Source organism: Exiguobacterium sp. s6 (assembly GCF_018618155.1).
Taxonomy (GTDB): domain Bacteria; phylum Bacillota; class Bacilli; order Exiguobacteriales; family Exiguobacteriaceae; genus Exiguobacterium; species Exiguobacterium mexicanum_A.
The window spans coordinates 166461-223093 of record NZ_JACSLN010000001.1 but is presented as its reverse complement, the minus strand read 5'-3'; the positions used below and the strand labels follow the sequence as shown (position 1 = coordinate 223093).

General features: G+C 54.1%; 60 protein-coding genes (2 of these 60 cut by a window edge). 21 read left to right on the top strand and 39 right to left on the bottom strand.

Annotation, left to right across the window (positions count from 1 at the left end):
* Window positions 1–1205 carry the 5' portion of a hypothetical protein gene (locus tag KNP75_RS01275; RefSeq protein WP_353049012.1) on the bottom strand. The gene continues 112 nt to the left of window position 1, outside the view, so 1205 of the gene's 1317 nt are visible here — the first part of the coding sequence; it begins with the start codon at window positions 1203–1205; its stop codon lies off the left edge, out of view.
* A 164-nt stretch (window positions 1206–1369) separates the two neighbouring features.
* Between KNP75_RS01275 and KNP75_RS01270 the strand changes: the two genes are divergently transcribed.
* On the top strand, window positions 1370–2668 hold the full coding sequence (locus tag KNP75_RS01270; RefSeq protein WP_215189430.1) for a methyl-accepting chemotaxis protein: 1299 nt from the start codon (window positions 1370–1372) through the stop codon (window positions 2666–2668).
* A gap of 41 nt (window positions 2669–2709) precedes the next feature.
* Here the strand turns inward: KNP75_RS01270 and KNP75_RS01265 are convergent, their stop codons facing one another.
* The 7 genes from KNP75_RS01265 to KNP75_RS01235 form a co-directional block, all read right to left on the bottom strand.
* Window positions 2710–4839, bottom strand: a complete 2130-nt coding sequence (locus KNP75_RS01265) for a (Fe-S)-binding protein (RefSeq protein ID WP_034779291.1) — start codon at window positions 4837–4839, stop codon at window positions 2710–2712.
* 89 nt (window positions 4840–4928) lie between these two features.
* Window positions 4929–5645: a hypothetical protein gene (locus KNP75_RS01260; RefSeq protein ID WP_034779293.1), complete on the bottom strand. Its 717-nt coding sequence runs from the start codon at window positions 5643–5645 to the stop codon at window positions 4929–4931.
* Between the two features lie 6 nt (window positions 5646–5651).
* Window positions 5652–6167, bottom strand: a complete 516-nt coding sequence (locus KNP75_RS01255) for a GNAT family N-acetyltransferase (protein WP_215189428.1) — start codon at window positions 6165–6167, stop codon at window positions 5652–5654.
* A gap of 46 nt (window positions 6168–6213) precedes the next feature.
* Entirely contained in the window at window positions 6214–6642 is a 429-nt protein-coding gene (locus KNP75_RS01250) for a hypothetical protein (RefSeq protein ID WP_138858750.1), read from the bottom strand.
* Window positions 6639–7058 carry a YwiB family protein gene (locus KNP75_RS01245; RefSeq protein WP_215189426.1) on the bottom strand — a complete coding sequence of 140 codons (420 nt, stop codon included), beginning with the start codon at window positions 7056–7058 and terminating at the stop codon, window positions 6639–6641. Before KNP75_RS01245 ends, KNP75_RS01250 begins: the two co-directional genes overlap by 4 nt.
* Window positions 7059–7175: 117 nt before the next feature.
* Complete coding sequence (locus tag KNP75_RS01240) at window positions 7176–7835, bottom strand: Type 1 glutamine amidotransferase-like domain-containing protein (protein ID WP_215189424.1); 660 nt, start codon at window positions 7833–7835, stop codon at window positions 7176–7178.
* 93 nt (window positions 7836–7928) lie between these two features.
* Window positions 7929–9638: a glycoside hydrolase family 13 protein gene (locus KNP75_RS01235; protein ID WP_285800830.1), complete on the bottom strand. Its 1710-nt coding sequence runs from the start codon at window positions 9636–9638 to the stop codon at window positions 7929–7931.
* Window positions 9639–9852: 214 nt separating this feature from the next.
* Here KNP75_RS01235 and KNP75_RS01230 point away from each other — a divergent pair, with 214 nt between their 5' ends.
* Entirely contained in the window at window positions 9853–10317 is a 465-nt protein-coding gene (locus tag KNP75_RS01230) for a GNAT family N-acetyltransferase (RefSeq protein ID WP_034779301.1), read from the top strand.
* A gap of 47 nt (window positions 10318–10364) precedes the next feature.
* A complete protein-coding gene (locus KNP75_RS01225; protein WP_215189422.1) occupies window positions 10365–11129 on the top strand; it encodes a MerR family transcriptional regulator in 765 nt (254 codons plus the stop codon).
* A 26-nt stretch (window positions 11130–11155) separates the two neighbouring features.
* On the opposite strand, the gene KNP75_RS01220 is transcribed toward KNP75_RS01225, so the two are convergent.
* The 6 genes from KNP75_RS01220 to KNP75_RS01195 are packed head-to-tail and all read right to left on the bottom strand — an operon-like array spanning window position 11156 to window position 17403.
* The gene (locus KNP75_RS01220) at window positions 11156–11809 is read right to left on the bottom strand and encodes a hypothetical protein (RefSeq protein ID WP_215189420.1); all 654 of its coding nucleotides are present in this window, start codon (window positions 11807–11809) and stop codon (window positions 11156–11158) included.
* 35 nt (window positions 11810–11844) lie between these two features.
* A complete protein-coding gene (locus KNP75_RS01215; protein ID WP_215189418.1) occupies window positions 11845–12846 on the bottom strand; it encodes a polysaccharide deacetylase family protein in 1002 nt (333 codons plus the stop codon).
* 19 nt (window positions 12847–12865) lie between these two features.
* Window positions 12866–13450 (bottom strand): hypothetical protein, encoded by a 585-nt coding sequence (locus KNP75_RS01210; protein ID WP_215189416.1) that lies wholly within the window; start codon window positions 13448–13450, stop codon window positions 12866–12868.
* 12 nt (window positions 13451–13462) lie between these two features.
* Entirely contained in the window at window positions 13463–14605 is a 1143-nt protein-coding gene (locus tag KNP75_RS01205; protein ID WP_215189415.1) for a DegT/DnrJ/EryC1/StrS family aminotransferase, read from the bottom strand.
* Window positions 14602–15453, bottom strand: coding sequence for an NAD-dependent epimerase/dehydratase family protein (locus KNP75_RS01200; RefSeq protein ID WP_167491737.1), 852 nt, complete (start codon window positions 15451–15453; stop codon window positions 14602–14604). Before KNP75_RS01200 ends, KNP75_RS01205 begins: the two co-directional genes overlap by 4 nt.
* Before the next feature lie 30 nt (window positions 15454–15483).
* The gene (locus KNP75_RS01195) at window positions 15484–17403 is read right to left on the bottom strand and encodes a polysaccharide biosynthesis protein (protein ID WP_215189413.1); all 1920 of its coding nucleotides are present in this window, start codon (window positions 17401–17403) and stop codon (window positions 15484–15486) included.
* 418 nt (window positions 17404–17821) lie between these two features.
* Here KNP75_RS01195 and KNP75_RS01190 point away from each other — a divergent pair, with 418 nt between their 5' ends.
* A complete protein-coding gene (locus tag KNP75_RS01190; protein WP_034779320.1) occupies window positions 17822–18574 on the top strand; it encodes a homing endonuclease associated repeat-containing protein in 753 nt (250 codons plus the stop codon).
* A 36-nt stretch (window positions 18575–18610) separates the two neighbouring features.
* Here KNP75_RS01190 and KNP75_RS01185 read toward each other — a convergent pair whose 3' ends face one another.
* From KNP75_RS01185 to speE, 4 genes are all read right to left on the bottom strand, one after another.
* Entirely contained in the window at window positions 18611–19561 is a 951-nt protein-coding gene (locus tag KNP75_RS01185; protein ID WP_215189411.1) for a sodium-dependent bicarbonate transport family permease, read from the bottom strand.
* A gap of 193 nt (window positions 19562–19754) precedes the next feature.
* Window positions 19755–20123: a Na-translocating system protein MpsC family protein gene (locus KNP75_RS01180; RefSeq protein ID WP_034779329.1), complete on the bottom strand. Its 369-nt coding sequence runs from the start codon at window positions 20121–20123 to the stop codon at window positions 19755–19757.
* A gap of 2 nt (window positions 20124–20125) precedes the next feature.
* Window positions 20126–21007 (bottom strand): agmatinase, encoded by an 882-nt coding sequence (gene speB / locus KNP75_RS01175; RefSeq protein ID WP_034779331.1) that lies wholly within the window; start codon window positions 21005–21007, stop codon window positions 20126–20128.
* Window positions 21004–21843, bottom strand: coding sequence for a polyamine aminopropyltransferase (gene speE, locus KNP75_RS01170; RefSeq protein ID WP_215189409.1), 840 nt, complete (start codon window positions 21841–21843; stop codon window positions 21004–21006). Before speE ends, speB begins: the two co-directional genes overlap by 4 nt.
* Window positions 21844–22048: 205 nt before the next feature.
* On the opposite strand from speE, the gene KNP75_RS01165 reads away from it, so the two are divergent.
* Entirely contained in the window at window positions 22049–22969 is a 921-nt protein-coding gene (locus KNP75_RS01165; RefSeq protein WP_215189407.1) for an EAL domain-containing protein, read from the top strand.
* Between the two features lie 39 nt (window positions 22970–23008).
* On the opposite strand, the gene KNP75_RS01160 is transcribed toward KNP75_RS01165, so the two are convergent.
* Window positions 23009–23152, bottom strand: coding sequence for a hypothetical protein (locus tag KNP75_RS01160; protein ID WP_161787553.1), 144 nt, complete (start codon window positions 23150–23152; stop codon window positions 23009–23011).
* Window positions 23153–23286: 134 nt separating this feature from the next.
* On the opposite strand from KNP75_RS01160, the gene cls reads away from it, so the two are divergent.
* On the top strand, window positions 23287–24816 hold the full coding sequence (cls, locus tag KNP75_RS01155; protein ID WP_215189405.1) for a cardiolipin synthase: 1530 nt from the start codon (window positions 23287–23289) through the stop codon (window positions 24814–24816).
* On the opposite strand, the gene KNP75_RS01150 is transcribed toward cls, so the two are convergent.
* The 9 genes from KNP75_RS01150 to ypfJ form a co-directional block, all read right to left on the bottom strand.
* The gene (locus KNP75_RS01150; RefSeq protein ID WP_215189403.1) at window positions 24792–25325 is read right to left on the bottom strand and encodes a TVP38/TMEM64 family protein; all 534 of its coding nucleotides are present in this window, start codon (window positions 25323–25325) and stop codon (window positions 24792–24794) included. The two genes, cls and KNP75_RS01150, sit on opposite strands and share 25 nt — an antisense overlap.
* Before the next feature lie 58 nt (window positions 25326–25383).
* A complete protein-coding gene (locus KNP75_RS01145) occupies window positions 25384–26646 on the bottom strand; it encodes a dicarboxylate/amino acid:cation symporter (RefSeq protein ID WP_034779341.1) in 1263 nt (420 codons plus the stop codon).
* A 157-nt stretch (window positions 26647–26803) separates the two neighbouring features.
* Window positions 26804–27307 carry a YwhD family protein gene (locus tag KNP75_RS01140; RefSeq protein WP_034779343.1) on the bottom strand — a complete coding sequence of 168 codons (504 nt, stop codon included), beginning with the start codon at window positions 27305–27307 and terminating at the stop codon, window positions 26804–26806.
* A gap of 57 nt (window positions 27308–27364) precedes the next feature.
* Window positions 27365–28417 (bottom strand): DUF871 domain-containing protein, encoded by a 1053-nt coding sequence (locus KNP75_RS01135; protein WP_215189401.1) that lies wholly within the window; start codon window positions 28415–28417, stop codon window positions 27365–27367.
* A gap of 52 nt (window positions 28418–28469) precedes the next feature.
* Window positions 28470–29843, bottom strand: coding sequence for a PTS transporter subunit EIIC (locus KNP75_RS01130; RefSeq protein ID WP_034779348.1), 1374 nt, complete (start codon window positions 29841–29843; stop codon window positions 28470–28472).
* Between the two features lie 12 nt (window positions 29844–29855).
* Entirely contained in the window at window positions 29856–30749 is an 894-nt protein-coding gene (gene murQ, locus KNP75_RS01125) for an N-acetylmuramic acid 6-phosphate etherase (protein WP_034779351.1), read from the bottom strand.
* A gap of 144 nt (window positions 30750–30893) precedes the next feature.
* A complete protein-coding gene (locus KNP75_RS01120) occupies window positions 30894–31349 on the bottom strand; it encodes a GNAT family N-acetyltransferase (protein WP_215189399.1) in 456 nt (151 codons plus the stop codon).
* Window positions 31346–32194, bottom strand: a complete 849-nt coding sequence (locus KNP75_RS01115) for a MurR/RpiR family transcriptional regulator (protein WP_034779356.1) — start codon at window positions 32192–32194, stop codon at window positions 31346–31348. Before KNP75_RS01115 ends, KNP75_RS01120 begins: the two co-directional genes overlap by 4 nt.
* Window positions 32195–32301: 107 nt before the next feature.
* Window positions 32302–33156 carry a KPN_02809 family neutral zinc metallopeptidase gene (ypfJ, locus tag KNP75_RS01110; RefSeq protein WP_034779359.1) on the bottom strand — a complete coding sequence of 285 codons (855 nt, stop codon included), beginning with the start codon at window positions 33154–33156 and terminating at the stop codon, window positions 32302–32304.
* 164 nt (window positions 33157–33320) lie between these two features.
* On the opposite strand from ypfJ, the gene KNP75_RS01105 reads away from it, so the two are divergent.
* Window positions 33321–33509: a 2-hydroxymuconate tautomerase gene (locus KNP75_RS01105; RefSeq protein ID WP_012727443.1), complete on the top strand. Its 189-nt coding sequence runs from the start codon at window positions 33321–33323 to the stop codon at window positions 33507–33509.
* Window positions 33510–33560: 51 nt separating this feature from the next.
* Here the strand turns inward: KNP75_RS01105 and KNP75_RS01100 are convergent, their stop codons facing one another.
* The 3 genes from KNP75_RS01100 to KNP75_RS01090 form a co-directional block, all read right to left on the bottom strand.
* The gene (locus tag KNP75_RS01100) at window positions 33561–33872 is read right to left on the bottom strand and encodes a hypothetical protein (RefSeq protein ID WP_214792166.1); all 312 of its coding nucleotides are present in this window, start codon (window positions 33870–33872) and stop codon (window positions 33561–33563) included.
* 132 nt (window positions 33873–34004) lie between these two features.
* Window positions 34005–35591 carry a Na/Pi cotransporter family protein gene (locus KNP75_RS01095; protein WP_215189397.1) on the bottom strand — a complete coding sequence of 529 codons (1587 nt, stop codon included), beginning with the start codon at window positions 35589–35591 and terminating at the stop codon, window positions 34005–34007.
* Window positions 35592–35614: 23 nt separating this feature from the next.
* Window positions 35615–36910: an HD domain-containing protein gene (locus KNP75_RS01090; RefSeq protein ID WP_138858727.1), complete on the bottom strand. Its 1296-nt coding sequence runs from the start codon at window positions 36908–36910 to the stop codon at window positions 35615–35617.
* 100 nt (window positions 36911–37010) lie between these two features.
* Between KNP75_RS01090 and KNP75_RS01085 the strand changes: the two genes are divergently transcribed.
* Both KNP75_RS01085 and KNP75_RS01080 read left to right on the top strand, forming a co-directional pair.
* Window positions 37011–37859 (top strand): lipoate--protein ligase family protein, encoded by an 849-nt coding sequence (locus KNP75_RS01085; protein ID WP_215189395.1) that lies wholly within the window; start codon window positions 37011–37013, stop codon window positions 37857–37859.
* A 4-nt stretch (window positions 37860–37863) separates the two neighbouring features.
* Window positions 37864–38709 (top strand): DegV family protein, encoded by an 846-nt coding sequence (locus tag KNP75_RS01080; protein ID WP_215189394.1) that lies wholly within the window; start codon window positions 37864–37866, stop codon window positions 38707–38709.
* A 51-nt stretch (window positions 38710–38760) separates the two neighbouring features.
* Here KNP75_RS01080 and KNP75_RS01075 read toward each other — a convergent pair whose 3' ends face one another.
* Window positions 38761–40710 carry a glycoside hydrolase family 3 protein gene (locus KNP75_RS01075; protein WP_215189392.1) on the bottom strand — a complete coding sequence of 650 codons (1950 nt, stop codon included), beginning with the start codon at window positions 40708–40710 and terminating at the stop codon, window positions 38761–38763.
* Between the two features lie 327 nt (window positions 40711–41037).
* Here KNP75_RS01075 and lipA point away from each other — a divergent pair, with 327 nt between their 5' ends.
* Both lipA and KNP75_RS01065 read left to right on the top strand, forming a co-directional pair.
* Window positions 41038–41937 carry a lipoyl synthase gene (gene lipA, locus KNP75_RS01070; protein WP_353049028.1) on the top strand — a complete coding sequence of 300 codons (900 nt, stop codon included), beginning with the start codon at window positions 41038–41040 and terminating at the stop codon, window positions 41935–41937.
* Between the two features lie 18 nt (window positions 41938–41955).
* Complete coding sequence (locus KNP75_RS01065) at window positions 41956–42786, top strand: lipoate--protein ligase family protein (protein WP_215189388.1); 831 nt, start codon at window positions 41956–41958, stop codon at window positions 42784–42786.
* Between the two features lie 56 nt (window positions 42787–42842).
* On the opposite strand, the gene amyS is transcribed toward KNP75_RS01065, so the two are convergent.
* The 5 genes from amyS to KNP75_RS01040 all read right to left on the bottom strand — a co-directional run bounded on the left by amyS (window position 42843) and on the right by KNP75_RS01040 (window position 47689).
* Window positions 42843–44360 carry an alpha-amylase gene (gene amyS, locus KNP75_RS01060; RefSeq protein WP_251128252.1) on the bottom strand — a complete coding sequence of 506 codons (1518 nt, stop codon included), beginning with the start codon at window positions 44358–44360 and terminating at the stop codon, window positions 42843–42845.
* A gap of 199 nt (window positions 44361–44559) precedes the next feature.
* Window positions 44560–45087 (bottom strand): DUF2812 domain-containing protein, encoded by a 528-nt coding sequence (locus tag KNP75_RS01055; RefSeq protein WP_214753625.1) that lies wholly within the window; start codon window positions 45085–45087, stop codon window positions 44560–44562.
* Window positions 45084–45416, bottom strand: coding sequence for a PadR family transcriptional regulator (locus KNP75_RS01050; protein ID WP_215189384.1), 333 nt, complete (start codon window positions 45414–45416; stop codon window positions 45084–45086). The genes KNP75_RS01055 and KNP75_RS01050 overlap by 4 nt, the downstream gene beginning before the upstream one ends.
* A 114-nt stretch (window positions 45417–45530) precedes the next feature.
* Window positions 45531–46658 carry a YfbR-like 5'-deoxynucleotidase gene (locus KNP75_RS01045; RefSeq protein ID WP_034779389.1) on the bottom strand — a complete coding sequence of 376 codons (1128 nt, stop codon included), beginning with the start codon at window positions 46656–46658 and terminating at the stop codon, window positions 45531–45533.
* Window positions 46658–47689, bottom strand: a complete 1032-nt coding sequence (locus KNP75_RS01040; protein ID WP_215189383.1) for an ion channel — start codon at window positions 47687–47689, stop codon at window positions 46658–46660. Before KNP75_RS01040 ends, KNP75_RS01045 begins: the two co-directional genes overlap by 1 nt.
* Before the next feature lie 103 nt (window positions 47690–47792).
* Between KNP75_RS01040 and KNP75_RS01035 the strand changes: the two genes are divergently transcribed.
* From KNP75_RS01035 to KNP75_RS01015, 5 genes are all read left to right on the top strand, one after another.
* Complete coding sequence (locus KNP75_RS01035) at window positions 47793–48251, top strand: hypothetical protein (RefSeq protein WP_021066042.1); 459 nt, start codon at window positions 47793–47795, stop codon at window positions 48249–48251.
* Window positions 48248–48613 carry a hypothetical protein gene (locus KNP75_RS01030; RefSeq protein WP_021066041.1) on the top strand — a complete coding sequence of 122 codons (366 nt, stop codon included), beginning with the start codon at window positions 48248–48250 and terminating at the stop codon, window positions 48611–48613. The genes KNP75_RS01035 and KNP75_RS01030 overlap by 4 nt, the downstream gene beginning before the upstream one ends.
* Window positions 48610–49833, top strand: coding sequence for a glutathionylspermidine synthase family protein (locus KNP75_RS01025; RefSeq protein WP_215189381.1), 1224 nt, complete (start codon window positions 48610–48612; stop codon window positions 49831–49833). Before KNP75_RS01030 ends, KNP75_RS01025 begins: the two co-directional genes overlap by 4 nt.
* Window positions 49834–49836: 3 nt before the next feature.
* Window positions 49837–50250 (top strand): DUF350 domain-containing protein, encoded by a 414-nt coding sequence (locus tag KNP75_RS01020; protein ID WP_021066039.1) that lies wholly within the window; start codon window positions 49837–49839, stop codon window positions 50248–50250.
* A gap of 61 nt (window positions 50251–50311) precedes the next feature.
* Window positions 50312–50821, top strand: coding sequence for a hypothetical protein (locus KNP75_RS01015; RefSeq protein WP_215189379.1), 510 nt, complete (start codon window positions 50312–50314; stop codon window positions 50819–50821).
* 56 nt (window positions 50822–50877) lie between these two features.
* On the opposite strand, the gene KNP75_RS01010 is transcribed toward KNP75_RS01015, so the two are convergent.
* Window positions 50878–51978 (bottom strand): globin domain-containing protein, encoded by a 1101-nt coding sequence (locus tag KNP75_RS01010; RefSeq protein ID WP_214830969.1) that lies wholly within the window; start codon window positions 51976–51978, stop codon window positions 50878–50880.
* Between the two features lie 190 nt (window positions 51979–52168).
* Here KNP75_RS01010 and KNP75_RS01005 point away from each other — a divergent pair, with 190 nt between their 5' ends.
* The gene (locus KNP75_RS01005; RefSeq protein WP_021066036.1) at window positions 52169–52609 is read left to right on the top strand and encodes an RrF2 family transcriptional regulator; all 441 of its coding nucleotides are present in this window, start codon (window positions 52169–52171) and stop codon (window positions 52607–52609) included.
* Between the two features lie 22 nt (window positions 52610–52631).
* Here the strand turns inward: KNP75_RS01005 and KNP75_RS01000 are convergent, their stop codons facing one another.
* Window positions 52632–53564: a ring-cleaving dioxygenase gene (locus KNP75_RS01000; protein ID WP_215189377.1), complete on the bottom strand. Its 933-nt coding sequence runs from the start codon at window positions 53562–53564 to the stop codon at window positions 52632–52634.
* A gap of 119 nt (window positions 53565–53683) precedes the next feature.
* On the opposite strand from KNP75_RS01000, the gene KNP75_RS00995 reads away from it, so the two are divergent.
* From KNP75_RS00995 to gshAB, 4 genes are all read left to right on the top strand, one after another.
* The gene (locus tag KNP75_RS00995) at window positions 53684–53893 is read left to right on the top strand and encodes a helix-turn-helix transcriptional regulator (RefSeq protein ID WP_021066034.1); all 210 of its coding nucleotides are present in this window, start codon (window positions 53684–53686) and stop codon (window positions 53891–53893) included.
* Window positions 53890–54354, top strand: coding sequence for a hypothetical protein (locus KNP75_RS00990; RefSeq protein WP_214796611.1), 465 nt, complete (start codon window positions 53890–53892; stop codon window positions 54352–54354). Before KNP75_RS00995 ends, KNP75_RS00990 begins: the two co-directional genes overlap by 4 nt.
* A 112-nt stretch (window positions 54355–54466) precedes the next feature.
* Window positions 54467–55816, top strand: coding sequence for an MATE family efflux transporter (locus KNP75_RS00985; RefSeq protein ID WP_353049011.1), 1350 nt, complete (start codon window positions 54467–54469; stop codon window positions 55814–55816).
* Window positions 55800–56633: the beginning of a bifunctional glutamate--cysteine ligase GshA/glutathione synthetase GshB gene (gene gshAB, locus KNP75_RS00980; protein ID WP_215189375.1), read on the top strand. The gene runs 1458 nt beyond the window's last position; the window shows 834 of its 2292 coding nt (coding positions 1–834); the start codon lies at window positions 55800–55802; its stop codon lies off the right edge, out of view. Before KNP75_RS00985 ends, gshAB begins: the two co-directional genes overlap by 17 nt.

Genomic DNA, 56633 nt, shown 5'->3' with positions numbered 1-56633 from the left:
TCCGCATTGACGGACTGGCCAGTATATAGGCCGTAGGCGAGCAATCCAACCATGAGCGCGGAATACGCGACGACCATCCCGAACCGTTTCCATAGCTGCAGCAGCAACGAGGCAAACTCTTTATTATCCCCATACGATGCATATAGATAGACGTGACCCGCACTCGCATACATCGTCTGGACGTATCCGCTCACAAACAAGACCGGGATGAACACGAGCGGCTCCAAGAAACCGAGGAAGAATAGCAACGACGTGACAAGCAGGACGTAGTAAGGATGACGCGCCACGTCGAACACACGGTTCAATAATATCCAGCCGATGACGCCCGCCAAGAACGGCATGAACACATAGAAGAAGAGCACTTGAAACGAATATAGGGCCAGACTGACGAATACGGCGCCAATCAACGTCCAACCGCCGAACAATCCAACGATGAATGAGAGCAACTGGACTTTCCGTGTTTTGGTCGCACTGACATACGTTCTCGTCCGCTCCTGGAACAATACCCATCCGACGTACCCGAGCAGAATAATCATCAATAAAAAGATTTCCACGTACCCGCTCGCCCCTTCCAACAGGCTGAGGAGACGGCTCACCAACGTGAACACGGTGACGGTGATGAAGGCAAGCACGAACTTCCCGGTCGCCCACGTCCACGTCGCCGTTTTCTCGAGCGGCAACTTTCTGACAAACGACCATGGAAGAACGAGACTGACGAGGAATAGAAGGACTGCCCCGTTATACGATTGCGTCAGGATATAGGAGAAGGCGACAACCCAAGCAATGAGCGTGAGCACAAGCGGTAACGAACTCCCTTTCTCATCTGACAGTTGTTTTGGTGCCGACAATTCGCTTAGCTGTGACAAAATCGTCGTCATAATCGACCCGACACCGATCGATCCGACACCGACAAGAAAGGCGCTCAATTCGATGGCCCAGCCAAACGGCAACAAAAAGCAGATGAGTCCGGTCACCAAGACGGATAATGCCAACAAAAATGTCCGTTTCGAGCCTAGCCGCCCGATGACATACACCCATAACAATAGCCCCGACATACTCGCCACGTAAAAAATCATGAACGGGATCAATCGTCCTGAGCCTTCTTCCACTGCCATAAACGACAAAAATAAGATTTGAGGCAAAATTTGACTGCTGAGGGCGCTGACAATCGTCAATAACACGACCGTGTTCTTCAAACGGAACACCTCATTTCTCAAAAATGGCCGAACCCATCTCTCTTTCTCCTCTTTCCCGCTTCTAGTGCGAAAACAACCAGCTTCATCGCACATCGATTTCTCAGTTTTTTCACATGTTTGCCGATATAGAATAGAACGCTATTTTAGCTGTATGAGAAAAAGGAGAATGAATCATGGCACTGTTCCGTAAAGCAAAACCTGCCGCCTACGCCGCGTCGATCGGCTTTCCCGATGTGGCGACAATCGCGCAACCAACCGACCCGAATTTGAACGGACGCACCCATTATATGGGCTATACGGCGTCGCAAGTGAAACAACTTCAAAACATGGCCCCGCTCGTCGAAGCGGTGTTAGATGACGTCCTTGAAAACGTGCTCGACCACTTGATGCTCCAACCCGAGATGGCTCAACTCGCCAACGCCTCATCGACGCGTGAACGTCTGAAAAAAGTGTTCGCCGACTACTTCCGTAGCCTGTTGACCGGAAAGATCGATGACAAGTTCCTCGCCATGCGCAAGCGGATGGGACAAACGCATCATCACTTCTCGGTACCGGTCGTCTGGTTCCTCGCGACGTATTCCGCCTTCAACACGTTGCTCATCCCAAAAATCGTCGAGGCGTATCAACACGACCCGGCCACGATGACTGAGTCGCTCCTCGCTTTGTCTCACGCGATGAACTTGGACGCTCAAATCGTCACCGAACAATATGTCGACGCCCGCCTCGATGAAATCGAATCGGCGAACGTCGCTCGGGCGGCGCTACTTCATGACGTGAGCCGCGTCAGCACAGAAGTCGCGACGACGATGGAACAAACCGGTCACGCCATGTCCGAGACGAGCAAGCGGGCCCATCAAGTCTTGTCCGAGACCGAACAGACGGAGAAGATGAGCCGCCACTTGATGAACTTGACGCATACGAACGGCGAACAAATCGAACAGATGGAGACCGAGTTCAAGCAATCGGCGACGTATGTCGATGCCTCGCTCGAACGGATCACCGCCCTCAAGGACGGTTCACAAGACATCGTCAGCATGACCCGGAGCATCGAACAGATCGCCAATCAGACGAACTTGCTCGCCTTGAACGCATCGATTGAAGCGGCCCGGGCCGGTGAGCACGGTAAAGGCTTCGCCGTCGTCGCCACCGAGGTGCGCACGCTCGCCGAGAACGCCAAGCAGCTGAGCAGTCAAATCAACGTCCTCATCCATGAGAACGAGACGAACATCGCCGCCCTGCTCGATCAGATGGGACAGATGCATCGGACGAACGACGAGGCGATGCGTCAACTCGGTGCCGTCAAAGCAGGCTTCTCGACCGTCAAAGACGAGATGGGCAATTACGTCCTGTCGTTCGAACGGAACAAGCAAGACCTCGGCCAAATGGTCGAGACGATCTCAGCCATCAACGAGACGACGCAAGGCTTATCGCACTTGACGTCTTCTTTACTAGCTACGTCCGAAATGCACTGACGACAAAACAAGGCACGGTCCGCGGACCGTGCCTTGTTTTTTTATTGAACGAGTGGTTCTGCTACTTCGATCGGAGCGAGGGAGCGATCAAGCAATTCGACGACGTCGAACGTGCCGACCGTCTCATCGACTTCTTTCGCTTTCGTCCCGTCCGAGAGCATCGTCAAGCAGTACGGACAAGCCGAGCCGATGACGGTCGGCTTCGTCTCGAGCAGCTGCTCGGTCCGAGCCACGTTGACGCGCGTCCCGACTTTCTCTTCTTGCCACATGAGACCGCCGCCAGCGCCGCAGCACATGCCGTTCTCACGGTTCCGGTCCGCCTCGACGAGTTCGACACCCGGGATGCGTTCCAAGACGAAGCGTGGGGCGTCGTAAATGCCGTTATAGCGCCCGAGGTAGCACGAGTCGTGATAGACGACCCGCTCGTTCACGGAGAAGTCCGGCTTGACCCGGCCCGTATCGAGCAGCTCGGCGAGGAGCTCGGTATGGTGATACACTTTCACACCGCTCAGTCCGAAGTCCGGATACTCGTTTTTAAACGTGTTGTACGCGTGCGGGTCGACCGTGACGATTTTTGTGACCCCATACTTCTCGAACAGTTTGATGTTCGCTTCGGCGAGCTCTTGGAACAACAGCTCATTCCCAATGCGGCGTGGTGTGTCCCCTGAGTTCTTCTCTTCGTTCCCGAGGATGGCGAACGAGACGCCGGCCTTGTTCAAGACGCTCGCAAAGCTTTGCGCGACTTTTTGGCTGCGGCTATCGTATGAGCCCATCGCCCCGACCCAGAAGAGGAATTCGAACTCTTCACCGGCCTTCTTCTTCTCTTTCGCCGTCGGGATGACAAGTTCTTCCCGGTCTTTGCGCCAATTCTCGCGCTCTTTCCGGTTCATCCCCCACGGGTTGCCTTGACGCTCGATGTTGGCGACCGTACGCTGCGCCTCAGGATCCATCTTGCCTTCCATCATGACGAGGTAACGGCGAAGGTCGATGATCTTGTCGACGTGCTCGTTCATGACCGGGCATTGGTCCTCACAGTTGCGACATGTCGTACATGCCCAAATCTCTTCTTCGGTGATGACGTTGCCAATCAACTCGTCGGCGACGAGCATATGCCCGTCTTGAGCCGCGGCCGCGATCTCGGCCCCTTGCGTGTTTTGGAACATGAGCGCCGGTGCCCACGGCGATTTACGCGTGATGGCGGCCCCTTTCATGTTCATGTGGTCGCGCAGTTTGACGATGAGATCCATCGGCGACAACATTTTACCAGTCCCGGTCGCCGGGCAGACGTTCGTACAGCGTCCGCATTCGACACAGGCATACAAGTCAACGAGTTGTTTTTGATTGAAGTCTTCGATCTTATTGACGCCGAAGACGATTTCTTCATCCGACTCCTCGGCCTCTTCCATCGCTGAGAAGTCGACCGGTGCGAGACGACCGACTTGGTGCGTCCGTCCGAGCCAGACATTGAGCGTCCCGGCAATCAAATGGGCGTGCTTGCCTTGCGGGATATAGATCATGAAGCTGAGCAAGAACAAGAGGTGAAGCCACCAGAAGACGACGAACAAGGCGAAGGCGACGCCTCCCGGTACCCAAGCGAACGCCGAACCGATGAGTGTCGCGACCGGTTCGCCCCACATCGGGAGCTCTTCCTTATAGACGAGATAGAACCCGTTCCCGAACAAGACCGATACCATCAACCCACCGATGAAGATGAGGGCGAGACCGGCCAGAAAGTTTCGTTTTAAACGCACGAGTTTCTCGACGTAACGGCGGTAGAATCCCCAAACGACCGCGACGAGAATCATGAGCATGACGATTTCTTGCATGAACGTGAAAATCGGATAGAGCGGACCGAGCGGGATGTGCGGGAAACGCGTCCCGACGGCCAGCCCTTTCCAGATGAAGTCGATGGCCCCGAACTGGACGAGGATGAACCCATAGAACATCATGACGTGAATGATGCCGCTCTTCTTGTCTTTCAACAGTTTCTTTTGGCCGAACACGTTGATCATGACCTGTTCAAGCCGTTCCTTATTCGTTTGGCTCCACTCTGCCTTTTTCCCGAGCTTGATGAACGTATAGCGCTGGTACACCAACGATGCGAACAAATATAGTCCATAGCCGAGGACGAGCAAGAATAGAATCCAGTTGACGATTAAAAATGTAGACATCCCCAAAACCCCCCCTTATGAAAACGGATTCAATCTTGAGTTCAGTATATCAAACAATGAATGAACAGTCATTCATTTTATTGGAGAGGTCAAAAATTGAGCACATGTTTTAAAAATAAGAGGATACCGCCATACCCGACGACGGCGAGGACGAACGTCCGGAAGTGAAGGTTGCGGTCGGCCGGGAGCTCGAACTTGACGATGTTCAGAATCATCGCCCCGGCGACGAACGCGAACAAGATGGCCTCGACGTGCGAGGCGAGGTCGATCAAGCGGGAGAAGAAACCGCCGGCAAGAATCCCGCCGCTCAACAAATAACGCCCTTGCCGGATGTACCGTTCCCCGTAATGGCGATACAAGTCGTGGCCGACGGCGAGGAAGTGGACGCCGAGCGCCGTCGCGTAGAAGCTGCGTGCGACGAACGTGACGGATGATGCCGTGACGACGTAAGCCGAGAACGACATATATGCCGTCAACAGCGTCACTTGGAGCCAGTACGACACGTTCTGGTCAATCGTCTCGTCTTTGAAATGGGGCGTCCGGACGACACGCATCGTCCCGTAAAAGACGGTGAAACCGAGCAGGCTGATGACATAAATCTCCGACGGCAAGGCCAGGTCGAGCCAATCGACTTGAAGCGTGTCTTGCCGCTTGTTCAAGGACGGCAAGAGATACATGAAAAAGTATGTGATGGCGATCCCGCTCGAAAACGAGAACCATTTTTGAGACGGCACCCGGTCTCGCGGAAACAGATAAATTCCAAAAAAATTGATCAGTGCTAAATAGACCACGATCCAGTTCGCCATCTCATGTCACCCCTTCAGTTCAATCCAAAACCGCTCGACAATTTTCCCGCCTTCCGCTGTGAACGGCGTGTCCGGCACGCCGCCATTGTTCAAAATGACTCGGCGTGACGCTTCGTTCGTCCGGTCGCACGTAATCAACGCCCGCTCGATCCCGAGTTCTTTCGCTTTCTCGAGTGCGAGTTCGAGCTGTTTCGTAGCGAGACCCCGTCCGCGGGCACTCGGCTTGATGCCGTACCCGATGTGTCCCCCAAAGTTGAGGAGGTTGTCATTCAATTCGTGACGGATATTCGCCGCCCCGAGCAACTCGTGCCCATCCGTCAGCCAATACGTCGTGCTCGGTACCCAACTGACGTTGTTCACCCGTACTTCTTTATCACGAATCTGTTTAACGTACGACGCAAAGTCAGACGCGTCACGGTCGACGGCGTTCGGGACGATCGTCTCGGAGCGTTCCCGCCATTCCTTTAAAAAATCGAGCACGTTCGCTTCCTGCTCCATGGATATCTTCACTAGTCGCAACATAACGCTTCCCCCTATTTTTATGTATAGAAAAGACCGCAAAGCGGCCTTAATCTTCGAGTCCTAATCGTTTTGGCATCTGCGGGGCGAGCTCACGTGCCTCGTCAAGACGGCCCGCTTCGACGAGCGTATGGAACCGTAAAAACTCCTCGTGCGTCGCGTCACCGATCGCCGCCAAGTAGTCGATGTAGCGGTCGTATACCGATCTATCTTCCGGTCGCGCTTCAATCAAGGCGACGTAAAGCCGGACCGTGTCTTCCCCGTAAAGAAGCGGGAACTCATCGTTCAATTGGAGCAATTTATCGACCGAGTCCATATCGACGCCAGTCTCGTTATCGTAGTGCCCGACGACCTGTTCGGCGTGGTCCTCGAGGCGGCCGCGCCACTCTTCATATTCGTCCTCATTCGTCTCGAGCATCTCGAACCAATCCTCGTTCAACATCTCTTCAATCTTTCTCACGCGTTCTGCAAAGTTCATGCTTCGTCTCCTCCTTCAAACGTCCACGTGACGTCGACTACATAGTTACCTGCCAAGTCATCGTTCATCGACAACTCGTAGGCGAAGCGGCAACGTCCGTCCGCGACATCGAGCCGCTCCGTCATCGTCGCCATCGTCATCGACATGTATGGGTTTTTATATAGGCTTTGGGTCAAGCGCCCTTCAATAAAGGAATGATTCATCTCAATCGGTCCTTTACAGATGAGCGCGAGCCGGCCCGTCGTATATTTGATCGTTGTCGGCACGACGCCGTCTTCTCGTTCTTGATCGAACGTCAAGACGAAGCCGGTCTTCAACTCATAATAGAGCCCGTCGGCTTGCAGCTCAATCGGCTCCTCGATTTCACTGATCATTGTCTTTTGGCGCACACGTACGCGTTTCGGTTCAATTGCCATGGTGAGTCCCCTTTCCGCTGTCCCATCGTACCATATCTCGCGAATGGTCCGGAATCGGTAACTTTTTCTTTCCCGGTTCGCACGTGCTTCACACGTTGGACGCGGTCGTTCGTTTCGTTAAAACTTCAGCCAAGTCCCTTCCGAAATCACGTCGACCCGTCCGTCGACGACTCGAATCGCCGTCTCGTCATCGATGGCGTAGCTCGGACCAGTCAACATGCCTGCCCATTCGGTCGCATGCTCAGACGTGTTCTCCGGTAACATCTCATGATCGAGGTGAGGGAAAATCGAGAAATCGACATACCCCAGTGTCTCATCGCCCTGCTCGCCCGGTGCCTGCCAACCGACAAACGCCTCCCCAATTCGCGGGGTCATGACCATGCTGCCGGCGCTCAGACCGACGTAGACACCCTTCCATTCCGGCAACAGCTGGGCGATACCAGACTGCTTCATCCAATAATGCAAGAACAGCGGGTCGCCTCCGTTGACCAACAGTACATCTGCCTCGTCAAACGCCGGTCTCCAAACTGCAGCGTCGAGATTCGGAAGGGCGCTCAATTCGAGGACCCCGACCGATTTCCACCCTAACTCACACATCGGCGTCGAAAAATCACCGTTGAAAAAGTTCCAGGCATGATTCGTCCCACCCGGCAACGCGTAAATCGCGGTCGGGATACAAAGGGCGGTGCACTCCTCAATCGGTTTCCCTAGCAACTCGAGCAACGCCTGTTTAATCCGCTCATTTTTGATACCGGCCGATGTCAGTAATAATCTCAATCCAATCCCTCCTCATCATTTCTATAAATAAATTCGTGCTCATTCGTTATTTCCCTGTGCTCAAAAAAAGACCGCACAGAGGCGGCCTTCGGATTAACTCAATTTATAGACGCGACCTTCGAACGGCTTCAAATGAAGCAGTGTCGTCTCGTCATGCGGCTCGAGCGGCATGTTTTTCAAGACGACGTCTTCTGAGCGAAGCGTGATCTCCGTCGCAAAGATGGCTTCTTTTCCTGTCAAATTCGTCATGACGAGGTATTGCGAGTCACCGAGCGTGCGTGTGTACGCGTAAATCTCTGGGTGCTCCGGCAAGACGATGTCATACGTCCCATAGACGAATGTCTCATCTTGCTTGCGAAGACGAATCATCTCTTTATAGAAGTTGAGAATCGAGTCGTCGTCTTCGAGCTGGGCGTCGACGTTGATGTCCGTGTAGTTCGGGTTGATGCCGAACCACGGCGTCTCCGCGAACGTGAAGCCCGCGTTCGGTCCCGAGTTCCACTGCATCGGTGTGCGCGTGTTATCCCGTGACGAGTTCCACGTGATGTCCATCATCTCGTCATGGCTCTTGCCATGCTCGAGACCGATGTAATAGCGGTTACGTGTCGCGATATCGTCATACTGGTCGATCGAGTCGAACTTCACGTTCGTCATACCGATCTCTTGGCCTTGATAGATGAACGGCGTCCCTTGCATGAGGAAATACATCATCGCGATCGACTTGGCGCTCTCTTTCCAATAGCGCTCGTCATCGCCCCATGACGACACGGTCCGTGTCTGGTCGTGGTTCTCGACATAGAGGGCGTTCCAGCCGTCTGCTTCGAGACCTTTTTGCCATTTCGTGAGGACGTTCTTCAAGTGGACGACGTCGAGCTTCGACTCGGCGTCTTCACGCCAAAGACCCATGTGTTCGAATTGGAACACCATGTTCATCTTGCCTTCCTTCTCGCCGACCCAAAGGTGGGCATCGTCAGGCGAGACGCCGTTCGCTTCACCGACCGTCATGATGTCGTGCTTGTTGAACGTCTCGTCGCGAAGCTCTTCCAAATAGTCGTGAATCCCGTCGACGTTCATGTGCATCTCGAACGATGGCACGAAGTCGAGGCCTTCCGGGTTCGGCAAATCGCCGAACGACGGGTGTTTGCGGATGTGGCTGATTGCATCGACACGGAAACCGTCAATCCCCTTGTCGAGCCACCAGTTGATCATGTTGTACACCGTCTGGCGCATCTCGGCGTTCTCCCAGTTCAGGTCCGGCTGTTTCTTCGAGAAGACGTGCAAGAAGTATTGTTCCGTCGTCTCGTCAAACTCCCAAGCCGACCCGCCAAAAATTGACTCCCAGTTGTTCGGTTTCGAGCCGTCGGGTTTGCCGTCACGCCAAATGTACCAGTCACGCTTCGGATTGTCTTTCGAGCTCTTCGATTCGATGAACCATGGGTGCTCATCCGACGTATGGTTGACGACGAGGTCTAACAGCAATTTCATGCCGCGCGCATGGACTTCCGTCAACAGACGGTCGAAATCTTCCATCGTCCCGAACTCGTCCATGATGGCTTGATAGTCGCTAATGTCATAGCCGTTGTCATCATTCGGCGATTTGTACATCGGACAAATCCAGATGACGTCGACGCCGAGGTCTTTCAAGTAATCGAGTTTGTCGATGATGCCTTGAATATCGCCAATCCCGTCCCCGTTCGCATCATAAAAACTGCGCGGGTAGATTTGATAAGCGACAGCTTCTTTCCACCAGTTTCGTTTCAGTGTTTTCGTTTGTGTGTGTTGGTCACGTTGTAAAAGTTGCATGTGTCAATGATACTCCCTTGTCCCTAAACTCACTGCGCATCCTATATACTAATATCAGTGCTGTTGTCTCTTTATCTCGTTAGCGCAATCGTTTGCACGATTGCAGTAAGTTTATCTTACCAAAAATCATTCCACGACACAAAGATGTTTTCAACAGCTTACTCATCGTGTACCCTACACGAATTTGAAATGAAATGAAAGTGAGGCGACTTACATGATCCGTTTGGCCACACAGGCCGATCTCTCGGCAATCGATCAACTGATTTTAACGAAAGCGCAATCGTTTCGGGCCGCTGGAAAAACGCAATGGCAAAAATATTTAGAGCCGAGTCGGACCGATTTTGTGACCCATGACGTCACGAACGGAACCGTCTATGTATACGAAGCGAACGGAGACATCGCCGGGTCGGTCAGCTTGATCCCACCGACGTCTTGGGACGAAAACTTGTGGGACGATCCTGACGCGGCCGTCTATTTACATCGCCTCGTCGTCGATGACCGGATGAAAGGCCGACAAGTCGGTGAACAGTTGATGCGTTATGCGCTTGCAGCGACGTCGGATCGAGTTCGCCTCGACTGCGTCGCCACGAATCACTTCTTGAACGCCTATTATCCCCGCTTCGGCTTCAATTATGTCGGCGAACGAGATGGATTCTCTTTGTTCGAAAAAGAGGCTTGACCTTGACGCGACGTCAACGTGTACGCTGACTTCAAGGAGGTGAGGACATGTACACGATTCAACAACTCGCGACACTCTCTGGCACGACCACAAGGACGTTGCGTCATTATGACGCCGTCGGTCTGCTCGTCCCGGAACGTGACGTCAACGGCTATCGGCGCTACTCGTCGCATGATGCCGAGCGGTTGCAGACGATTCTGCTGTATCGTTCGCTCGACTTCCCGCTCGAGACGATTCAAGGCTTACTCGAAGCCGAACCGTTCGATCGGACCCGTGCCCTCGAGGAGCAAGTGACCGCCCTGCGCGCGAAAGCCGCCTATTTTGCGACACTCGCCGAGACGGCGGAATCGACGCTCACCTCACTGAGAGGAGGAATTCCAATGGAAGACAAATCGTTGTTCAAGGGATTATCGTTTGACGAACTGAAAGCCCATGAAGCGAAGCACGAGGCGGAGACAGAAGAACGTTGGGGCGAGAGCGAGGCGTACAAGACGTCACGTGCGCGCGCCGACAAGCGATCGAAAGAAGACTGGGAAGCGCTCAGTCAACAACAAGTCGATCTCGTCAAGCCGCTCGTCGACTTGTTCACTGCCGGCGTCCCGGTCGAAGACCCGCGTGTCCAAGCGGCCGTCCGGGCGAACCACCTGTTCATCAATGACCAGTTTTATGACTGCTCGCTCGACATGTTCAGCGGACTCGCTCAGATGTACGTCATGGACGAGCGTTTCACCGCGTTCTATGACAAGTACGCGCCAGGACTGGCCGTCTATTATAATGACGCCATCCAACACTACTGCATCACCCAAAGCTAAACGGCCAAAGCATCGCGCTTTGCCCGTTATTTTGCCGTTCGACGGTCATACACATCTTCCTTTAGCAATAACTCGATTTGACGTCTCAAGAGCGGGAGCGCCGTCGTGAGCTGCAAGTACGGATACGTGGCAAAATTATCCGTCCCGCCGATGTAGAGCACGGCCCGGTCGACCACGGACCAGCCCCGCTCGGTCCACTGTTCGATTCGTGCCTCACAGACGTCCGGTTTGGCCCGGAACGCCCAGTACGCTTGGAGTTGTCCTTCTGCCATCGTCGGTGCGACCGTCAATACCGGACAGTCGAATCGGGCGAGGACGCTCGGGTCAATCGGCCCCGTCTCATGGGTGACGATGAGCTGCGGGTCGAGACGATCGAGCCACATCGTCGTCTTCGTATCGTTCAATGAGGTGACACGTAGAATGTGGTGGAACGGAATTGGCTCATCGTTCAATGGATAGCGACCTTTCAGTTCTCGGATCCGCGCCCGGCTCGAAAGGCGCATGACAGGCGACGTCAGCCGGACGTATATATGCGTCAGCCAATGCTTGATGGATTCCGGACGATGCTCGCTCGGTCCATCTTCCTGAATGACATGGGTCACCCCTAAGTTGCGGATCGCATGATAGACGTAGGCAGATGTCCGGTGTTCTCCAATGAGTAGTACGATCGGTCGGCCCATTTTGTCCCTCCCCTTTCTCTTCCTCCGAACGCCTCTCATCCGTGTCGCTCCTGCGTCGAGACGACGGCCGGGCGGCAACGGTCCGCCACTTCTTCCATCGATAAACTTTCAAATTGATACGTTTGATGCAACGTTTCATAATGGGCGATGATTTCACCCAACAAGGCCATGTTTTCGGATACATGTTTGCCAAAGTTGTGCGGGTGCCACCAAAGATGGAACACTTCCCCCCGTTTGGCCGCATGCGTCATGCTCCGTTTGATGCGCCGCACTTTGAGTCGGTCGAGGAAGCGAAGCGCCGGCACGTAAGGTCGAAGGAATCGGCTCGATGGGACGTTATAAGGAGATGATTGCCGAATGGCTGCCCACGAGACCGTATGGTGCCCCGTCAAATTGATGTAGGCATCAAGCAGACGAAGGGCCCGTCGACCTAACCCCTCATCCCCTCTCGCATCGGCCCGATAAATGTAATGGGTCTCATTGCCGCGATAGACATCGATTCCGACTTCTTGCGCCGCTTGGAAATGCGCCGGGCTCGATTGATTGCGCGGATAGACGATGCTCTGAATGGGTAAGTCGCGACGTGCGGCCACCCGCTTCGCCGCCTCGAGATCGGCCTTGAACGCCTCGATGGTCACTCCTTCTTCTAAACAAGATAGATGACAATACGTATGCGTCCCGATGGTTTGCCCAGGCGTCGCCGCGATTTGATCGACGAGTGATTTCCCGAAGTGATACGGGTCGACCGCCTCGTCCGCCCCGACGTGCTGCATCCAATTGTATGAAGAATATTCGGGATGCCGATACGCCGGTTGAATCGTCGGCAAGTCTTTCAATAGCTCTGCTTTCGTCTCATAGAACAGGAATCCGACCGTCGCCCAAGTCGCATGAATCTGGTGCGCGGCAAACAAGTCGAGCAAGCTCGGCACGACTTGCCGGACCCCGAGTAGATTCTCGCCATACGCCTCAATCGTCGTACCGTCAAACGTGCCCCAGTTCAATTCAAAATCTAGTGAGATGACAAACGCTCCGTTCATCGAGACCCCTCCTCTGTCTTCACTTCTTTCCTTCACACGACTCACGAAGCTCTAGTTCGGCGAGCGCCCGTTTCCAGGAGCCGTACCGCCGGGATACTTTGGCGACACTTGGTCGTCTATGTTGTTTCGCCCATTTTTGATAGGTGATCGCGTTGAATGGCACGACGACCCGACTTGCTTCTAGCAAAGATTGGACGATTTCTGCTTTTTCACGTTCTGGCTGGACGGTAAAATGGAGCTCCTCTAGACGCTCTACCGTTTTCACGGCCAGACTCCAAGACCCGAAATGGGAAATAATATCACCTAGGGAAGGACCGGTATGATCTTTGACCCATTGTTGGTAATGGGTGCTCGTCAACTTCCCTTCCTGTTCAAGTGCGAGCCGAAGCGCTGCAACGAGTTCTTGTTGGGTATAGTGCTTTCGGGCTTCTAAGAGGCCGGCTGCCTTCAAGGCACCGGTCCATGACCCGTAAAAATTGAGAACGTCGAGAAATGTCGGGACGTCCCGGTCTCGGCTCCAGAGCTGATATTGTTTAACCGTGAGGGTCGGAGTCAGAGATGCAGCGGCTCGAAGCGCTTGAATGATCTCTGCTTCCCGGTTCATCGTTCGTCCTCCTCAGACACTTTGTTCCGTGACGATCGAGCGCGTATCGAGCACGGTCTGGATGACTTGCTGTTGTTCCCCGAGGGTCAAGTCGGATCCCGATGGAAGGCAGATCCCATTCTCGAACAGACGCCGACTGACATCTTCTCCATCGACCGTCACATATTCGGCATCGCGATACACCGGTTGCAGATGCATCGGTTTCCAGACAGGACGGGATTCGATGCCGGCACTAGCGAGTCGCTCCATCACCGTGTCACGGTGCAAGTCTGTCTGATCCAACTGCATGGCGGTCAGCCAACGATTGGCCCGTGAGTGCGGGACTTCTTGCTGATACGTCGTCCCGAGCTGACGGAACATATGCTCATAGCGGGCGAACACGCGACGTCGTGCTTGAACGCGCTGTTCAATCACTTCGAGCTGTCCCCGACCGATCCCGGCCGAGACGTTGCTCAATCGATAGTTATAGCCGACTTGTTCGTGCTCATAATGCGGCGCGTCTTCCCGAGCTTGCGTGGCCAACTTGAGCGCCAACTGTCTCGTTTCCTCATTCGGCACCATGAGCATGCCGCCGCCTGATGTCGTGATGATTTTATTGCCGTTGAACGAATAAAACCCGATGTCCCCGATGGTTCCCGTCATTTGCCCGTGCCACGTCGAGCCGAGTGATTCGGCCGCGTCCTCGATCAACGGGACACTGAACTCACGACAGATGTGGCGAATCTCACCGATTTTCGCGACGACGCCGTACAGGTGGACGACGATGACCGCTTTCGGAAGCTTTCCTTTCGTCGCGGCTTGGACGAGCGCTTTCCGAAGCGCGTCTGGCGACATATTCCACGTCGTCGTTTCCGAGTCGATAAAGACCGGAATGGCGCCGACGTAACGGATTGGATTGACCGATGCGACGAACGTGAGTGACTGACAGAAGACCGTGTCCCCTGTCCCGACGCCGAGCGTAAGTAGCGCCAAATGGAGGGCAGCCGTCCCTGAGCTTGTCGCCAAGGCATACGGATGGTCTGCGTAAGCGGCCACTTCCGCCTCAAACGCGTTGACGTTTGGCCCAAGCGGGGCGATCCAATTGCTCGCGAACGCCTCTTCGATGTAGGCCATCTCACGGCCCGACATATGGGGCTTCGATAATAGGATGTTCATTTGATGCCCTCCTTCATCATGGTTTTATACGAGATATACCAATCGACGACTTGCTCGAGTCCTTCAAACAGCGATGTGCTCGGGCTGAAGCCGATCAGCGTGTCGAGCGTCGGGACGGCCGACTGCCGAAGTACCGACTCGCGCATCGGCAACGACGTCTTCGCCGATTTGTTGAGGATATGTCCGATGTCGGACAGTAACGTTTGGACGTTCACGTAGTCGGAGGCCGGAATTTGGAAATATCCGACTGGCGACATCCCGGTTTGAATCAAGCGAAGCAAGCGGACGACCGATTCGACGACATCATCGATATAGGAGACGTTGATGATATCCGTCGCGTAATACCCTGAGAGTCGGACACCGCGGTCGACGGCGACAATGGCCTTTGACACTAGCGTCGAGGCATCGTCCCAAGGTCCGAAGACGTCTTCTGTGAACAGATGGATCACCGGACGTTCCCCGTCTTCCTGTTTTACAGGCAAGTCGAACGTGATGAACGATTCAACCGGGACCCGTTTCGTTTGGATGGCGATGTAGCGTTTCATCAACTCGTAACGTTCCAGCGGCTCTTCACTTCCGTTATGGCGACGGGTCGAACATAAGATGATGTGTCTCGGTTCGTGTCGATTCAAGACGCTGCGCATGACTGTCTTGTTCGCGAGCGTTGAACGAATCAAATGGAACTGCGGGTGGGTGAGAACGTAGAGCCGCTGTTTGGCGATTCGCGTCTTGTGCCGCCCTTCATCGTCAATCCCGACGACATCAAACCCTTCCTGCAATAGCCGACGTGCGATATGAAACCCTTGGAAACTGGCTACCCCGACAATAAGAACCGTTTGATCGACCATCATTCTCCCCCTCTTCACTCGTTATGACCTTCAATTTCCGTCAGCGAGGCGTGTCCCGGCAATGTGAGGACGCATTCGCTTCACGCCATGTGTAAAGAGACGATCGATGTCTCGGTCGAGGTCGTCACTATTGGCGATAAAGAGCAACAGGTAGGTCAGGGCCTCTTGGTCGTCTCGTAACGTCTCAATCAGATGCAGCACGGAAGCGACGGTCGTGAAGGGACGGGTCCGGCCGACAAAGATTTTGGGGAAGACGTTCGCTTCTGGACCGAGTTCGCTCGCGGCGAGCAATTCTTCATATAACTTCTCACCCGGACGAATGCCGGTGACTTCAATGTCGATCTGTTCGGTCGTAAAACCACTCAACTCGATCATTTTTTTCGCCAAGTCGATGATTTTGACCGGCTCGCCCATGTCGAGCACGAAAATCTCTCCCCCTCTGGACAAGACGCTCGCTTGGATGACGAGCCGGCTCGCTTCCGGGATGGTCATGAAGTAGCGGGTCATCTCAGGGTCGGTGACAGTGACCGGTCCGCCCCGGAGAATCTGTTCTTTAAAGAGCGGTACGACCGAGCCACGACTGCCTAAGACATTTCCGAAGCGTACGACTGCGAAGATCGTCTCGCTCGTTCGGGCTTTCTCTTGGACGACCATCTCGGCGATTCGTTTTGTCGAGCCCATCACGTTCGTCGGGTTGACCGCCTTGTCGGTCGAGACCATGATGAAGCGGCTCACGTTATGCCGGGCCGCGACATCGACCATATGTTTTGTCCCGTAAATATTGTTTTTGACGGCTTCGAGCGGATTGTCTTCCATGAGCGGCACATGTTTATGAGCGGCGGCATGATAGACGATGTCTGGCTGGTACGTACGGAACACATCTTCGAGCCGAGCTTCGTCTTGCACATCCCCGATGACCGGGTGCAGAATCGTCTCCGTGCCGAGCCCACGCAACTCTCGCTCGATCAAGTAAATGCTGTTCTCCCCATGACCGAGGAGAATCATTTCTGCCGGGGCGAATTTGATCAATTGGCGACACAACTCCGAACCGATGGAGCCGCCGGCGCCAGTGACGAGCACGGTCGCGCCTTCGACATGGCGAGATATTCCAGATATGTCCAATTGAACCGGCTCACGTCCGAGCAAATCCTCGATTTTCACTTCGCGAATCTCGTTGATGGAGACTTTTCCGGTCGCCAGTTCCGAAATCATCGGCAAGGCGTGGGATTCGGCTCCTGTCTTCTCGATTCGTTTCAGCAAGGCGAGACGCCGTGTATAAGACAAGCTTGGAATGGCCAAAATAACCACTTCGATACCATGCTCTTGAATGATGCGTTCCAAATCGTCCGTCATCCCGAGGACCGGGACGCCGTGGACGTAGAGTGCCTGCAGTTGCGGGTTGTCGTCGAGCAGACCGACGACGCAGAGGACGGTCGTCCGATGCTCTTTCAACTCGCGGACAATCAACTGGCCGGAATCCCCGGCTCCGATGATGAGTGCTTTTCGTCCCGGATGGTTCGAATGGGGTTTGAACACGTCAAACACATGGTTGCGGGCTAAGAAGCGGGTGAACAAAATCAGGTTGAATGCGAGCAAACCTTGTACGGCGATGATCATCCCAAGGCCAGCCCCGAAGTGGAACTGGTTGTAGGCGTACAACACCAAATCACTGCTCAGTAAGGCGATGGCGACTTGTTTCATCTCATGGACCGAAGCGTAACGCCAGTCGATGCGATGAATCTTCAAGACGCTCCCGACGAGACTGAAGCTGACGATTTTAATGGCGACCATCATCAACATCTCGCTCGATTCGAGTGCCGCGTACGACGTGATCGTGGAGAACATCAGTTCAAACGTCGCGTACAATACAAACGAGACGATCAAGATGTCGAGACATAAAAAGAGCAAATTGCGTTGATTCTTCCGATAGACATTCACAAGTGTTGCCATGGTAGTTCGCACCTCCAAGAGTCTGAGTTGTTCGTTCGTGGTGTAAGTTGGAATGCGCAAAAGATGCGTCGATGCTAGTAAACTACCCGACTATCCTCAACAAGTTTAAAGATAAAACGAGCTTTTTCTCATTAACGACATAGATGCGAAAAAGGAGTTCACGAAATTATTATCATGATTTCATTCACATAATGAATAATTGTCGGACAAACGGGAAATGGAAATACATATAACCCGAATTGGGTATCGTTTACATTATTTTGAACTTAGCTAAAACGCCAAATAAGGAGGTAGAAATCGATCGTAAGCATCCTTTTTGACTAGCTCGTTGACTCTTCAACCAATACATGCTGTTCATTCACACCAAGAGACCTTCCGAGACGCTCACTGCGTCTCCCTCCAAAGGAGAGACACCAAGATGAAAAAATGGACACGCCCTCAAATCGTACAAGCGTTGCAGTTAGCTGCTCAAGAACATGCCGAGCTCGATTCGAAACGGTATAGTGTATGGTCGCAAACCAAAAATGTCCCGTCCCTTTCCACCGTCATCCATCAGTTCGGGTCTTGGCGCGAGGCGCTCGCCGCTGCCCAAATCCAAATGTCGTTCCATTACTACTCGGATGAAGACATCCTCCGCGCGTTGAATCAAGCCGCCGAGGAGTTACCGCTCTTCACGAGCCAAACGTATCGGGAATGGTCGAAAGTGACACGCTCCCCGTCGCTCACGTTGATCAGCAGCCGTTTCGGTTCTTGGTCGAACGCGCTCCGGGAAGCGAAACTTCAGACGACCGCCGCGAAAAACAATGAAGAGCGCATCATCCAAGCCTTGATTGAAGCGTCCGAAGAACTCGAACGTCTCACGTCCCAGCATTACGCCATCTGGGCCCAAGAACGCGGTTATCCGACAGTCGCAACAATCGCCCGGAAATATGGATCTTGGAGCTACGCCTTGTTCGTCCTCGACATCGCCCCGCCGAAACGGAAATGGGACGAAGAAGATGTCATCGAGGCCCTCCGCGTCGCGAAACATGAATTGTCACACTTCAGCATTCTCCATTACCGGAAATGGGCCGAGGGACGCAACGTGCCGAGCACGTCGACCATCAACGCCCTCTTCGGCAGTTGGACGGCCGCATTAAAATGCATGGAAGAACAGACGATCACCCAATAACAAAAGCCCTGTCTCACGATGAGACAGGGCTTTTGTTCAAGTGACGATTGAAATGAATAGCGGGATGCCGATGAGCAAGTTGAACGGGAACGTGACGGCGAGGGCGAGCGTCAAATAAAACGACGGTTCCGCCTCCGGGACCGATGCTTGGAGCATGGCCGGTGCGGCGATGTACGACCCGCTCGCCGCGAGCGTCATAAGCAGAATCGTTCCCCCAACAGACAGTCCAGCCATTCCGGCAGCGAGAAAACCGATGGCCGCGCCGACGAGCGGAAACGTCATCCCGACGACTAAAAACTTCATCCCGTACGACGGTAGCGTCTTCAGCTGATGACCGACCTTTACGCCGAGGCTGAGCAAGAACAACAACAACACGCCTGGGAACAAATCGACAAAAAACGGGGTTAATGCCGACGTATCCGGGGTGACCAGCCCGACAATGAGACCAGCCAAAAGCAGCAAGATGCTTTTCGAGAGCAGACTGTCACGGATGACGGTGAGCGATTGGGTCGGTGCGGCCGTAATGCCGAGGACGCGGCTTTGATTGTATAACAACAGCGCGACGACGAGACCCGGAATCTCGAGGACGACGACGAGTGTTGTCATGAACGGCTCATAACTGATGCCGAGACGTTCGAGCTGGGCCGTCGCGGCGACGTACGTCACAAGCGAGACCGAACCGAACGTCGCGGCCATGGCAATGCGCTCCGGAAACGTGAACTTCAAGAACGCTCCAAGGCCAAACGCGACGAGCGGAAGTACGAGACCAAGCACGAGCGTGACGGCGAGCGGGAACGCCAACTCGTCCATCGATACCGAGGCGAGCCCCATCCCTCCTTTCAATCCGATGGCAAGCAGTAAGTATAGGTTGAGCGTGATGCTGAGTGACTCAGGAATCTTCAAATTCGATTTGCCGAGAGCGGCAATCACACCTGTCACGAATAGGAGCACCGGGGCACTCGTCAATAAAAACATCAATTGTTCCATCTTTTCCTCCTGGACGACAAAAGCGCACACCAAAGAGAGGTGTGCGCTGCATGCCGACGGCTCGAACACGTTCGCTCCGTCTAGCCGACAACTGTCGGGTATTTAGTTCGTCAGCTCCGGGACAGGACGACGGGAATGTCGCACGGACACTTCCCAATCCTGAACCGTCTCTGCTTCTAGTGTAAAAATGTCGTCACGGCTTGTCAATCCCGCCATCCCATGGTGCATCAAGTCGAAAGACGATGAGGCGTTCCCCTGTCTTCGTGCTGATATCCGTGTGAAGCGAGACGAGACGCCGACCGAGCACGTCATGTAAAATCGCCTCGAGTTGGGCTCGCCCTGATTCGACGAGGTTATTGCGATATTTCTTCAATTGCTCACGACCGGCCGACTTGGCGGCCAGTTCGTACTCGGCCGGGGTCAAGACGCCCTGAAGCGTCACGATGGCCAAGTCGCGGAGCAGGTCTGCTTTACACGTCAATGAGCCGCGCCCGAGATACTCTTTCTCCCATTGGGTGATCCGAGCACTCAGTTCCATTTCGAGCTGACCTTTTTTCGGCATCGTTACTTCACGAATCCAATCATCATCTCGCGAAGGATCTTCGCGGCGGCGATGGCCGTCATGTCCGATTGGTCATATGCTGGTGACACTTCGACGAGATCGGCACCGATGATGTCGATGTCGGCGTTCGCGATGGCGTGCACTGCTTCAAGCAATTCTTTCGTCGTGATGCCACCGATTTCTTGCGTACCCGTTCCCGGGGCCGCCGATGGGTCGAGGACGTCGATGTCGATCGTGACGTACACTTTCTTCCCAGCGAGCGTCGGTAACACGCGTTTGAGCGGTTCAATCACTTCATATTTATACATGTTATAGCCGACTTCTTTGACCCAGTCGAACTCTTCTTTCATCCCAGAACGAATTCCGAACGAGTAGCAGTTCGACGGTCCGATGAGTTCGGCCGCTTTTTTGAGCGGTGTCGAGTGCGACAATGGCTCACCTTCATAGTCGTCACGGAGGTCCGTGTGCGCATCGAGGTGCAAGATGACGAAGTCATCCCCATACGCATCATGCATCGCCTTGATGACCGGCCATGTGACGAGGTGTTCTCCCCCCATCCCGAGTGGGAACTTGCCTTCTTTGATGATGTCTTTGACGAACGACTCGATCATGTCGAGTGACTTCTGGGCGTTTCCGAACGGGAGCGGGATATCGCCGGCGTCATAGACGGCGGCTTCCGTCAAATCACCATCAAGATAAGGGCTATATTCTTCGAGTCCGATCGAGACTTCACGGATTCGGTTCGGACCGAAGCGTGAGCCTGGACGGAAACTGACCGTCCAGTCCATCGGCATACCGTAAAGGACCGTCTTCGCGTCCGTCACTTCCGGCAAGCTCGCGATAAACACTTTACCTGAGTAGGCTTCATCGAAACGTTTAATCATTTCGTCAAGTCCTCCACAAATTTAGGAAGGACGAATGCCGCATTATGAAGTTTAGGCGTATAGTATTTCGTCTCGATGTCATGGAAACGCTCGGCCGGCACTTGTTCTGGGTCGTACTGTTTCGAGCCGATCGTGAACGTCCACATGCCGCTCGGATACGTCGGTACGTTCGCCGTGTAGAGCTTCGTGATTGGGAAAATCTCTTTCACGTCACGCTGAACCGTTTGGATGAGCTCTGGCGTGAACCATGGGTTGTCCGTCTGCGCGACGAAGATTCCATCTTCTTTGAGCGCTCTCGAGATACCGGCGTAGAATCCTTTTGTGAACAAGTTGGCCGCTGGGCCGACCGGTTCTGTCGAGTCGACCATGATGACGTCATACTCGTTCTCTGATTCGGCGATATGCATGAAGCCGTCACCGACGATGACTTCAACACGCGGGTTGTCGAGTTCGCCTGCGATATTTGGTAAGTATTTCTTCGAATATTCAATGACTTTCCCGTCGATGTCGACGAGAACTGCTTTTTCGACTGATGGGTGTTTCATAATTTCACGGATGACGCCACCGTCTCCGCCACCGACAACGAGCACATGCTTCGGATTCGGGTGTGTGAAGAGTGGGACGTGAGCCACCATCTCGTGATAGACGAATTCGTCCTTATCCGTCGTCATGACCATTCCGTCAAGCAACAACATTGTTCCGAACTCGTCCGTTTCGACCATTTCTAGTCGTTGAAACTCCGTTTGTTCGCTCTCATAAACGTGGTTTACACGGAACGTGATTCCGTAATCTTCTGTTTGGTGCTCCGTAAACCATAATTTTAATTTTTGGTCCATCGATAGAACCCCTTTCTGTTCAAAAAGTTGTTCGTATGCGAGTGGCGTTTTGAGGCGCTTCTTATTCATACGATAGGAAGTATACAAAAACTGTACCCATTTTGCACGATTTTTTTATTTATTTACCTCGATGTGTGAGTTTTAGGTGAGTTTTGTCCGATAAACTGATTAAAGAGTATTTCGATTATTTGAAAGGAGGGATCCTATGTGGTCTCCTTGTACCGCCTGCTCCACGACCATCCCATTTTTTGAACGGGGCCTCGTCGTCGTCAATGACAAGCCCCACCCGTACGACTCATTTGACGAATTGACGCAACGCCTCGCCGCTGTCGAGGAAGACGTGTACTGTGTCGACCCGGCCACAAAACGCCAGACCGCCGTCGTCTCGGCGAGCGACCTGCTTGAACAAATCGCCAACCGCGACACAATCGAATTGATTCAACACGGTGACTTCGAGAGCCACTTGCAACCAATCGTCCATCTCGATACCGGTGAACGATTCGGTTACGAAGCGTTACTCCGCAGTCGCAATAACGTCTCTCCCGGAGAACTGTTCCGCGCGGCCAACCGTTTCGGCCTGCATTCCAAACTCGACCAGCGCGCTCGCGCCGAGGCGATTAAGGCGACCTATCATGCCGTCGCCCCGCACGAGAAGACGTTCATCAACTTCTTGCCGTCGACGATTTATAACCCGGACTATTGTCTGCAACACACGTTCGAGATTATCGATCAATACGGGCTCAGTCCAGACCGTTTCATCTTTGAAGTCGTCGAGACGGAGAAAGTGCAAGACGTCGCCCATTTGCAACATGTGTTCTCTACATATAAGAAGCGTGGTATGAAAGTCGCCCTCGACGATGTCGGGGCTGGCTTCTCGACGCTCGATATGTTGAAGCGACTTGAGCCCGACTATGTCAAAATCGACCGGTCGTACATCTCCTTCTGCGACCAAGACGCCGAGAAACGAGCGTTCTTGAAAAACGTACGTCAATTGACACGCTCAATGGGCATCACCATCCTCGCCGAGGGCATCGAACGCCCCGAAGAAGTCGACGTCTGTCGCGAACTCGGGTTCGACCTCGCCCAAGGCTATTACTTTGGTAAACCGTCCCCTTATGCGCTTTGACGCAATGAAGGCCTAGAGCACCCGCTCTAGGCCGTTTTTTTAATCCTCGTCTTCCTCTTCGTCCATGTCTTCTTGCATCTCTGTATCTTCATTGTTCATCGGTTCTTCCTCTGCTCCCCCGCAAGCCCCGAGGATGATGCCCGTCGCCAACAGCGACGCGGCCAATGCACCTTTCTTTTTCATCATGAACACCCCTTTTTTACATTGTGTCGTACAGTACGGTTAATTCCCTCGCGCTTCATGCTGAAACGTTTTTTTAGGTTAAGAACGTGTAAACGGTGGAATGAATCTAGTGATGACAACTGAACAGAAAGAAGGTGTACTTGTTGAAACGACGCGTCTGGCAACTCCTCATCATGATTGTACTTGGCATCTTCCTTCTTGGTTTGCTTTACTCGATCGATGGGCTCATCCCGTTCCTAATTGGGGCCGCCATTCTCATTCCACTCATCGTCGGCTGGCATATCTTATTTGACCATGTCCAACCGCAGGCCAAGCTCGCCTGGCTGCTCGCCGTCTTGTTCATTCCGTTCCTCGGTGCCCTCGCCTGGGTACTGTTCGGCCGAACACCTCGACGACACCGACGCATCAAACGGACCTCGACCGAGATTCGGATGTTCCGGCAAGCAATCGAGGCCGAACGGATCGAGACGGCAAACGACGTGTCGGATCGCTTTCCTCTCACGCGCACACTCGAGAAGCTCGGCGCGACCGGTGCGGATGGTCACACGTCGACGAAACTGCTCGTCAACGGCGAGGAAAAATTCGACGCGGTTATTAAAGATATTGAGCAAGCGACCCATCATATCCACGTCCAGTATTATCTATTCCGGACCGATGAAATCTCGCTCAAGATTCGTGACGCTCTCATTAAACGATCCAACGAGAATGTCACCGTCCGCTTTTTGTATGACGGCCTCGGCAGTCAAGAGATTAGCGAAGCGTTTCTCGAACCGCTCCGCGAGTCCCGTGTCCACGTCGAAGCGTTCGACCCGGTCGTCCACCCGCTCCTCGTCTTTAACGCCAACTTCCGCAACCATCAAAAGTTGATCGTCATCGATGGGCGAATCGCTTACACCGGCGGACTGAACGTCGGGGATGAATATCTCGGGAAACATAAAAAACTTGGATTTTGGCGTGATACCCATCTGCGCCTCGAAGGACCGCTCGTCCGGGAACTACAACGTTTGTTCGTCGAGAATTGGCTGTATGCCGGTCACGAAGACGATACAGAACGCTGGGACTTGTTCGCTGACAGCAAACATTTGCCAGAATACTTCATCGACGACCCGCAACCGGACAACGGGGCGACACAGCTACTCGTCACGTCTCCTGGAAAAGACGTCACGATCCGTGACGGGCTCATTACGCTTTTGATGGAGGCGAAGGAGTCGATTTGGATTACGACACCATATTTGATTCCGCCTCCCGAATTGCTCGCGCTGTTAGAAGTCGCCGGCCGGGGCGGCATCGATGTGCGAATCGTTGTCCCCGGAAAAGGAGACGAATGGTTCAGCTTCCATGCGACCGAATATTATTTCGAACAACTGCTCAAACGGAACATTCGGATTTATAAATACAATCGCCATTTCATCCATGCAAAAACCGTCCTCATCGATGGCAAGATTGCGCTCGTCGGGACGGCTAACTTTGATTTTAGGAGCATGTATTTGAACCACGAGATGACAATCGCCCAGTATGAGACGTCGTCCATCCAACAGCTGCAAGAAGCGTTCTTGAAAGACTTTGATGAGTCGATTCTCATCGACTGGTCAATGCTTCGCAAGAAATCGAGCGGCAAACGTTTCATCGAAGCGTTCTGTCATATCTTCTCGCCACTCCTTTGAGACAAACGCCAAACCGCATACAGGACGATGAGCAACGCGATGAGACCGAGTTGCCAACCCGCGGCCACGTGTAAGACCGCCGCGACCGCGAGCGCCTCGATCAACAATGCCGGCACTTTCCCAATCGTGCTCGCTACGGCGAAGGACGGGAGCGACATTCGGCTGAACGCGGCCGACAGCGTGACGAGTCCGGACGGTACGAACGGCATCAGCCTCAGCCCGAGGACAAGAAACCATGCCTCAACGCCATCTGCTTCGCGGAGCCGTTTCAAACGCTCCCCATCCGGTGACGTGAACCGGTGGAGCGCTTTGCGATAGAGAATAAAACTGAGCACAGCACCCACGGCCTCGCCGACGATAGAGACGGCGACGCCCGGTCCAAATCCTAGCAGTTGCACGTTCAGTGCCGTCAAAAATGCGCTCGGTAATATACCGGCGACGGCGATGAGCATATTCAACAAGATACTGATCACAACAAACAACGGGATCGGCAAAGCTGCCCATTCCATATAAAAACCTCACTTCATTTGAAAAGGCTGGCCCGTCAACGACGGGTCAGCCTTCTGTTTATTTTGCTTCGACTTCATCCCACGCGTCTTCGTCGACAGGTGGAAGGTGTTTCTCTTCAAGTTTCGAGACAACGACCGCGCATGTCGCGTCGCCGGTAATGTTGACCGACGTCCGGAGCATGTCGAGAATACGGTCGACACCGATGATCAGGGCAATCCCTTCGACCGGTAAGTTGACCGACTGCAAGACGAGCGCGAGCATGATGAGCCCGACACCAGGTACACCCGCCGTCCCGATCGAGGCGAGTACCGCTGTGATGACGACCGTCACGAGTTCGGTCATCGTCAAATCAGCCGCGAATACTTGGGCGATGAAAATCGTCGCGACCCCTTGCATGATCGCCGTCCCGTCCATGTTCACCGTCGCGCCGAGCGGCTGAACGAATGAGGAGATGGAACGCGGCACGCCGAGCTTCGTCTGGGCGAGTTCCATCGATACAGGGAGCGTCGCGTTCGAAGACGACGTCGAAAACGCGAGCGTGATCGCTTCGTAGAAGTTTTTAAAGAAGAAGACCGGACTCATCTTCCCGAGCAGGACGAGCGCCCCGCCGTAGACGAGTACCGAGTGTAAAAATAGCGTCAAGACGACCGCGAACATATACCACGCCATCGCTTTGACAGCATCGAAACCGATACCTCCGATGGCCGAGGCGATCAAAGCGAACGCGCCGTATGGGGCGAGCTTCATGACCAAGTGAATCAAGTGCATCATGATGCGGTCGCCTTGTTTGACGAAACGGCGCCACGTTTTGGCCCGTTCGCCGAGAGCGATCATCGCAAATCCGATGAGAGCCGCAAACACGATGATTTGAAGCATGTTGCCTTCAGCGAGCGCTTGAATCGGGTTCGTCGGAATCATGTTGACGAATGTCTGCACGATGTTTGACGACTCTTCAGCCGCACCCGATTCGAATTCAAGGTTTGCCGTTTGGAAGTCACCACGCTCTCCCGGTTTGATGACCGAAGCGACACCCATCGCCAAGATGATGGCGAGCGCCGTCGTCGTCAAGAAGAAGAGAAGCGCCTTCGATCCGACCCGACCGAGCTCTTTCGGGTCCCCGAGACCCATGACGCCGAGAATGATCGAGAAGAAGACGATCGGAACGACCAGCATTTTAATCAAGTTCAAAAATACAGTACCGACTGGGGAAAGGATATACGTATTGACGATGTCATATACGTTACCGGACAGACCGGCGAGCCCTAGCCCGACAAGGACCCCTAAGGCGAGGCCAATTAAAATTTTCTTCGTTTCACTCATCGTGTCACCCTTTCTTTTTTGCACAGTGCGTTTAGTATAGCATAATGCTGAATATTCATACAATTACGGTAAAATCACAACATCATAACAAGTTCATGTTCCCATCTTCACTTGAACGAAAACAAAAAAGATTGGAGACCAAAACGGTCCAATCTTTTCACTCGGCATCGAGACGCGCAAGTTCGGTTTGAAGTTCGGTCGATTGCTCCCAAATCTCAGGACGATGTTCTTTCAAAAACGCGGCTAGCACGTTGCGTGACGGAGCGTCCATCATATCGATGAGAATACGGCCTTTGAGCGATTTGTCCATCTGGTTGACGTGGTACGGCAACAGCTTGTATCCGCGCCGTGCCTCAAGGTCGACCGACATGTCACAGGCCGCGACACCGCCATAATAGAACCCTTCCGGCTTTCGACCGACCGTGACCCAGACGATCCAGTACGGTTTGCCGTTCGGCACCGCTTCCGGATCCGTCAAAAACTTGATGCGTTTCTCGATCGCCGATTTGGCATGCATGGCCCCCATATCGATGACCGCGGTCCCCGCCTCGACATCGATGATGACGGGAGACATATTGTTCAAACTGAGCGAACCGACCCCAAAACCGCCGTGGCCATCGGTCGAATCGTCAGCGACGATGTTAAAATTAATCTCTTTCATAGACTTCCCTCCCTCTCTACTGTACACAAAGACGAGGGAATGTGGCAATCCGGAACGTCAGCACCATTCAATCCGAAACGTCGTACCCGGTCCGATGGCACGGATGAGCGGCCGGTCTGCCTCGATGACCCGGCCGAGAACGTTGACTCGTGCATCAGGCGGAAGATCCCGTTTCGTCACTTGCATCTCGCCGGCATAGCGCCCGTAATCCGCATTATCGACCGTGATCGTCCCAAGCGGACGCGGTCTCGCATCCATCGGTTCAAGCAAGCGGTCGCCCGGTCGGCCGTAAGCCCGAGACTCGACCGAGCGGATGACGTCACGGGCCGGATCCATCCGGTTCGTCTGGACGCGATAGAAGGCGGCCTCGATCGTCGTCTCCGCTTCGGCCCGGAGGACGAGCATCCCGTCCGCGTGTGAGGCGAACTGTTCGATCGTCTCGTCGGCAAGTCCCGGATCGCCGATTAAAATGCGGTCGACCGAATCGGGGAGGTCCAAGTAACAAGCGAACGTCGATAACGTTCGATGGTCTTCGAGCGTCGGCAACCGTTCAAACAGCGGTCCGCGGAGCGACCCATCTCCCGGGATGAACGCTTGAACGCTCAATCCTTGGCGTTTCAACCAATCGTTCTTGGCATCGAACCAGTTTCGATCAAGCCCCGTCTCTGGGCGCGGATAGAAGTTGTGCCATGCCTCGACGTTGTCCGTCACGAGACCGTGCCGCCTCATCTCCGCGAGCTCACTTTCTGTGAGCGTGCTCGCGTTCAAGGCGACCGTCATCCGCGTCGACAAGTCGGCGACTTGTTTCGGGGTCACGCCGTAATCGACGCGCAGTCCGGTCACGCCCCACTCGACGAGCGTGTGGGCATCATCCCACGTTTTGCCGAGCGCGGCAAGCGACGTTGGCGCGATATCGGCGAACAGCTCCATGTCGAGTTCACGTGCGAGCATGCCGAGCTGTCGCAATCGTTCCGTATATACGGATGGATCGTCCTCTGGAATATGTAGGGACGTGAACATCGACGTAAAGCCAATCTCACGCATGCGTCCGACCCATGCCTTGAAGTTTGACGTGAGCGGTTCGCTCAAATATACCGATAATCCTTTCATCAGAAAACCTCCTCTTAAATGAAAAGGCGACTCCAAAGAGCCGCCTCGGTTGTTAAATTCCGTCCGCCATCTCTTCTTTGAATCCGAAGAAATATGTGAAGACGAAGCCTGCCGTGTACGAAATGACAAGACCTGCGATGTACGTCAAGTACATGCCGTTGTCGATGAGCGGTGTGAGCGAGAGACCCGAGACCCCAATCCCGAGTGCTGCCGTCTTCATCGTCGCTTGGAAGGCGCCGCCGACCGCTGCGCCCATACAAGCCGTCAAGAACGGACGACCGAGCGGAAGCGTGACCCCGTAGAGGAGCGGCTCACCGATGCCAAGGAATCCGACCGGGATCGCCCCTTTGATGATGTTACGGAGGCGTTGGTTGCGCGTCTTCACAAAGATGGCAAGTGCTGCCCCGACTTGTCCGGCCCCGGCCATCGCCAGGATCGGCAAGAGTGCCGTGTTACCGACCGTGTTGAGCAACTCCAAGTGAATCGGTGTGAGTCCGTGGTGCAATCCGACCATGACGAGCGGCAAGAAGAATCCAGCAAGAACAGCCCCTGCGACCGGTCCACCGACTTCGAGCACGGCGTTAAGACCTTGCATGATACCGTCCGACAACACGCCTGCGACCGGCATGATCGCATAGAGCGCCGTGAAACCGACGACGAGTACCGTAAGAAGCGGTGTGAAAATGATATCGACCGCTGTCGGCATGAAGCGACGGACATGTTTCTCGATGTACGTCATGAGCCAAGCGGCAAAGATGACCCCGAACAGTCCACCCCGCCCGACGACGAGCGGTTCCCCATAAATGGTGATGTCCGCGAGCACCGGGTTGAAGAGGATCCCCCCGGCGATGGCACCGAGTACCGGCGTCCCGCCGAACTCTTTTGCCGTGTTCCAACCGACGAGAATGGCGAGATAGGCGAATACCGTGCTACCGAGCAACAAGAGGATTTGCATCCACGTTTCCGTCGGGTCGACCCCGGCGTTCTTCGCGAAGTTGGCTCCTCCGTTAATGATACCTGAAGCGACAAGTCCTGGAATGAGCGGAATGAAAATATTCCCTAAGCGACGCAAGAAGCGCTTGAACGGCGACTTCTGTTTGTCTTTCACTTTTTGACGTTCGATGGCGGCCCGTTCGTCCGGAGTCAAGTTCGCGTCGACCGATTCTTCTCCGATGGCGAGCCCCGTCTCGCGGCTGAGATGGTCCGCCACGCGGTTGACCGTCCCCGGGCCAACGACGATTTGCAACGTCTCATCATCGATGACACCCATGACACCATCGATTTGTTTCAAGGCGGCAAGATCCGCTTTCGTCGGATCCTTGAGCGCCAAACGCACACGTGTCATACAGTGCGCGAGTTGACGAATGTTGTCTTTCCCTCCGACATGCTCGAGTATCGCATGCGCAAGAACCTCTTCTTTCTTCATCTCGAATCCCCCTTATAATGCGTCACGGACGAATCCGTTCGCACGCTCTAATCGCTCGACTGCCTCCGCATGCGGGACATCGGCTAAAATCATGACGATCGCCGTCTTGACGTGCCCACCGGATGAATCAAAATAACGCGCGGCCGTCTGTTCGTCGACCCCTGTCGCTTCCGCAATCATCCGTTTGGCCCGCACCTCCAACTTCTCGTTCGTCGGCTGCACGTCGACCATCAGGTTTTGATACACTTTCCCTACCCCAATCATCGACGCCGTCGAAATCATGTTGAGGACGAGTTTTTGCGCCGTCCCTGCTTTCAAACGGGTCGAACCGGTCAATACTTCTGGACCCGTCTCGACCTCGATTTTATACTCGGCGTGGTCGCTGATTTTTGATCCTTTGTTACATGATAACGCAGCTGTCGTCGCCCCGACTTCACGGGCGTAATCGAGCCCGCCGATGACGTACGGTGTCCGGCCGCTCGCGGCGATTCCGACGACCGTGTCCTTCTCGCTCAAGTGAAGCGCTTTCAAATCATTGACTGCCAAATCCTTGCTGTCTTCTGCTCCCTCGACGGCTTTGATGAGCGCACGCTCGCCTCCGGCGATGAGTCCGACGACCATGTCCGGTGATACGCCGAACGTCGGCACACATTCTGCCGCATCCAAGATACCGAGCCGTCCGCTCGTCCCTGCGCCGATATAAATCAAACGCCCGCCTTGTTTGAAGGATGCGATGGCACGCTTCGTCACTTCGGCAATGACCGATAGCTCTTCTTTAATGACGTGGGGGACCGATTGATCTTCCTCGTTCATCACCGCGAGGAACTCCTCGACCGCCATCTCGTCCAAGTGCATCGTTCGTTCATTCCGTCTTTCAGTAGCCAGTTTGTCTAACATCGCCACCATCCTTTCTTCTCTCTGATTTCATTGTACTAACTTGAAATTAAAAGTCAAACTTATTTAAAAAAATAAGGAAGTAAAATTTCATAAAAGGAATGAGGATGCCGCCCAGTCCATTGAAAAAGCCCAGCCCATAGCGGACCGAGCCCTTCATTCGACCAGTTTCTTCATCACGTGGACGTGGTCGCCCCGTGCCGTGACGGAATCTTTTTCGTACACATAACCTTGTCGTTCCCAAAAGTGATGTGCCCGTTCATTGTGCGGCAAGACACCGAGCCGAAACACCGTCTGGAAAGGGCGCATATATTCCTGTTCAAGTTGCTCATACAGCCGTTGCGCGACGCCGGTACCATGAAATCGTTCGTCGACGACGAACAGGCCGAGCCAGAGCGATCCGTCGACTGGATGTTCTTTCAACAAATCAGCGACCGCGATGACGTCCCCTTCTTCAAACACGAGGCTGACGGTCCCTTCGGCTTCAAAGTCGGTCAAATTCTCGTCTCGAAACGCTTCAGGTGTCTGTCCGTTCAAGCTCGCGAACGCCGACTGCCGCAACAAGAACGCCGCGACCTTGTCGCGCCACGTCGCATCATAAACGTGAATCATCGGCGCAACTTCACCATCTCGTCACGCGCCTCGGCGTAACGGTCAATCAAACTTTCGCCTTTTCGGTGCAACAGACCCATATAGAGCGTATCGATGATCGTCAACTGGGTCATCCGTGACGCGATGCTCGCGATCCGGAAGTCACGTTCGACGCTCGGCGTGCAAAGACGGACGTCCGCCTCCCGATAGAGCGGAGATTTATCGAGGTCCGTGATGGCGACGACCGGCACCCCTTTCTTCTTGGCGAAGCGGACGAGTTCGAGCACATCTTTCGTCCGACCCGACGTGCTGATGGCGACAAAGACGTCGTTCGGTCCGAGATGCGGGATGAGTGACAACATGTAATGGAAGTCTTGCGACGTCTGGGCCGCATAGCCAAGTTTCGTGAATTTGTACTGGGCGTCGTACGCCGCCGTCGACGAGCCGCCGACCCCATAAAACACGACCCGATTCGCTCGGGCGAACGTATCGATCGCATGCTCGAGCTCGCGTTTGTCCATCGCCTCGGCGCACGCCTCGATCGCCATCTTGTTCACATGAATGACTTTTTGAAACGAATCGTACGGTGTGTCTTTCTGCTGTAACACGTTGAAGTCGGTGAGTGTCGTCTCGGTGATGGCCAAGTCTTTGACGAGGGCGAGCTTGAACGCCTTGAAGCTGTCGATGCCGACGACACGGGCGAACCGGACGATACTCGCCTCTGACACATCCGTCTTTTGAGCAAGTTCTTTCGTCGTCATGTTCGGAACGAGCGTCGAGTGGGTCAAAATATAGTCTGCGATTTTCTTCTCGACAGACGTCATCTCACTTTTAGCGAGTTCGATTTTTTTGAGTAAGGATTCCATCGGGTCATCCCCTTCCTACTTCTAGTTTCTGTTTCCATGATAGCGGATTCTTTCTGCACAAGCCAACTTGGATATGAAAAAGGTCAAGCCGAAGCTTGACCTGATCGTTATAAGTTTTTGGCATTGAACGTATCGCCGCCTTGAATCGTCCCGTTTTGGAACCCTTTGTCGAACCAGCGTTTCCGCTGTTCGGACGTCCCATGGGTGAACGAGTCTGGCGTCACATAGCCGCGTGCCTGTTTTTGAAGCGTGTCATCCCCGATTTGGTGCGCCGCATTCATCGCCTCTTCGACGTCGCCAGCCTCGAGGTAGCCCATGCCTTGGGCGTGGTGGGCCCAGACGCCCGCATAATAATCGGCCTGAAGCTCGAAGCGGACCAAATATTTATTGAACTCGGTCTCACTCATCTCGTTACGGAGCGGCATGATCTCATCGGTCGTGCCGAGCAACGTCTGGACGTGGTGGCCGACTTCGTGGGCGACGACATACGCCATCGCGAAGTCACCCGGTGCGTTGAAACGTTGACTGAGTTCATCATAGAAACTTAAATCGATGTATAGTTTTTGGTCACCGGGACAGTAGAACGGTCCGACAGCCGATCCCGCGATACCGCAGGCAGATTCAACCTGGTCTTTATACAAGACGAGCGTCGGTTCCCGATACGTCAATCCGTTCTCTGCGAATATATCGGTCCATACTTCCTCGGTATCCCTTAGCACGACCGACACGAAGTCTGCCATCTCTTCTTCTCGTGCCGAACCTTGATACGTCTCGGACGACTGTGGTTCGCCGATCCCGATGTTGTTGACAATGTCTGCCGGATTGCCCCCGTTCAGCAATGTGAAGACGATGACCAAGATGAGACCGAAGCCTCCGCCAATCCCGGCAATCCCTTTCCCTCCGACACGTTGTCCCCGTCGATCTTCGACATTACGACTTGCTTGTCTACCCTTCCATTTCATCCGCCTGTTCCTCCTACGTCTAGTCTGTCTTGTTCCTTACCCCGTTTTCACATATTTCGCACCTGCATTTTTTCTTTGTACCGTCCGCTCAATCGATTTTCTGCTTTCCACCCGCCCCACCTTTCACTAGAATGAAAGGGAACGAACTAAAAGGAGGAAATGTTATGCCATACGTAACTGTTAAAATGCTCCCAGGCCGCACGGTCGAACAAAAACGTGCCTTGATTGAAAAAGTGACGGACGCCGTCTCGGAGACGACGAACGCACCGAAAGAAAACATCACCGTCTTCATCGAAGAGATGGACGCGACGCACTACGGTCAAGCCGGCGTTATGCACGCGGACAAGAAGTAATGAGGTAAAAGAATGCCATGTCCCTGTTGTGGACATGGCATTCTTTTTACCTCAAAACGGCATTTTATTAGAAATAGTTTTCATAATCAAATCTTCTACGATTGTTTCGACTTTAGTGATTTCTAAAAAGCCGCTCTCATCAATCCGTGGAACCGCATTAGTCTCAAGGAATCTCCAATCATATTGAATCGTTTCTAAATCATTCGCATTGGCAATTTCTTTAGACGTTGCTCTCATTAAAATACGGAATTTATATGGCCAGAGCCCAGTTTTGTGTTTTTGCATCACAAAATGCTCATTTTGTTGAACATTAATCCAAAAATTCAATCCGCCCATTGTTGAAACAGGTTTTCTAAATGGCATAAAAAATCCTCCCATAATGTCTAATGTACAATCATTATACAAATATAGATGTTAACAGTGTTTGGATTTTTATTTTTTTGGTATATATTTTCAATTACATAATAAATGTTGGATGTATTTTTACAAATGTGGTCAGTCTTGCAGATTCACTTCAAACCGCTCGCTCGGGACGGTCGGTTTAATGAGATGACGCGTCGCACGCCAAATGTGATAGCCAATCCGATCGAGCCAGAGGAGAGCTTGCACCTTTTGAATCGTCTGGTCCATCTCAAGCTGATTGGCCGCCGTCTCCTCGAGCAGTTCGGCCCGGTGCGCTTTTCGATATTCGGCGAGCTGTTTCGAGGCCGTTTTCCACTGCCGAGACTCTTCCGGGGGCGTGTGATGGTTGAGCGTCTCCAACATGTCGAGTTCATGCAAGACGAGCTGGCGCGCGACCAGGAAGTCTGTGTCCCGGAGCGCGTCGACCGGGTCGACTTCTCGCATGACGAACAGCCACCGCTCCAAATGATCAATCGTATGAAGCAGCGACAAGTGTTGCCCATAGTCATTGCGGCCCCGCCCTTCCTCCAATTGAATCGTGCTCAAAAAGACACGGACGTCCCCGAGCGTCTTCTCCACGAGTTGGAGCTCGTCGTCGCGCTTTCGTCCTTCCGCTAGTAACAGTTTCGTCTCTTTGGCGAGATAGCGCTCGATTTCAATCAACGAGCGTCGGGCCGCTTCGAGCGCGACCGTCGGGATGCGGGCCATGTTCGGGTTCAAGAACCGGGTCAGCTTCTCCGCCCGGCTCGGGACCCACTTCAGCAACCGACGGCTGAACGCCTCGTGGAACGGCAAAAACGTGAACACACCAAGCAGATGGAACGACGTGTGGAACAAGGCGAGCCGCAACAGTTCGTTCCAATTGAGACGGTCGGCCACACCATTGACGACGCCGAACAAGAGCGGGAAGGTTAGCCAGCCGATAAGTAAAATCGAGCCGTGGACGAGCACGTGCGCCAAGACGATGCGGCGGGCCGACTTCCAACCTCCGATCGACCCGAGCGCGACGACGAGACTTGTCCCGGCACTTTGCCCTAAGACGAGCAGACACGCTTGGGCAAGGGTGACCGTATCAGTCGCGAGCGCCGTCATCGTCAAGACAAGACCGATGCTTGAAGACTGTAATAAAACAGTCATCAACAGGCCCGTACCGAGAAGCGCAAGTTGGTGGAGCGGTGTGTCCGCTTCCCAACTGGCGAACGAGAACGTGACAACTTCCCGCATCGCCTCTTGGAGCGTTCCGATGCCGACAAAAATGAGGCCAAGTCCGACCATGAGCATGCCGATGCGTTTGACGCGCCGTCCAATCAAGCGCAGCGCCATGCCGACCCCGATGAGCGGGAGCAACAGCTCGCGGATATCGACGTTATAACCTAAGAGCGCCACGATCCATCCGGTCGTCGCGCTACCCGCGTTCGCTCCGATGACGAGTGTGAGCGCTTGGGTGAACGTCAGCAGGCCGGCACTGACAAAACTGATTGTCATGAGCGTCGTCACGGTCGAGGACTGAAACAACGTCGTCATCGTCGCTCCGAGAAAGGCACCCGAAACAGGTCCTTCAGCCAAGCGATTCAATCGTTGCCGGAGGCGTTCCCCGGCCATGCTTTTCAACGTATCCGTCAACAGCATCATCCCGAGTAGGAAGATGCCGACTCCCCCGACCAATGTGCCGATTCCCATGGTGTCACTTCCTTTTCAACGATTCAATCGCCTCGTAACGTTGACAACATCCATGTTTTTTCTGATGCGTGATCTTTCAAGTTGAGCAGTACGTCCTCCGGATAATAGATTTTCTCGTCGGACTGTCGTGAGTTTAAAATCGATTGGACGAGCATCGACACTTCCGAAATTTCCCGGCGGTCGCCATCATTCATCTTGAGATAGATGCCTTCGTATGTCCCGTGCCCTTTATACAAATCGTATGGTAATTGGCTGAGCTGATCCTCGAGCAAGTAGTAACGGGTCGGTAAACCGATTGCCTCCATCGTTGAACGCAAGCGGTCCATATAACGGACGCGGTTCGCTTCCGGGAAGTTCTTATATTTCAACAAACGACGGTTGACGAAGCGGCTCGCAAGGTCGGCCAAAATCGGGTCCGCCTCATCCATCCATTCCTGGAAATAGAAATAGACGATCGTCTCATCGAGCTTCAAATAATGCTCGAGCGTCATGTCTTCATGGTTAAAAATCGGCAAGAAATGCTTTGGAGTCATCTCGAAAGAATAACCCGATTCGTATAGTTCTTGCGCCCGTTCGAGCACGGCTTTGAGCAACAAATCGCTCGATCGCGTCGCCGGATGCAAGTAGACTTGCCAATACATTTGATAGCGGCGCATGATATAGTCCTCAATCGTATGCATCCCCGACTGTTTGACGACGACTTGGTCCTCATCGGGACGCAGTACCCGAAGCATCCGCTCAAGGTCGAACTTCCCATAACTGACCCCAGCGAAATGGGCGTCGCGAAGCAGATAGTCCATCCGATCGACGTCGAGCTGAGAACTGAGGATGTTGACGAGCAATCGGTTCGGGTGTGTCTTATTGATGATGGCCGCCACTTCTTCCGGGAAGCCGACCCCCATCTCGGACAGCACTTTGTTCACTTCCGTGTCCCCGAGAATAATCCGTTCGGTCCATACCTCGTGGCGAACGGCGAAGACGTGCTCGAACGCGTGTGAGAACGGACCGTGGCCGACATCGTGCAAGAGCGCCGCTGCGAGCAACAGCTCCCGGTTGCGGTCGTCCCACTCTGGATACTCGTGGAATTGGTCGATCAGCTGCCGAGCGATCTCATAGACGCCGAGCGAATGATGGAACCGGGTATGTTCGGCGCCATGGAACGTCAAAAACGACGTCCCGAGCTGTTTGATGCGCCGCAAGCGCTGAAACTCTTTCGTGTTGATCAATTCCCAGACGAGATGATCATAGACATATATATAGCGGTGAACCGGATCTTTGAACACTTTCGACCCCGATAATTGACCTCGTGACGTGTACATGACGTTGCCCCCTACGTTTCATTAATGATTGGATTCGACTTCTAGCGCGTGGTTCCTCCCATGCTATAATGGGAAGGAAATTATTTATTGAAAAGGAATTATGTATATGACCCATCCATTATTACAACAACCGACCTACCGTGTCATCGATCAGTCCTCGCTCGGTCCTGCGTTTCAAGCCGAGCAATCGTTCGCGACGGACGACACGCTCTGTGCGTCGACCGCGACGTCTGGTGCCGTCCTCAGGGCCTGGGTTCATCTAAACACGGTCGTGCTCGGCATTCAAGACGCCCGCCTGCCTCACTTGTCAGACGGCATCCGTTTTCTACATGAACATGGATTCCGTCCCGTCGTGCGAAATTCAGGAGGGCTTGCCGTCGTCTTGGATGAAGACGTATTGAACTTATCCCTGATTCTACCTGAGAAAGACGGAATTCAAATCGATAGCGGCTACGAGGCGATGACGTCGCTCATCCAACTCATGTTTCAAGACGTGACGACAGACATTGTCGCTGGCGAAATCGTTGGATCTTACTGTCCCGGCAGTTTCGACTTATCCATCGGCGGCAAGAAGTTCGCCGGTATCTCACAGCGCCGTGTCCGTGGCGGTGTCGCCGTCCAAATTTATTTGAGCGTCCGCAAGAGCGGGAGCGAACGAGCCGCGCTCATCCGTGACTTTTATGCGCAAGCCATCCAAGGTGAAGCGACAAAGTTCACCTACCCGGCCATCGTCCCTGAGACGATGGCGTCACTCGAGGACTTGCTCGGTATCCCGCTCACTGTCGATGACGTGTTGCGCCGCGCCTACACCGTCCTCAGTGACGTGAGCCGGCTCATACCTGGCACACTCGACGCAGACGAGCAGGCGATGCTCGTGACCCAGCTCGACCGGATGTGGAAGCGCAATGAACCGATCCGTGAGATTGAACAACAATTAATAGAGGAGTGACCGCATGTTTAAAATCATAACCGATACCGGCGCCGATTTGACCCAAGACCAGATCGTCGAGTACGGTCTCGAAATGCTACCGCTCGGTGTCGTCATCGACAACGACGAATTTTTAGACGGTGAGACGATTCAACCGAAAGACGTGTACGACGCGATGCGTGCCGGGAAGACGCCGAAGACGTTCCAAATCGAGGCGGCCCGCCTCGAACAATGTTTCCGTCAACATCTCGAATCGGAAATCCCGTTCCTGTACCTCGCTTTCTCCGGTGAGCTCTCAGGCACCTATCAGACGGCCGTCATGGTCGGAAACCTACTTAAAGAAGAATACCCGAACAGTACGTTCCATATTCTTGATACGCGTGCCGCCTCGGTCGGCCAAGGATTGTTCGTCAAAACGGTCGCTGAATATGGCCAGGACCACTCGTATGAAGAGACGGTCGCCTACGCGACGTCGCTCGTCGGCAAAATCCGTCATTTGTTCACGGTCGAATCGCTCGAGTATTTGATGCGCGGCGGTCGTGTCTCAAAAACGAGCGCATTCATCGGTGACTTGTTGACGATTTTACCGCTCCTCACGGTCGAAGACGGCAAGCTCGTCCCGATCGAGAAGATTCGCGGTCACAAGAAGGTGATGCGGCGCATCGCTGAGTGGATGACCGAGTCGAAACCGCTCGTCGAGGGTGGGCATGTCTTCATCGGTCACGGGGACGACCCGGTCAAAGCCGATCAGTTCGAGGCGTTGCTTCGGCAGCATATGAACCCGGCGAGCGTCACGAAGACGATCGTCGGTTCGGCCATCGGGGCACATACAGGCCCAGGCCTGCTCGTCGTCGGCTATTTTGAAGCATGACGAGCAAACGAAAAACCGCGAGCACCCTCCTGGGGCGCCCGCGGTTTTTGTTTACTTGTTCCAGTTGCGGAATCCGTCACCAAACTCGAGGTGCAAGTCGTCACCGAACACGCCGTTCTCGAACGTCGGTACGTCGACTGGGAGTTTGCCCGTCGGTTTCACTTCACCGAAGATGGCACGAATGCCGGCCGGGAGGTTCGGTCCTGCCGATTTGGCATTGCCCGCCTCTGAGTCCGGTCCGTTCGGGTCACCTTTGAAGCCGTAGATGATGAGCTGGGCCGGTGCGTCCGGCTGAACCGCCACATCGTACGGGTTACGCAGGCTGAGCAAGACTGACTTCTTGCCCGTCTCGTTCGCGTAACGGAACACTTCGGCCGGCACGTAGTTGTCCGCCGACGTCGATTTCAGCTTGACGCTGTTGTTCACGTTCGAGCCGACGATGATATAGTCGGCCGCGTCGAGTTTTTCTTTCAATACCGGGTTTTGATCCAAGTGTTTCGTAGATGCCGTATAGTTCGCGGCGATGACGTTCACGTCTTTCATGTTGCCGGCGTTCTTCTCGAGCGACTTGATCGTCTTGATCATGCTGTCCGTCTGGTCTTTCGCCGGTGACAAGACGAGGACCGTCTCACCTTTTTTCGGTTTGAACGGAAGCGTCTTGTCGTCGTTCTTCACGAGCGTGACGGCCGCTTCGGCGATCTCACGTTCTTTCGCTTTATGCTCGGCACTGCCGACGACCGCTTTCGCCTCGGCGAGTTTCGCCTCGAGCGTCGTCGTGTCGACCGACTCTTGCCAAATGCCGCGTTCCGCTTTGAGCGTCAAAATCCGCTCGACCGCTGCATCAATCTTCTCTTCTGACAGGCGTCCGTCCTCGACAGCGCCCATGACGTCTTCAAAAATCGTCTCGAGCTTCACGACGTCCGCATTCGACCGTAAAATCGTCGGCATGAGCGCGATATCCACGCCCGCATCGAACGTCTTGATGACCGCTTCCGCTTCCGTGAAGTTGTCGGCGATTGCTTGCATGTTCAAGGCGTCCGTGACGACGATGCCTTCATAGCCCATCTCTTCACGCAAGACGCCGGTGATGACATCGTCCGACAACGTCGCTGGGAGCGGGAACGTGCCGCGTGGCGAGTTCACGACCTCATCCTCGATTTGTGGCATGCCGATGTGCGCCGTCATAATCATGTCGATGCCTTCCGTGATGGCCCGTTTGAACGGTAACAGTTCGAGCCCACGCAAGTCTTCGAGCGACTTATCGACGATCGGAAGCCCGTAATGCGAGTCGACCGCCGTGTCACCATGACCCGGGAAATGCTTCGCCGTCGCAGCGACACCCTGGTCTTGAATTCCTTGTGTCATCGCCGAACCGAGCTCACCGACGAGTTCCGGGTCGCTCGAGAACGAGCGGACGCCGATGACCGGGTTGGCCGGATTGTTGTTGACGTCTAGCACCGGACCGAAGTTGACGTTCACCCCGAGTGCGTTCAACTCTGAACCGATGATATTCCCCGCGTCGTATGCGTACTGGCTGCTCCGTGTCGCCCCGAGTGCCATGTTACCCGGCAAGTTCGTGCCCGTTCCGAGACGTGTCACGATCCCACCCTCTTGGTCGATCGTGATGAAGAGCGGGACATCGTTGCTTTCGTCTTGTTTGACGACTTCTTGGAGGTCGTGGACGAGTTTCGTCGTCTGTTCGGTCTCAGTCACGTTTTCCGCGAACAAGATGACACCCCCGAGATCAAACCGATCGACGACACGCGCCACGTCTGTTGCGAGTGCCGTATGGTTTGCCCCGTTCCATAATCGGAAGTCTGGCATGATCATTTGGCCGAGCTTTTGTTCAAGCGTCATCGAATCGAGCTTGGCGTCGACACGCTGCTCAATCGACGGGGCCGGCGTCTCCTCTGCCACGACCGCGTTCGCCATCGGGACCGATGAGACGAGTAGTGCTGTCGTTAGCCCCAGTGTCGCCGTCCAGTTCAGTGCTTTGTTCATGTTTTCCCCACTCCTTTTTGAAAGTTTCCCCGACCCCCAAACAAAAAGGCATGGAGGAAGAAGCGTTGCCTCACCAACGCTCGTTCACCCCATGCCTGATCGTATCAGTTACATATGGTCCTTATTCAGGTGGTCAACGTCAGTATAGCAATTCAAAAAATGGGAAACAACACTTCACATGAAAGCGTAACCATTTTGAAATATATGTTCTGTTTTGACACACAGCTGACCTGTATTGGCAAAGCCAATAATTTCGCTGGTTCGAATTCGGCCCCATCTTTGGTAAACTCATTCCGTTAGGGGTTAACTTTCACAAAGGGGGAAATCATCTTGGCACGAGGGGAAATCAAACGAAAGCCGGAATGGTTAAAAATTAAACTGAACACGAACGAGACATACACCGGTCTCAAAAAGATGATGCGCGAGAAAAATCTACATACGGTCTGTGAAGAGGCGAAATGTCCGAACATCCATGAATGTTGGGCCGTCCGCCGTACCGCGACGTTCATGATTCTCGGAAGTATTTGCACACGGGCTTGCCGCTTCTGCGCCGTCACGACAGGCAAGCCGAACGAGCTCGACTGGGAAGAACCGAAACGCGTCGCCGAATCGGTCCGTCTCATGAACCTGAAGCACGTCGTCATCACGGCCGTCGCCCGCGACGACTTGAACGACTACGGAGCGACGGTATTCGCCGAGACAGTCCGCGCCGTCCGCGGGATGAACCCGGAGACGTCAATCGAAGTGCTCCCGTCCGATATGATGGGTGACTTCTCGGCGCTCCAGACGCTCATCGATGCCGGACCGGACATCATGAACCATAACTTGGAGACGGTCCGCCGCTTGACGCCGAGAGTCCGCGCCAAAGCGACGTACGACCGGACGCTCGAATTTTTAAAACGATCGAAAGAGCTGAACCCGGACATCCCGACGAAGTCGTCGATCATGGTCGGACTCGGCGAGACGCGCGAAGAGTTGATTGAGGCGATGGATGACCTGCGGGCCCACCACGTCGATATCCTCACGCTTGGCCAATACTTGCAGCCGACGAAGAAGCACCTCGACGTCGAGCGCTATTACCATCCAGATGAGTTCGCCGAGTTAAAAGAGATTGCGTTGGCGAAAGGCTTCTCCCATTGTGAGGCCGGACCGCTCGTCCGTTCCTCGTATCACGCGGACGAACAAGTCCACAAGGCACGTCGTCACACGATGTTGCCAATCGACTGATAGAAAGAAGAGACGTTTATGACTGGAACGACATGGCATTTGCTTCACACCGTCCCGCTGTCCCCGGCCGAGAACATGGCCATCGATGAGGCCATCGCCGGCTGGGTCGCGCGCGGTGACTTGAAACCGACACTCCGTTTTTACGCCTGGGCCCCGCACGCCATCAGCGTCGGACGCTTCCAACGGGCGACGCGCGACCTCGATCGGGACGCACTCACGTTGAACGGCATCCCGGTCGTCCGTCGTTTGACCGGCGGGCGGGCCGTCTTGCACGCAGATGAACTGACGTATAGCGTCATTCTCCCTGAGACGATGCCGTCTTTGCCGACGAACGTCATCGAGAGCTATCGTCTCTTGACCGAAGGGGTGCGCCGCGGCTACCACGCGCTCGGCGTCCCGGCCGAATTCTCGGTACCATTGACCGAGGCAGACCGCGAGGCACTCCGAAAACCAAAGTCGGCCGTCTGTTTCGACGCCGCTTCGTACTACGAGCTCGCCGTCGGCGGGAAAAAGATTGCCGGGAGCGCCCAAGTGCGCCACCAAGGCGCCGTCTTGCAACACGGCTCAATCCCGTTATCGATTGACGATGACGTCCTGTTCGACTGCTTCAATCTCGAGGCCGATGCCAAGGCGGAGGCGAAAGCCCGTTTCGGCGACAAGGCCGTTTCGTTGAACGAGACACTCGGCCGACCGGTCGCCTTCGACGAGGTCGCGGCGGCGTTCACGGACGGGTTCCGTGACACGTTCGACTTGACGTTCGAACCGCTGACGTTCACCGAGGCGCAGCAACAAGAGATTCAGGAGCTCGTCGCCAAATACGAGAGTGACGAATGGGTATGGAAACGCTAAATCCAAACAACACCCGATTGAAGAGAGGATCACCTCACTTCAATCGGGTGTTTTCGTTATTGTTGCGTATAAATCGAGACCGAGCCTCCGTTGACGAAGAACTGGCCCCAGCCGTCAGCATTGATTGTGACGAGACGGGCGTTGTTGTTCGTCATGTCTTTCCATACCTCGCCGGCGTTCTGTTTGCCGACGTACATCCACTTCGAGCCGCCCGGACCGTCCGATAGGATTGTCGCGAGACCCGATTTGGCGCGGTCGGTCACCCCTTCACGTGTCCAGCCGATGACGTCCTGATGATCGAGATAGTCATGCTGCGTCCCGTAGGCGAAGTCTTTCCGTGCCTTCAAAATCGGTTGGAGCGTGCCCGACATGTTCGGGATCTCACGGTTCGTCGTCCCTTTCGTTCCATAATAGTCCCCGTAGAAGAGGGCCGGATAACCTTGAGCGCGCGTCATGATCGTCGCGTAGGCGAGCGGTTTGAACCAGTTGGCGACCGTCGACTCGAGCGACTGGCCTGGTTGTGAGTCGTGGTTATCGACAATCGTCACGGACAGCGACGGATGCTGTTCGGTGACGGTGCCTTTCAAGATGTTGCGCATATCGTAATACCCGCCGCCGTTACCGGCCGCTTGGAAGTTGTAATGGAGCGGCACATCGAAGACGGAGTGCGTGTAGCCCGTCTTATACAGATAGTCGTTGATGGCACCGAGATCGTTCTTCCAATACTCGGCGACCGTGAACATCTCTTTCCCGGTCGTCTGGCGCACGCTCGTCACCCACTCCTTCAAGTACGAGTGGCTGATATGTTTGACCGCATCCAACCGGAAACCGTCGAGCCCGAGCGAGTCGGCGTACCATTTGCCCCAGTTCTTCATCTCTTGGCGGACCTCGGGATGCTCGAAATCGACGTCGGCATACATAAGATAATCATAGTTGCCGTTCTCGTTCGACACGTCCGTGTCCCACGCCTTGCCCGTGCTCTTAAATTTATAGATGCGGCTCAAGCTGCGTGACTGATCCCAATCGGTGCCGTCAAAATGGTACCAGCGCCATTTGAACGGCGAGTATGTATTGTTGCGCCCCGCGAAATTGAAGCCGGTCCAGGCCGAGATGCCGTACTCGCCGGACGTCTCTTGGTTCCGGTTCGACGGATTGACCTCGATCGCCTGAACGGATTCGGTATAGTCGGCCCCGCCCTTATGATTCATGACGACGTCGCCGTACACGCCAATCCCTTTACCGCGCAAGTTCGAGATGGCGGTCTGGAGCTGCGCTTTCGTCCCGTACTTCGTCCGGGTCGTCCCTTTTTGGTTGAACTCGCCGAGATCGTACAAATCGTACGCCCCATACCCGACATCGTTCTGTGACGTACCTTTGTACGCCGGCGGAATCCATACCGTCGTCACCCCGATGTCCTTCAAGTGCTGCGAGTCATTCGATAGTCGGTTCCAATGCAGTCCGTCGTTCGGGACATACCACTCAAAGTACTGCATCATCGTACCGTTTTGCGGCGTCGCCGCCTGTGCGACCGGTTGCCCGGCGAGCAGTGCAATCGCGGTGACACCAGCCGTCATCGCCAAGCCTTTCCGTCTTTTACCCATGCCCGTTCCTCCTCTTCAAAATGAATGCAAGCGCTTTCATTAATTATCATGCCTGATTCTACTTTCATTGAATAGAGGATTTCGAAAAAACGGTTCTCTGCGCCTAACTATTTTTTCCTTGAATAGTTCAGTCGACCAAAACAAAAACGGATGGCTTGTGCCATCCGCCTAGTTACAAGTCACGCTCCAATCGTTTTCGCTTCACGAGAAAACCAAGATACGGGAGGCCGGTGAAGACGAGTCCGATCACCACGAGGGTTTGGACAATCCAGATGATCGCCTCGGCCGTACCCGACCAATTTAATTGGAGCAACAGCATCAGCCCGATTGAAATGACCAGAAACACGAGCGCGGCTTTCCCCATTTGCCGCTCGACTTGCGCATATTTGTCATGCGTTGTCGTTTGATCGGTGTAAAGCGGTATGGCATCCGGACGACCTTTGAACACATGAATCTCATCACCGGTCGATGTCACGTGTTCCCAACCGCTCGCGGCGAACAGCTCGAAGTAATCTTCGTCCGGCCGTTGGCGGTAATCGAGACTGTAGCGTACGTCCATCGGCTCTCCTTCGACGAGCGTATAGCCGAGCGGTGCGAACTTCTCTAAATGCCAGCCTTCGGCGGCCATTTGCTGCAGCTTTTTCATCTCCCGCTCTTCGGCGAACGCCAGTCCCCAACTCGACATATATTTCCGTTTCATCGGTGTCCCTCCCCTTCCAAAATGAAGCGTGCATCGTCAACGATTGCTTGCCGTCGTTTCAAATCCTCGGCCACGAGTGCGCGGCCTTGGGTCGTAATCACATAGCGTTTCTGCTTGCCGTCCCCGTCAATCGGATCAATCAGTTGCGCGTTCACGAGCTTCTTGATGATGGTGTACATCGACGCGGGACCGATCTTGATTCGTCCGTTCGTCAACTCCTCGACGAACTGCATAATCAAATAGCCGTGACGCGCCTCGGTCAAGGCGAGCAGGATATAGAGCATGCTGTCGGTCAATTCTCCGAGTTCGATCGTGTCATTACGTGGCATCCCGCCACCTCCTATATCATTCATTGATATATCTTACCCTCACTATATATCGTTGAATGATATATGTCAATGAATGATATATAAAAAGCCGCAGACGGTTCGTCTGCGACCTCGTTAACTGGTGACGTAATCTAAATCGTGCAAGATGTATGCCAAGAAGAACAACATGCTCGGGTTCTCGTAACGCATCTGCACTTTACGGAGCTGCTCCCGATACGTGACCTCATACTCGGCCCCGTTCATCTTCCGCTCCATGTTCATCTTGATGAGCGCATCGAGTTTGTCCATCATATCGACGAGCATGCCTTCGTACGTGTCATCTTTCGAATCGGCCATATAGCGACGGAACGCCGGCTGCATGTAGTCAGGCAGGAGCGACAACAACGCCTCGCTCTCGGCTCGTTCGTATGCTTCGAACGCCGCACCGGTCTCCGCGGTCGAATGTTTCACCGGGCCGAGCACGTCCCCGGTCACCCCTTCGACGAGGTCGTGACAGAGAAGACGGGCCGTCAGTTCGGCGACATCGACGTCGACGTCATACTTCTCGCGCTCCAACAAGCCGCTGAACAGCCCGAGCGCGGCCGCCCGGAATCCATGGATGGCGTCGTTATCGTCAATCGTATTGAAACGGCCTTTCCAACGCCTTACGCTGTCCATCCGCATGACGTTCTCGATGAACGTCGCCACGTCGGTCTCCGCCTCGACTTGTTCGTAGAGCCAGCGGACCGATTCGAGCGGATGATTGCGCAGGGCTGCTTTCATCTCTTCAAGCTTCGCGACGAAATGGGGCGAGCCGTGTCCGACTTCGCGGCGCACGAACAGCATCGCGTCGAACGAGTCGATGCCGTCGACGAGCCGTCCTTCGAATGAGTCGTCCTCCGCCTCGACGAGAAAACGATAGAAATGCGGCCGCAGCGACTGCGACAGTAACTCGACGAGGCCGAGACTCGCCGTCCGCTCCATCCGTTCGATATGTTCTTTGAGCGTAGGTTCTTTTTTCGTCCGGTGCATGATCGGGCCGGTCTGCACTTCGTTCATATCATGGAACAACGCCTTCCCAAGCACGTCGAGCAAGTTGACGTCCTGTCCTTTGTTCTCTTCGTAGTATGCGGCGATCAAGCTGAAGACAGCGACGCGGAAACTGTGGCTTGCCGCGTTGTCATGATAATGCGGCGCATATTCGTCCCAGCGTTGCACGTTCTGCATGCGTGTCATCTTGCGGATAAACGTTCCGTTATGCATCAAATTCCTCCTTGGTTCAGTCGTTCCCACGAGTCATCGTGACAGACGATGTACAGCATATCGTTCGCTTGAAGCGGTGTATCGAGCACCGTCGCGTAATCAAGACGGTCGTTGACGGCGATTAACGTCACACCTTGACGCAACAAGCTTTCGGCAGCATCCCGGATGGTCGCCCATTCCGGTTTCGGCGCGAGCGCCTGGATGTTGCCCCCTGACTGTTTGCTGAGCAGCTGACGGAAAATCGATGTCGTCCCCGGTTGCAGCGTCGCTTTCGCCATGAGGAGTGACACCGAGTCGTTCGCGAGAATAAAGTCGTCAATCCGAACGTGTTTGAATTTCGAGATGTTCCGTTCCTCGCACACCTCGACGACCGTATGCAAATCGACGCCGCGTTCAGACGATAGCGCTTCGACCGCGGACGCGATGAGCAATGATTTTCCGTCGGCGAGGAGTGTCTCCGTGATGCGGGCATCCGCGAAGATGGCGATGCGGCGCGCCTTTAAAATATTGGCCTGCAAGAGTACCGCCTCATCCGACGCGTCACCGTGGACGAAGTGAACGTTATCGTGGTCGTACGGTTCTTCCTTCAACTGATCGATCAAGACGATCTCAGCCTTTGGCTCATAGATGAGCACTTCATCAATCGCTTTTTTCGTCTTCGGCGACCAGCCGATGTAGACGTAATGCCCTTCTCCTCGATACACTAACTTCCCCTCCCGTTTTAACCGTTGAAACGTCGCACCGACTTCAACGAGTTTTCCAATCAACGCCCCGATAATCCCAATCCCGAACAGGAACAAGAAAATCCCGAGCCAACGTCCCGCGACCGATGTCGGGAAAAAGTCACCATATCCGACGGTCGTGAGCGTCGTCATCGTCCACCAGAATGAGTCGAACATCGACGGGAACGTCTCCGGTTCAAGCACAAATCCGAGGACGGTACCGGTCAAGATGATGACGAGTGATGCCAAGACGACGTTTAAAAACGATAATTTCGATAATCCGCGCCAGACACGAAAAAAGATATGCACAGAAAAACCCCTCCTTTTCCTATATACTAGAGACAACTTACTTGATTTACGAAACCACCTTACGTTCGGTTTCGTATAGAAAGAAAAAAGAAAGGACGACGTCATGAACTCAATCGTTTTAGAATATCGACTTTATAAAAATGAACTTTCGTTCGAGCCACTCTACCATTATACATCGCTCGGCCTCGATGAAGTACTCGCCCGCCGCGAATGCGAATTTTTCGTCAAGGACGGCATGACCTACAAACAGCGCTCATCGGCGCTCGAAGGCGAGCAATATTTTTTGATTTACGTCGACCGCTACACGGAAGGGCCCGTCGACAAGCACGAGACGACCGACATTAAAGTGGAAATTCGGACGCTCGACGACCGGTTCGACAACCCGATGCTCGAGGCGTATTACGTCGACCGGCATCTCGACGCACTCGCCATGCTCGGCAGTCAATACTTGTACGTCGCCGGCAAAGAATACGAACGCGACTCGGCCGAGACGGACGAAGATCGTGGCGTCTATGTCATTTACGTCACCCCTACAGGTTATACATTGGAGGAATCAACATGAAGACAAGCAAAAAAATCTTGAGCGGTCTGTCGGCTGCTGTCTTGACCGCATCGCTAGCGGCTTGTGGCACCGACGAAACAGAACAAGCGACGTTACCTGAAGAACCGACCGGCTACGAGTGTGACGATTGGGATTGGGATGATGAAACGGAGTCATATTACTGTGATGATGATCGATCGCCTCACTTCGGTAGCTTTTTCTTGCTCGGCAGCCTCTTTAACTCAAAGAGTGCATTGAAGAACTCATCAGCGTATAAAAATTACCGCTCAAACGGCGGCGCCAGCAGCATCACCCCGAACAAATCAAACTCAGGCTCCAACTCGGGACTCGGTAGCGGCTCAAAAGGCGGCTTTGGGGGATGAAGCGAGACGCACTGTTTGGCCAAATCCCTTTCTTTTGGCCTGACTTGAATGACGAAGAGTACGCCCTTTACGACTGTCTCGCCATGTCGGATGACGTGGTGAGGCAGATTCGTGAGGCGACGCGTGACGTCGATGCGATTTTCCGCAAGACGAACCGTCTGCTTCGGACGCTCCCGGACGATACGCTCCGCCTGCTCGGTTATCCTGAGGCGAGCCTGCCGTTCCTGCGCGAGAAGGCGATCCCGCAAGAGACGATTATCGGTCGCTATGACTGGATCGTTAAAGACGACACGCTGAAACTGATGGAATTCAATGCCGACACACCGACGTTCATCAAAGAACTGTTCGATGTGAACGGCTATGTGACGACAGAATTCGAACTTGACGACCCGAACGCGGCGTCGACCGAAGAGCTCAAGGCCGAACTGCGAAAAGCCATCATCGCAGCATGGCAACGACTCGACCGGGACGGGGCACCGAAAATCGTCTTCACGGCCCACGATGACAACATCGAGGACAAATGGACGACGCGTTTCCTTCAAGAGACGCTCGATTTGCCGTCCGAGTTCGTCCCGCTCGACCGATTGCTCGTCGAGGCGGACGGCGTCTTCACACCGTCCGGGGAAAAAGTCGACGTGTTATATCGGCAGACGTACCCGATCGAGCATCTGGTCGACGACCGGACACCCAATGGTGATTTGATCGGCATCCGCCTGCTCGAACTGAACGCAGCCAAACACGTCTCGCTGCTCAATCCGCTCTCGGCGTTTCTCATGCAGTCCAAAGGCGTCCAAGCGCTCATTTGGGAACTGTATGAGGCCGATACATATTTCGACGAAGCGGAACGTTCCATCATCACAACGTATTTTTTACCGACGTATCTCGAGGCCGAGCCGTTTATCGGCCAGAGCGCGTACGTGCAAAAGCCCGCTTTCGGCCGGGAAGGCGACTCGGTCATCCTCTATGACCAAGACGGTGTCCCGTTCCATAAAGAAGCGCTCCAGACGTACGCACAAGAGACCGCCGTCTATCAGCAGTTCTTGGAACTGCCGACCCGTCTGACGAACACGGTCAACGGGCCGATTGAGACACATTACATGGTCGGCTGTTTTTGTTTGAACGGTCACCCGTCCGCACTCGGTGTCCGCGCCGGGAGCATGATCACGAACAACCAATCGTATTATTTAGCGATCGGCACACCCACTCACGAAGGAGACTAACACATGACATTCATCACGCTCGATTCAATCTTGAGCTTCCTGGCTCACCTCGGTACGGGATTTGGACTTATTCTAGCCGGACTCGTCGTCTTTGCCCTTACGACGAAGTACTCGGAACGTAAACTGATTAAAGAAGGCAACGTCGCCGTCGCACTTAAACTTTGGGGGAAAGCAATCGGTCTCGCCATCGTCATCTACACGGTGTGGGCGAACAGCGTCAACTTGCTCGATGCCTTCATCTGGGGACTCGTCGGGATTCTCGCTCAAGTGCTCGCCTTCTGGACGTTTGAATACGTCCTGACGCCAGGCGTGAACTTAGAGAAAGAAGTCGAGAACGGCAACCTCGCCATCGGGATCAGCCTTTTCTCCGCCTCACTCGTCGTCGGTATCATCGTCGCCGCGAGCTTGACGTACTAATCAAACAGCCCATGCGCTCAGGATTGAGGCATGGGCTGTTTCCATAGAAAGGAAAAGAGAAATGTTCAGACAAAAATTCATTTTGATTTTAGTGGCTTGTATCGCACTTATCGCCTTGATACAAAACGGACCTACATTTTTAGAGAATCGAAAGCTTGATCGCTATTTGGCTGATGACGGTTTTCACGCCTATGCATATGATCAATTCGATGAATCCTCGTTCGCCCTGTTCACAAACGAGGATGAGACTTTGGTCGGCCTCGCCGAGATGAGTGGAGACGGGTATGGTGCCGCGACCGTCGAGACACTCGAGGCAACTCCGTTCGACTATATCGAGTTTGAACATGAAGACACTTATTATTGGGGGGTGCGTCTCAACAACAACCCTCAAAACGTAGCTTCTCTCCGCATCATCGGAGAGCGTATGCAAGGAGAACACGTCCTCAACCGTCCCGAAGAGGATGCGTTTTCTAAATACCATATCTTGAAACTGCATAACGTCCCTCAAGAAGATTGGACGATTCAAACGTTAGACCAAAACGGGCAAGTGATTGACTCGATTGACCTATGAAAAACCGCAGACCAACGCTGGTCTGCGGTTTTTGTATTCTCTATTCCTAAACATTTTTAAGCACGGGCAAGTACGGCCGATGGACCGAAGAACTCATAACGGGCTTGTGGAATCGTTTGGACGACCGTCTCCATCATCGCGGTCGGACCGCACGTGTAGACGTCGTGTCCCTCGACATCAAGTGCTTCGAGTTGTGTCGCACTCATGCAACCTGATACGTCATCGACGTGTGTGATGAGCTGGAGACCAGCGTTCACGAGTTCATCGAGCTCTTCACCGAGCGGACGGAGGTTCGTGCTGCGGACCGCGTGCAATAACGTGACTGAACGCCCTTGGCCGAGTGCCGTTTTCGCCATGTTAAAGAGTGGTGTGATACCGATGCCGCCAGCGACGAGTGTGAGCGGACGATCTGTCTCTTCGAGGACAAATTCGCCAGCTGGGGCACTCACTGGAATTTCCGTGCCGACCGTCTGCTCATGGAGCCAGTTTGAGACGAGACCTTCCGCCTTCGGAGCGATCCAGTAGCCGTCTTCTGTCGTCTCGACGACGCTATATTGACGATGGTGCAAGATGTCTTCCCCAGCGATACGGGCTTGGACCGAGATGTATTGACCTGGGATGGCCGTCCCGACGACGCCATCGTTTGCTTTGATCCGGAATCGTTTCACTTCCGGTGTGTCTTCGATCACTTCAGCGACCGTGAACGGTTTGAAACCAATCCATGGCGCATCGGCATACATCTGTTTCTCGAGTGAGATGAAGACGTCGGCGATGACACCATATGCTTTCGCCCACGCGTCAATGATGTCCGGCGTGGCTGCTTCACCGAGCACGTCTTGAATCGCGCCGAGTAAGTTCTCGCCGACAATCGGATAATGTTCCGGACGGATGTTCAAGCTCTTATGTTTATGAAGCGCCGGTTGGATGGCTGGAAGAATCGCTTCGAGACGATCGATATGGACGGCTGCCGCGTAGACAGCGTTGGCGAGCGCCTCTGGCTGACGACCGCGTTTTTGGTTCGTATGGTTGAAGAAGTGGCGGACTTCTGGGTTGTTTTCGAACATGCGCTTATAGAAGTGACTCGTGATGGCAACACCGTGGTCTTTCAAGACCGGTGCGGTTGCTTTGACGATATCCATGGTTTGTTGATCTAACATATTGTTTCCCCCTTTTTGAAAGTACACGTCCATTATGTGAGGTAAGTCACTTCAAAAGCAATATATAAAATACTTGTTTAGACACGAGTTCAAATTTCCGCCTTGAATCCGCCACGCTTTTTTCACATCTTCCATCGTCGCGCTTTCGTCAGATGTCTTGTACAATGAACGGATGAAGAGGTGAAACATCATGCGGCTCACGCAAACGTGCGATTACGCACTCCGAACACTCATGTATAGCGCCACGTTCTCCCATCGTCTCGTGACGATTCAAGAAGTGGCGGATCAATATCAGATTTCAAAGAACCACGTCATGAAAGTCGTCTATGAGCTCGGCAAGCACGGTTATCTCGAATCGGTGCGCGGCCGTGGCGGCGGTTTCCGGCTCGCCCGACCGATGGAGGACATCAACGTCGGCGACGTCGTCCGGACGATGGAACCGTTCGAGCTCGTCGAATGTTTCGGCGAAGGACGATGTGTCATCGCGCCCGCATGCGACCTGCGGAGCGTCTTGAACGAGGCGATGCTCGCCTTCCTGCACGTGCTCGACCGCTACACGATTGCCGACCTCGTCGCCAACCGGACGAACGAACTAGCCATGTTGCTAGGCATACAAAACCCGACGGACTGAAATAGTCTGTCGGGTTTTCCTGTTATAGCGGCTTCAATTTGGCTTCGATCTCGGCTCGTCGTGGCTCGAGAAACGGCGGCAGCGCCAAGCGTTCTCCGAGCGTCTCGAGGGATTCGTCGGTCGTAAAACCAGGTCCGTCCGTCGCGAGTTCCACCAAAATCCCGCTCGGTTCACGGAAATAAATCGATTTGAAATAATAACGGTCGATCAGACCTGAATGACTGATGCCGAATGAATCGAGCCGCTCGACCCAACGCGCCATCTCCAAATCATCCTCGACACGGATCGCGACGTGGTGGACACTACCCCGGCCCGGGCGCTCCGATGGCAAATCGGGACGGTCGACGAGATGAATCTCTGTCGCCACACCGCCATCCCCCGTCTCGAACACACGAACCGATTGACCGTTCCGCTCGAACTCAGACACGAAGCGATATCCGAGCACGTCCGTCAGCACCCGCTCCGTCTTCTCGATCCGCCGCACCGTCCACTCGCTAAATCCGAGGCCGAAGACGGCGACGTCTGCCGGCGCCGGTCCGTTTTTCCACGGCGTTCCTGACCCGCCCTCGACGAGACAGAGCCGTTGTCCTTCCTCATCTTCGAAGTAGAGCGTTGGCCGCCCTAGCACATCCTCTACCGGATCATGAAGTACACCGAATTCCGAAAATCGCTCAAGCCAGTAGGACAATGCCCCGTCCGGCACCCGGAGCGCCGTCCGTGAGATGCTGCTCGATCCTTTATACGTCTGTCCAAGAAAAGGTAGCTCGAAGAATGTTAAATCCGTCCCCGGTGTCCCCGATTCATCTGCGTAAAACAAGTGGTACATCGACGGATCGTCTTGGTTGACCGTCTTTTTGACGAGCCGCATCCCGAGGACCTCCGTATAGAATCGCAAGTTCTTCAACGCGTCCCCTGTCATCGCCGACACGTGATGTTGTCCTATAATCGCCTTCATCCGACTTCTCCCCTTTCGACTTTGATTATATTGTACCATCCACAAATAAGTAAAGTTCACTTTACATTAAGTAAAGTTTACTTTACACTGAAGATAGAAATAAGAAATGAGGTGGCGGCATGCCATTAATCAATCGCGTCAAAGAGTTGCGGGCCCGGCATCAATTGACCCAAGGCGACTTGGCAGCCAAGGTCGGTGTGACGAGACAGACGATCATCTCGCTCGAAAAAGGGAGCTACACCCCGTCGCTTCTGCTGGCGATGCAAATCGCCCGCGTGTTCGAGGAACCGGTCGAATCTATTTTCACAATCGAGGAGGAAACAAATTGAAACACGTCGTCATCCAATCCATCTCCAGCATCATCTTGTACGTCCTGATGGCTTTTCTGTTCAGTTCGTTCTTGTCTGACGTGTCGACCGTCATCGAGACCGACCGATTCGAAATTGAGTTTAACTTATTGCCGCTCTTGCTGTTAGTCGGCTTCTTCATCGTTTGGACGGTCTATTCGTTCAAGACGCGCCCGAACCAAAACATGAGCTTCGGCCAATGGTCGGTCCGGATGACGGAATTTAGCGAAGTCGACGAGCGGGAACAAATCATCACGGCAAAAGCGACGAAAGCGGCCTACGTCTCGTTCGGGATCACCGTACCGCTCCTCATGGCATCGTTCATGTTTTATCCGCTGTTCGAGAACGCGCTCCCCGCTTATCCGATTTACGCACTCGCCTCGACACTGATTATCTCGACGCTCGTCTATATGACGACTTGGATCCGCGCCTACACCCAGTAAGGAATTCACCTCGAATTCCTTTTTTTGTGTCGATTTTTCGTCGAGTCGTTCCCTACGATTGCGAATTTGGTCACGTCGTGCTTATATATAACTAAATGGTTATATACTAAATGTGTTGAAGGAGTCTTTCATCGTGAAAACCATCGATTTGACGACCGGTCAGGTTCAACGCGTCATCGTGGCGCTCGCCCTTCCGCTCGTCGGCAGTTCGCTTTTACAGTTCACCTATAGTCTCGTCGATATGTTCTGGGTCGGCGCGCTCGGCAGCGACGCCGTCGCCAGCATCGGCGCGGCCAGTTTTTATATCATGCTCGGTCAGGCGATTCAATCGCTCATCGTCGTCGGCGCCGGCATCAAAGTGTCGCAAGCCGTCGGGCGGCGGGATCAAGAGTTGATTCAGCGCTACGTCCGGGCCGGGAGGCGAATGAACCTCGGGATCGGACTGTTGTTCGTCGTCCTCCTCGTGGTACTCGGCCAGACGCTCATCGGATTTTTGAACATGAATGCACCGATTGTCGAACGATTGGCGTACAACTATTTGCTCGTCAGTGCACCGATGCTCGTGTTCTCGTTCTTCAACTTGCTGTTCGCCCGTCTGTTCAGTGCTTATGGCAATACGACGACGGCAATGCGTATCAACGCGACCGGGGTCACGCTCAATATGATCCTGTCACCGCTCTTCATCTATCCGCTCGGACTCGGGGTCGTCGGTGCCGGTCTCGCGACGCTCGTCGCGAACGTCGTCATGTTCGGTTTCTTCTGGCACCGGGCCCGCGCTTTATTCGATTGGGAGGAGACCGTCGAACCAAATCGCACGGACTATATAGAGATTCTTCGCCTCGGTTTCCCGATGGCGACCCAGCGCGTCTTGTTCACGGTCATCAGCATTTTCCTCGCCCGCATGATCGGTTCATACGGGACCGAAGCGATCGCGGCCCAGCGCATCGGGCTTCAAATCGAGTCGATCGCCTATATGATGATCGGTGGACTGAACGGTGCCATTGCGAGTTACACGGGGCAAAATCTCGGCGCCCGCAAAGTGGACCGGGTCCATGAAGGCTACCGGGTGACGACACGGCTCGGTGTCTTGTATACCGGACTGATCACCCTCGTGTTTTTATTCGTACCGGACGTCCTGATCGGGCTGTTCGTCGATGATCCGAGAACGATCGAAATCGGCGCGAGTTATTTACGGATCATCGGGATCTCGCTCATCTTCGCCTCCTTCGAGATGATCGGGAACGGTTATTTCTCGGGGCTCGGTCTGCCGAAGATCCCAGCGACGATCTCGATCGTCTTCACCGTCGCCCGTATCCCGCTCGCGCTTGCCCTCGAGCCCTATCTCGGTCTCGATGCCATTTGGTGGAGCATCGCCATCTCAAGCATCGTCAAAGGGCTCGTCTCCGTCCTCTATGTCCGACTAATGAAAAAGGAAGTGACTTCCCTTGCAGAAGCGATTTAATCAACTAAGCAAACAACTGTTGCACGGGCGTTTCGCCATCGAGCGTGAAATGCTCCGCGTGACACCTGAAGGGACGCTCGCCGTAACGAAGCATCCGGCAGGACTCGGTGACAAGGCGACGCACCCGTATATTACGACCGACTTCTCGGAAAGTCAGATTGAACTAATCACTCCGACGTTTCCGACCGTCGAAGCGGCGCACAATTTCTTAGAAACACTGTACGACGTCACGGCACTGAACATCGGCGATGAACGGCTTTGGCCACAGTCGATGCCGTGCGCGCTTCCGGACGGCGGGGTCATCCCGCTCGCGGATTTCGGCAATTCAGGACTCGAGGCCGGCCGCTATCGGGAACACCTGCTCCAAAAATACGGGGCGAAGAAACAGCTCATCTCGGGCATCCATTTCAACTTCTCGTTCGCAGACGAATTGATTGCCGCCCTCTATGAAGGGTCGCCGGAACGCTACGACCGTTTCAAGAACGACCTGTATTTAAAACTCGTCCGCAACTATTTACGGACGCGTTGGCTCGTCGTCTATCTGTTAGGCGGGACACCGGCTGTCCATACGAGCTATGAAGAACGTTGCGTCAGTCAAATGCAGGCACTCAGCGAGGACGTGTATTCGAATACGACGGCGTTGTCGTACCGGAATAGCGATTGCGGCTATACGAACGTCGAACCGCTCTATCCGGACTATTCAACACTCTCAGACTACACCGCGAGCGTGCGCCGCTTCATCGCCCAAGGTGACATCGCCAACCCGAACGAGCTCTACTCTCCGATTCGGCTGAAGACGTCACGGGGCGGCAATGAC

Bases quoted from the DNA above. Each gene is read 5' to 3' on its own strand.
- KNP75_RS01270 (WP_215189430.1), top strand. From the start codon at position 1,370: ATGGCACTGTTCCGTAAAGCAAAACCTGCCGCCTACGCCGCGTCGATC.
- KNP75_RS01190 (WP_034779320.1), top strand. From the start codon at position 17,822: ATGAAAAAATGGACACGCCCTCAAATCGTACAAGCGTTGCAGTTAGCT.
- KNP75_RS01245 (WP_215189426.1), bottom strand. From the start codon at position 7,058: ATGGCAATTGAACCGAAACGCGTACGTGTGCGCCAAAAGACAATGATC.
- amyS (WP_251128252.1), bottom strand. From the start codon at position 44,360: ATGACGGCTGGTGTCACCGCGATTGCACTGCTCGCCGGGCAACCGGTC.
- KNP75_RS01225 (WP_215189422.1), top strand. From the start codon at position 10,365: ATGTACACGATTCAACAACTCGCGACACTCTCTGGCACGACCACAAGG.
- KNP75_RS01075 (WP_215189392.1), bottom strand. From the start codon at position 40,710: ATGAACAAAGCACTGAACTGGACGGCGACACTGGGGCTAACGACAGCA.
- speE (WP_215189409.1), bottom strand. From the start codon at position 21,843: ATGGACCAAAAATTAAAATTATGGTTTACGGAGCACCAAACAGAAGAT.
- speB (WP_034779331.1), bottom strand. From the start codon at position 21,007: ATGATTAAACGTTTCGATGAAGCCTACTCAGGTAAAGTGTTTATCGCG.
- ypfJ (WP_034779359.1), bottom strand. From the start codon at position 33,156: ATGAAATGGAAGGGTAGACAAGCAAGTCGTAATGTCGAAGATCGACGG.
- KNP75_RS01230 (WP_034779301.1), top strand. From the start codon at position 9,853: ATGATCCGTTTGGCCACACAGGCCGATCTCTCGGCAATCGATCAACTG.
- KNP75_RS01055 (WP_214753625.1), bottom strand. From the start codon at position 45,087: ATGAAACGGAAATATATGTCGAGTTGGGGACTGGCGTTCGCCGAAGAG.
- KNP75_RS01120 (WP_215189399.1), bottom strand. From the start codon at position 31,349: ATGATTCACGTTTATGATGCGACGTGGCGCGACAAGGTCGCGGCGTTC.
- KNP75_RS01220 (WP_215189420.1), bottom strand. From the start codon at position 11,809: ATGGGCCGACCGATCGTACTACTCATTGGAGAACACCGGACATCTGCC.
- KNP75_RS01195 (WP_215189413.1), bottom strand. From the start codon at position 17,403: ATGGCAACACTTGTGAATGTCTATCGGAAGAATCAACGCAATTTGCTC.
- KNP75_RS01100 (WP_214792166.1), bottom strand. From the start codon at position 33,872: ATGCCATTTAGAAAACCTGTTTCAACAATGGGCGGATTGAATTTTTGG.
- murQ (WP_034779351.1), bottom strand. From the start codon at position 30,749: ATGGTGGCGATGTTAGACAAACTGGCTACTGAAAGACGGAATGAACGA.
- KNP75_RS01200 (WP_167491737.1), bottom strand. From the start codon at position 15,453: ATGGTCGATCAAACGGTTCTTATTGTCGGGGTAGCCAGTTTCCAAGGG.
- KNP75_RS01140 (WP_034779343.1), bottom strand. From the start codon at position 27,307: ATGAAAGAGATTAATTTTAACATCGTCGCTGACGATTCGACCGATGGC.
- KNP75_RS01210 (WP_215189416.1), bottom strand. From the start codon at position 13,450: ATGAACCGGGAAGCAGAGATCATTCAAGCGCTTCGAGCCGCTGCATCT.
- KNP75_RS01010 (WP_214830969.1), bottom strand. From the start codon at position 51,978: ATGTTAGATCAACAAACCATGGATATCGTCAAAGCAACCGCACCGGTC.
- KNP75_RS01185 (WP_215189411.1), bottom strand. From the start codon at position 19,561: ATGGAACAATTGATGTTTTTATTGACGAGTGCCCCGGTGCTCCTATTC.
- KNP75_RS01015 (WP_215189379.1), top strand. From the start codon at position 50,312: ATGTTCAGACAAAAATTCATTTTGATTTTAGTGGCTTGTATCGCACTT.
- KNP75_RS01090 (WP_138858727.1), bottom strand. From the start codon at position 36,910: ATGTACACGTCACGAGGTCAATTATCGGGGTCGAAAGTGTTCAAAGAT.
- KNP75_RS01265 (WP_034779291.1), bottom strand. From the start codon at position 4,839: ATGTCTACATTTTTAATCGTCAACTGGATTCTATTCTTGCTCGTCCTC.
- KNP75_RS01085 (WP_215189395.1), top strand. From the start codon at position 37,011: ATGTATATGACCCATCCATTATTACAACAACCGACCTACCGTGTCATC.
- KNP75_RS01260 (WP_034779293.1), bottom strand. From the start codon at position 5,645: ATGGCGAACTGGATCGTGGTCTATTTAGCACTGATCAATTTTTTTGGA.
- KNP75_RS01005 (WP_021066036.1), top strand. From the start codon at position 52,169: ATGCGGCTCACGCAAACGTGCGATTACGCACTCCGAACACTCATGTAT.
- KNP75_RS01080 (WP_215189394.1), top strand. From the start codon at position 37,864: ATGTTTAAAATCATAACCGATACCGGCGCCGATTTGACCCAAGACCAG.
- KNP75_RS01145 (WP_034779341.1), bottom strand. From the start codon at position 26,646: ATGAGTGAAACGAAGAAAATTTTAATTGGCCTCGCCTTAGGGGTCCTT.
- KNP75_RS01160 (WP_161787553.1), bottom strand. From the start codon at position 23,152: ATGAAAAAGAAAGGTGCATTGGCCGCGTCGCTGTTGGCGACGGGCATC.
- KNP75_RS01255 (WP_215189428.1), bottom strand. From the start codon at position 6,167: ATGTTGCGACTAGTGAAGATATCCATGGAGCAGGAAGCGAACGTGCTC.
- KNP75_RS01045 (WP_034779389.1), bottom strand. From the start codon at position 46,658: ATGCATAACGGAACGTTTATCCGCAAGATGACACGCATGCAGAACGTG.
- KNP75_RS01115 (WP_034779356.1), bottom strand. From the start codon at position 32,194: ATGGAATCCTTACTCAAAAAAATCGAACTCGCTAAAAGTGAGATGACG.
- KNP75_RS01180 (WP_034779329.1), bottom strand. From the start codon at position 20,123: ATGCCGAAAAAAGGTCAGCTCGAAATGGAACTGAGTGCTCGGATCACC.
- KNP75_RS01205 (WP_215189415.1), bottom strand. From the start codon at position 14,605: ATGAACATCCTATTATCGAAGCCCCATATGTCGGGCCGTGAGATGGCC.
- KNP75_RS01250 (WP_138858750.1), bottom strand. From the start codon at position 6,642: ATGAACTTTGCAGAACGCGTGAGAAAGATTGAAGAGATGTTGAACGAG.
- KNP75_RS01135 (WP_215189401.1), bottom strand. From the start codon at position 28,417: ATGAAAGGATTATCGGTATATTTGAGCGAACCGCTCACGTCAAACTTC.
- KNP75_RS01020 (WP_021066039.1), top strand. From the start codon at position 49,837: ATGACATTCATCACGCTCGATTCAATCTTGAGCTTCCTGGCTCACCTC.
- KNP75_RS01035 (WP_021066042.1), top strand. From the start codon at position 47,793: ATGAACTCAATCGTTTTAGAATATCGACTTTATAAAAATGAACTTTCG.
- KNP75_RS01095 (WP_215189397.1), bottom strand. From the start codon at position 35,591: ATGGGAATCGGCACATTGGTCGGGGGAGTCGGCATCTTCCTACTCGGG.
- KNP75_RS01165 (WP_215189407.1), top strand. From the start codon at position 22,049: ATGTGGTCTCCTTGTACCGCCTGCTCCACGACCATCCCATTTTTTGAA.
- KNP75_RS01150 (WP_215189403.1), bottom strand. From the start codon at position 25,325: ATGGAATGGGCAGCTTTGCCGATCCCGTTGTTTGTTGTGATCAGTATC.
- KNP75_RS01065 (WP_215189388.1), top strand. From the start codon at position 41,956: ATGACTGGAACGACATGGCATTTGCTTCACACCGTCCCGCTGTCCCCG.
- KNP75_RS01000 (WP_215189377.1), bottom strand. From the start codon at position 53,564: ATGAAGGCGATTATAGGACAACATCACGTGTCGGCGATGACAGGGGAC.
- KNP75_RS01025 (WP_215189381.1), top strand. From the start codon at position 48,610: ATGAAGCGAGACGCACTGTTTGGCCAAATCCCTTTCTTTTGGCCTGAC.
- KNP75_RS01030 (WP_021066041.1), top strand. From the start codon at position 48,248: ATGAAGACAAGCAAAAAAATCTTGAGCGGTCTGTCGGCTGCTGTCTTG.
- KNP75_RS01050 (WP_215189384.1), bottom strand. From the start codon at position 45,416: ATGCCACGTAATGACACGATCGAACTCGGAGAATTGACCGACAGCATG.
- KNP75_RS01235 (WP_285800830.1), bottom strand. From the start codon at position 9,638: ATGCAACTTTTACAACGTGACCAACACACACAAACGAAAACACTGAAA.
- KNP75_RS01130 (WP_034779348.1), bottom strand. From the start codon at position 29,843: ATGAAGAAAGAAGAGGTTCTTGCGCATGCGATACTCGAGCATGTCGGA.
- KNP75_RS01105 (WP_012727443.1), top strand. From the start codon at position 33,321: ATGCCATACGTAACTGTTAAAATGCTCCCAGGCCGCACGGTCGAACAA.
- KNP75_RS00995 (WP_021066034.1), top strand. From the start codon at position 53,684: ATGCCATTAATCAATCGCGTCAAAGAGTTGCGGGCCCGGCATCAATTG.
- KNP75_RS01215 (WP_215189418.1), bottom strand. From the start codon at position 12,846: ATGAACGGAGCGTTTGTCATCTCACTAGATTTTGAATTGAACTGGGGC.